The following is a 42,523-nucleotide window of genomic DNA, read 5'->3' on the forward strand; positions in this document are numbered from 1 at the left end:
GTCCAGCATCGCGTGCTTCTGGTCGGTAGTGAAGTGCTTCCGGTTCGAAACACGAACAGGCATAACGAAATCCATGATGGACCTTTCCCCGCACTGCACCGGCTCCAGCAACAGGGAACCTGTCACACAACAGCCTGACACACAGGGAAGTTCCGGCGACTTCGCATGTTTCCGGCGACCCCGGCGGGCCGGCCTGCTGCCAGGGGCGGATGACATGGCCTGGGCGCGGTGGCATGCTGGTGCCATGTGTGGACGCTACGTGATGGCCCGGGCCGTCGGAGACCTGCTGGCCGAATTCGACGCCGGGCTGGAGGACGAGATCGCGATTCCGCCGTCGTGGAACGTGGCCCCGACGGCGGATGTGCCGATCCTGCTCGAACGGCTGGTGGACGGGGAACCGGTCCGCCAACTGCACATTGCGCGCTGGGGTCTGGTGCCCTCCTGGGCCAAGGATCCGGGAATCGGCTCCAAGATGATCAACGCCCGCAGCGAGACGGTGCTGGAGAAGCCCGCCTTCAGGAAGGCAACCCGGTCCCGTCGCTGTGCCGTCCCCGCGGACGGCTACTACGAGTGGAAGGGCGAGGGCCGCAGCAAGCAGCCCTACTACGTCCATCCTCAGGACGGGAGCCCCATTGTCTTCGCCGGACTCTATGAATGGTGGCGGGATCCGTCCAAGGAGGAGGGCGACCCGGAGCGCTGGATGCTCTCGACCTCGATCATGACCACAGACTCTCCGCCGGAGGGGTACGCGGGGGGAATGCTGGCCGAGCTGACCGCGCTGCATGACAGGGTGCCGCTGCCCATGAACCGCGAGACCATGCAGACGTGGCTGGACCCGGAGGCCGATGACGCGGCCGGACTCGTGGACCTGGTCCGGGCCGGGGCGCACGATGTCGCGGAAGGCTGGAGGATCGACGCCGTCGGCACCGCCGTCGGGAACGTCAAGAATGACTCACCGGAACTCATCCAGCCGGTGGGGAGCCTGTTCTAGGGAAACTCCCGGTGGGCTGGCACGGGTCCTGAACCGTTGCCAGACTTTCCGCCTCAGAGCGCCACTTTCCCGCCGCCGTCGACCGCCCAGCCGGGATTGAAGGCGACCTCCCAGCGGTAGCCGTCGGGATCGGCAAAGTAGCCGGTGTAGCCGCCCCAGGGCTGTGCCTTCGGAGCCACGACGATGACGGCTCCCGCCGCCTCGGCCTCGGCCAGCACCAAGTCGACTTCCGCCGTGCTGGCCAGATTGTGGCTGAGCGTGATGCACGCAATGCCGGCAGGGGGATCGGTGGCCGCCTCGGATTGCATTTGGCCCACGTCCCAGAGCGAGAGGATCAGGCCGTGGTTGACCTGGATGAAGAGCACCTCGCCGGCGACCTCCCGGTGGACCGGCCATGCTAGGCCATCGACGTAGAAGCTGCGTGAGGCGTCAACACTGCGGACACCCAGCGAAATTAAGTCGACTCGTGGCTGCATCTTTCGATACTGTCATGCACATGCCCACAAATCACGCAGACGACAAGACCGCCCAGGCCGACCGGGAACAGCTCGCCGCCGTACGGGTGGCTGTTGACGAGGTGGACGAGCAGATCGTGGCCTTGATCGGGCGCCGCGAGCGGCTGATCCGGATCGCCGGGACCCTCAAGGCGGACAGTGCCGAAGTCCGTGCACCCGGACGCGTGGAGCGGGTTATCGAACACGTCCGCGCCACGGCCGAACAGAAAGACATCGACATCGAACTCGTCGAAAAGACCTACCGGGCGATGATCGACGCCTTCATCACCCTCGAGCTGGAAGTGTACAAGTCCACTTCCTAGCAGGGGCTTAGAGCGCCTCTTCGACAGGCACGTTGGCCTGGTATTCCCGGCCGTCACAATCGCTGAAAGCGGTCATGAGGTGGCCCTTGGGCAGACCCAGCACAGTTGTCATGGGGAAGTTTCCGGTGATGGTGTTTCCTGAGTGTTCCACGCCTTTGAGGTCGAAATTCTCTTCCGTGCCGTCATGGTTGAAGTAGAAGAAGGACACGGCCTCGCCGTTCATGAACTCAATGCCCAGTCTGCGCTGATGGGAGTAGTCCGGCCCAGCTGCCAGTAGGCCCACCACGTAGGCGCCCTGCCCCGGGATATTTCCGTCTATATCAAAGGTCGCCACCAAGGTTGAATTCTTGGCGGCGATCTTTACGTGCTTCAGGAGTGCGATATGGGAGCTCATGGCTCAATCCTGCTACCTGTGCCATCGTCCGTCCACCCCCGATCTGGGTTTTGTCGCCTCTCCGACGTAGACTGATTTTATTCGAAGATATGTTCGAATAAAGTTTAGTCTTGGATTGTAGGGCTAGCAGAAGCAGGGACTGGACCGGCTCCAGCCCGGACTGGGTCGGGAGGCAACGTGGGCATCTTCAGCGAGTCTGTGGATGTCGTCTGCACGCCCGCCGGCCAGCCCCTGCATCTCGATTGGGCCGGGCGGCGCTACACGGTCTGCGCTGAACCCGTCCGCTGGTATGAGCGCCGCCAGTGGTGGGCAGAGGAAAGCCGGGCGCCGCTCGGCAGCGGACCGGGCCTGGTGGACCACGAGATCTGGCGGGTCCAGGTGCGAGCCGCTGGGGACCGCGCCGCGGAACCCACCCTCACCCTTGACCTGACCCGGCATGTCGGCAGCGGCCGGTGGCGGCTCCTGAGGATCCACGACGCCCTGCAGCCCCTCCGGAAGCCTAAAACAGCATGAACTTCACCCACCTACACGTCTCCACGGCCTTCAGCGCCCACTATGGCGTCTCCTGGCCGGATGAACTGGCCGCCGCGGCCGCCGCAGACGGCGCCACCGCGCTCGCCTGCACGGACCGGGATGGGCTGTACGGCACCGTCAAGCACTTGAAGGCGTGCATGGCCGCCGGGCTGGATGCAATCGTCGGGGTGGACCTTGCCGTCTTCGACGACGACGGCGACCTCCGCACCCAGCTAGGGGGACGCGTCGTCGTGCTCGCGCACGGACATAACAACGGCGCCGGCTACCGGGCGTTGTGCCGGCTGATCTCCGACGCCCATGCCCGCACCACGGGCAAGGCCGGGGGAGCGGTGCCGGTGGCCGTCACCCGGGCGGAACTGGCCTCCCGCACTTTGCACCCGGAAACCCTCCAACCGGTTCTGACGGTTCTGATCGGCCCGGACTCCGACGTCGGCCGCGCCATGGGCGGCCGGCGCTACCTGCGGCCCCGCACCCTGTTCAAACGCTGGCTTGATGCAATGCCCCCGGGGACCCTGGCGGCCGAGGTCGTTTCCCAGCTCAGTCCGCCCGGGGAACCGCTGAGCACCGCGCACGCCGTGCGCATGCTCAAGCTGGCGGCTGAGCACGGGGTGCCCGCAGTGCTCAGCAACGCCGTGCGGTATGTGGCCGAGGACAGCGCGGCCACCGCCGATGTGCTGGACTCGGCCCGGACGCTTAAATCCCTCCCCGAGCTCTCCGCAGCCCCGCTGTTGCAGCCCAATGGGCAGGGCTGGCTCAAATCAGCGGCCCAGATGCTGCAGCTTGGCAAGGAGATCATCCACGCCGCCGGCTACGGCACGGCGGACCTCAAACGGCTCCTGGCCCAGACCGAGGCGCTCGCGGACCGCTGCCGCATGGATCCCGTGGCCGACATGGGCTGGAAGCAGCCCGTGGTCCCCGAAGGATCCGTGATCGGGATCGACGGCGACGCGCTTGCCGAACTGACCCTGCGCTGCGAGGCCGGGATCGGCCGCCGTTTCCCGGGAATCTCCGGGCAGCAGGAACAGCAGATGCGAAACCGGCTGCAGCACGAGCTCCGGATCATCGACTCGCTGGGCTTCGCCTCCTACTTCCTGACCGTCGCAGAGGTCTCCCGGATGATCCTGGACATGGGGGTCAGGGCCGCCGCCCGCGGATCCGGGGCCTCCAGCCTGGTCAACTACCTGATCGATGTCAGCCAGGTGAACCCGCTCCAACATGACCTCATCTTCGAACGCTTCCTCTCCCGAGACCGCGCCACACTGCCCGACATCGACATCGACGTCGAAAGCGCAGAAAGGCACAACGTCTACCGGAAGATCTTTGAGCGCTTCGGAGCCGAACGCGTCACGCTGATGAGCATGCAGAACGGCTACCGCGCTCGCGGTGCCGTCCGGGACGCCGGCCTGGCGCTGGGCATGGACGACGGCGAAATCGGCGACATCGCCAAGCAGCTGTGGCGGTTCTCGGCCCGGCACTTCCGCGAAGCCCTCGAGGAGAAGCCGGAGCTGAAGGAATTCGCCGAGCGGATGGAACAGCGGGACTCCACCGGAAACCAGCAGCTGGACCTCCTGGTGGACCTCACGGAGCGGCTGGACCGGCTGCCTCGCCACATCTCCATGCACCCATGCGGCGTCATCCTCGGCGATGCCACCTTGCTGGACCGGACCCCCGTGCAGCCCAGCGGCCTGGGCCTGCCCATGAGCCAGTTCGACAAGCACGACATGGACCCCATGGGCATGCTCAAACTCGATGTCCTGGGCGTCCGGATGCAGAGCGCCATGGCCTTCGCCGTCCGGGAAGTGATCCGGCTTCACCCCTCCAAGGCCGAGGTGGTGGCCGCCGGCGCGCATCCGGCCGGCGTTGACGGGACGGGTCCGGATTACATCGCCGAGGACGGGCACATCGACCTCAACGCGGTCCCGCTCGATGACGAGCCAACCTTTGAACTGATCCGCAGCACCCACACCCTGGGCTGCTTCCAGATCGAATCCCCGGGCCAGCGCGAGCTGATCGGCAAGATGGCCCCCAGGGAATTCAACGATCTCATCATTGACATCTCACTGTTCCGCCCCGGGCCGATGAAATCCGACATGGTCCGGCCCTTCCTGGAGCACCGGCACGGGTTCGCCCCCGAGATCTATCCGCATCCCGATCTCAAACCGGTCCTGCAGGAGACCCACGGAGTCACGGTTTTCCACGAACAAATCCTCAAGACCTTCGATGTCATGACTGGGTGCGGGCTGGCGCGCGCCGACGAGTTCCGCCGGGCGCTGGGCAACGAGGTGCTGGAAGCCAAAGTGGAGGAATTCTTTAGGAAGGAGGCGCGTGCCCGGAACTACAGTCCCGAGGTGGTGGACAAGGTCTGGGGCACGCTGAAGGCCTTTGGCAGCTTCGGGTTCTGCAAGGCCCACGGAGCCGCCTTCGCCGTGCCCACCTACCAGTCGGCCTGGCTCAAGGCGCACCACCCGGAGGCATTCCTCGCCGGGCTCTGGGAACACGACCCTGGCATGTACCCCAAACGCCTGCTCGTGGCCGAGGCCCGGCGGTTGGGGATCCCCATCCTTCCCCTAGACATCAACCGGAGCCAGGCCGAGTACCGGGTGGAGCGGGTGGAATCCGGGAAGGACGGGGGCAGGCTGGGCATCCGGCTGAGCTTGAATGGCATCTTCGGGCTCTCCGGCGCCGAGCTGAAACGGATAGTTGCAGGCCAGCCCTACGACTCCCTGGCGGACCTGCGCGCCCGGTCCCGGCTGAGCAGGCCCAGCATCCAGCGCCTGGCCCAGCTGGGCGCCTTCGACTCGCTGCACCGGGCGTCCGGGGGAGCCGCCAACCGGGCGGACCTGGTCCAGCACCTGCAGAAACTCCAGGCCCGGCCCCTGCGGAAGGGCGTGGACGTCATTGAAGGCCAGCTGGCGTTGCCGCTGGGGGACGTGGAACTGAAGAACCTGAAGGCGGGGCTGCCCGCGCCCAGCATGGTGGACAACGTCAGGGCGGAACTGGACCTGATGGCCGTGGACGTCAGCGAGCACCTCATGACCAGCCACCGCCCGCTGCTGGACCGGCTCGGGGTCACCACCGCGGACAAGCTGCTGGGACTGCGCAACGGCACGGAGGTGCTGGTTGCCGGGGTCCGGGTGGCCACCCAGACACCGCCCATGCGGGGCGGACGGCGGGTGGTGTTCATCAGCATCGACGACGGCACGGGCTGCGTGGATTCGGTCTTCTTCCACGAGGCGCAGGAGCAGTCCGGATCCTTGCTGTTTGGCACTCGCCTGCTGCTGATCCGCGGCACCACGCGGCGGACCGGGCCGCGGGGGATCAGCATCAGCGCCAGCATGGCCTGGGACCTCAGCCGCCCAGAGACCCTGCCGTTCCCGGAATCCGTTGCCGGCGCCGCCGGCGAGTATGAGCCCTGCCTGTCCGGCCCCCTGTCCGGCCCCCTGGACGGGATCGGCAGGTACCTCGCCATCACCGGGCTGGGCGGCTGACCTCCCGTACGCCGCGGGAGCCGCCGCGTTCGGGGCGGCCGCCGTCGGAGACGCCGCTGGGTTGCGCCCGGGTTGCGCCCGGGCTTCGGCCGGGCGGCGGATGCGCTGGCTGTAGTGCGCCGGCGCGTTGGTTGGCCCCTGGAGAAACCGATAGCATGGACGAGGCTGGCTGTGGTCCCCGTACGCCACAAGCTACGAAGCCTTAACTTTGAATAGGAGACACCCGTGTCAGATGCCCAGCAGATCACCCTTCTCGTCGACGGCGAAGAGACCAAGGTGACTACCGGGACCACCGGCGCGGAACTCTTCTTTGAGCGCCGCGATGTCGTTGTGGCCCGCGTTAACGGCGAGTTGAAGGACCTGGACCAGGCCCTTCCCGAGGACGCCACGGTCGAGGCCGTCACCATTGATTCCCCTGACGGGCTCAACGTCCTGCGCCACTCCACCGCCCACGTCATGGCCCAGGCCGTGCAGCAGCTGCGTCCCGACGCGAAGCTCGGCATCGGCCCCTACATCACGGACGGCTTCTACTTCGACTTCGACGTCGCGGAACCGTTCACTCCGGTAGACCTCCGCCAGCTTGAAAAGATGATGCAGAAGATCATCAACCAGAACCAGAAGTTCGTCCGCCGAGTGGTGACCGAGGACGAGGCCCGCGAGGCGATGAAGAACGAGCCCTACAAGCTCGAACTGCTGGGCAAGAAGAACGACGCCGCCGAGGCCGGCGAGGGCGTCAACGTCGAGGTCGGCGCCGGCGACATCACCATCTACGACAACGTGGACCGCAAGAGCGGAGACAGCATCTGGTGCGACCTGTGCCGCGGCCCGCACCTGCCGAACACCAAGCTGATCTCGAACGCCTTCGCGCTGACCCGGTCCTCGGCCGCCTACTGGCTGGGCAACCAGAGCAACCAGCAGCTGCAGCGCATCTATGGCACCGCCTGGCCCACCAAGGACGCCCTCAAGGCCTACCAAGAGCGCATCGCCGAGGCCGAGCGCCGCGACCACCGCAAACTCGGCGCGGAACTGGACCTGTTCTCCTTTCCGGATGAGCTCGGCTCGGGCCTGCCGGTGTTCCACCCCAAGGGCGGCATTATCCGCAAGGCCATGGAGGACTACTCCCGCCAGCGCCACGTGGACGCCGGCTACGACTTCGTGTACACCCCGCACATCACCAAGGGCCACCTCTACGAAGTCTCCGGCCACCTGGACTGGTACAAGGAGGGCATGTTCCCGGCGATGCACATCGACGCGGAGCTGAACGAGGACGGCACGGTCCGCAAGCCCGGCCAGGACTACTACCTCAAGCCGATGAACTGCCCCATGCACAACCTGATCTTCCGGTCCCGCGGACGCTCCTACCGCGAACTGCCGCTGCGGCTTTTCGAATTCGGTTCGGTCTACCGCTACGAGAAGTCCGGCGTGGTGCACGGCCTGACCCGAGTCCGGGGCATGACCCAGGATGACGCGCACATCTACTGCACCCGCGAGCAGATGAAGGACGAGCTGACCACGACGCTGAACTTTGTCCTCGGCCTGCTCAAGGACTACGGCCTGGACGACTTCTACCTCGAGCTCTCCACCAAGAACGAAGACAAGTTCGTGGGCGACGACGCCACGTGGGAGGAAGCCACCCGCACCCTTGCCGAGGTGGCAGAAGCCTCCGGTCTTGAACTCATCCCGGATCCAGGCGGAGCCGCGTTCTATGGCCCCAAGATTTCCGTCCAGACCAAGGACGCGCTTGGCCGCACATGGCAGATGTCCACCATCCAGCTGGACTTCAACCTGCCCGAACGCTTCGAGCTTGAGTTCCAGGCCGCCGACGGCACCCGGCAGCGCCCCGTGATGATCCACCGCGCCTTGTTCGGCTCGGTGGAGCGCTTCATGGGCGTGCTGACCGAACACTACGCCGGTGCCTTCCCGGCCTGGCTGGCCCCCGTGCAGGTGGTGGGCATCCCGGTGGCGGAGGCGTTCAACGACTACATGTTCGACGTCGTGGACCAGCTCAAGGCGGCCGGCATCCGCGCCGAGGTGGACATCTCCTCGGACCGATTCCCGAAGAAGATCCGCACGGCAAGCAAGGACAAGATCCCGTTCGTGCTGATCGCCGGCGGGGACGACGCCGAGGCAGGTGCCGTGTCCTTCCGCTTCCGCGACGGCAGCCAGGACAACGGCGTACCCGTTGCCGAGGCTGTCCAGAGGATCGTCGACGCTGTCCGAAACCGGACCAGCTAGGCAGACGGAGGGGCAGCGCGTGCAGGAAACGACAGGGGCCGGGCCGGAATATCCGGGCGACCACGCCGTGACGGACGACTTCGGCCTGGCCGGGGTACCGGACGCCTTCCAGCGCCTGTGGACCCCGCACCGGATGGCGTACATCAAGGGCGGCCAGCACCAGTTCAAGAACCAGGACGACTGCCCGTTCTGCGTCGCCCCCGGGCGGGGGGACGAGGACTCCCTGATCGTGTACCGGGGAAGGACCAGTTACGTGGTGCTGAACCTCTTTCCGTACAATCCGGGTCATCTGCTGATCTGCCCCTACCGGCACATCCCCGACTACACGGATCTCACGGTCGAGGAAACGGCGGAATTCGCCGAGCTGACGCAGACGGCCATGCGGGTGCTGCGCAAAGTCGCCAACCCCTCCGGTTTCAATCTGGGCATGAACCAGGGCGTCGCCGGCGGGGCAGGCATCGCGGGCCACCTGCACCAGCACGTGGTGCCGCGCTGGGGCGGGGACGGGAATTTCTTCCCCATCATTGCCCAGACCAAGGCGATCACGCAGACCCTCGGCGAGGTGCGCCAGCAGGTGGCTGACGCGTGGCCGCAGGAAATGCCAGCCCCGCAGGATATGCCCGCGCAGCAGCAAACTACTGGGGAGAAGGATGCTTAACAGGCACGCCCGGGGATTTTTCACCGCCCTGTTTTCTCCGGTTGCCCGCTGGTTGCTGCGGATCGGTGTGTCGCCCGACGCCGTGACCGTGGTCGGCACGCTCGGTGTGGTGATCGGCGCCCTCGTGTTCTACCCGCTCGGGCAGCTCCTGTGGGGGACCGTGTTCATCACGGCGTTCATTTTCTCGGACGTTATTGACGGCATCATGGCCCGGATGCAGCACCGCGGCGGCCGGTGGGGCAATTTCCTGGATTCCACCCTTGACCGTGTGGCCGACGGCGCCCTCTTCGCCGGCCTCGCCGTCTGGTTCTTCACCGGCGGCGCCAACCCGCCGATCGCCGTCGCCGCCATCGTTTGCCTCGTGCTCGGCATGGTGGTCTCTTACGCACGGGCCAAGGCTGAAGCCCTGGGCTTTCACGCCAACGTCGGCCTCGCCGAGCGCGCCGAGCGCCTCGTCTCTGTGCTGGTGGTCACGGGACTTACGGGCCTGGGCCTGCCCGTCGTCGTGCTGTTCGTGACGCTCTGCCTCCTCGCGGTGGCAAGCCTGGTGACCGTGATCCAGCGCATCGTGACGGTGCACCGCCAGTCGCTGGAGGAACCCGAAGGTACCGCCACGGAACGGACCGCCTAAGGGCACCACACGTCGCCGCGGCGGGCTGGCCGAATGCCCGGCCTCGGGCGTAATTCGACTGCTGTAACTCGAATTCTGCCGTGCCCCGGCCGGGGGATAGTATTAGTTTTACCGGCCAATGGATCCGGTAATCCGGTGTGTGCGAGACACGGCATTTACGTGCCGTCCGCGCCCCGGCGAGGTCATCTATCTACCCATAGGGGTTTTTGTGTCTACACCTGATGTAAGCAGCGAAGCCGGCGCGTCCGCGAAGAACGTCACGGGCAGCAGCCGCGTCAAGCGCGGCATGGCTGAGATGCTCAAGGGCGGCGTCATCATGGACGTCGTCAACGCCGAGCAGGCCCGCATCGCCGAAGACGCCGGTGCCGTCGCCGTGATGGCGCTGGAACGCGTGCCCGCCGATATCCGCGCCCAGGGCGGCGTGTCCCGCATGTCCGATCCCGACATGATCGATCAGATCATCGCGGCCGTCTCCGTGCCCGTCATGGCCAAGGCCCGCATCGGCCACTTCGTCGAGGCGCAGGTCCTGCAGTCCCTCGGGGTGGACTACATCGACGAGTCCGAGGTCCTGACCCCGGCCGACTACACCAACCACATCGACAAGTGGAACTTCACCGTTCCCTTCGTCTGCGGTGCCACCAACCTCGGCGAGGCCCTGCGCCGCATCAACGAGGGCGCGGCCATGATCCGCTCCAAGGGCGAGGCCGGCACCGGTGACGTCTCCAACGCCACCGGGCACATGCGCCAGATCCGCGCCGAGATCAAGAAGCTCGCCGGCATGGCCGAGGACGAGCTGTACGTCGCGGCCAAGGAACTGCAGGCCCCGTACGAACTGGTCAAGGAAGTTGCCGCGACCGGCAAGCTTCCCGTTGTCCTGTTCACCGCCGGCGGCATCGCCACCCCGGCCGACGCGGCGATGATGATGCAGCTCGGCGCCGACGGCGTGTTCGTCGGCTCGGGCATCTTCAAGTCCGGCAACCCGGCCCAGCGCGCCGCCGCCGTCGTGAAGGCCACCACCTTCTTCGATGACCCGGACGAGATCGCCAAGGCCTCCCGCGGCCTGGGCGAGGCCATGGTCGGCATCAACGTCGACGAGATCCCGCAGCCGCACCGCCTCGCCCAGCGCGGCTGGTAGCGTTCGCCTGCTTCTCCACAGACTCGGCGCCGAGGCGCCTCGTCCATGGAGCCTCTGCAGTCTCTCTTATTAAGCCAAGAGAGTCGGGCGGAAATGTCGCCTGAGTATTAACCCCGACGGCGGCCGGTCACCTTCTTAGGTGCCCCTGCTGCGAGCTAGTTGGGCGGAACGGTGGGGTGGGGCGTCAGTCGAGGCCGCGGCGCTTCAGCAGCGGGCCGAGGTTCGCGTCCCGGCCGCGGAAGGCGCGGAATGACTCCAGCGGATCCCGGCTGTTGCCACGGGAAAGCAGCTCGGCCCGGATGAAATCGCCGTTGGCGCGGCTGAGGCCGCCGTTTTCCTTGAACCACTCCACGGTGTCGGCGTCCAGGACTTCGCTCCAGATGTAGGAGTAGTAGCCCGCGGCGTACCAGCCGCCGGCGAAGATGTGCTGGAAGTAGCCTGTCCGGTAGCGCGGCGGGATCAGGCTGTGGGCGATGCCGGCCGCGGCCAGTGCCTTCGCTTCGAACTCGAGGACGTCGTCCGGGACATCGGAACCGTCCAAGACATGCCACGCCAGGTCCAGCAGGGCCGCGCCGAGGTATTCCGTGGTGGCGAAGCCTTCGCCCCAGAGCTGCGCGGCGTTGAGCTTGTCCACGGTTTCCTGCGGCAGGGGCTCGCCGGTTGCATGGTGCCGGGCATAGTTGGCCAGGACCTCGGGCCACATGATCCACATCTCGTTGACCTGAGACGGGTATTCCACGAAGTCCCGCGGCACGTTGGTACCGGAGAACCGCGGATACGTGACGGCGGAAAACAAGCCGTGCAGGGCATGGCCGAACTCGTGGAAGGTGGTGCGGAGCTCGTCCAGCGTCAGCAGGGTGGGCTCGCCTGCAGGCGGCTTGGAGATGTTGAGGTTGTTGATCACCACAGGACGGGTGTTCAGCAGTCCGGACTGCTCCACGAGGGAATTCATCCAAGCGCCGCCGCGCTTCGTGTCACGGGTGTAGTAGTCGCCCAGGAACAGGCCCAGGTCCGTGCCGTCGGAATTCTTCACCTCCCAGACCCGCACGTCCGGGTGGTAGCCGACGAGGTCGGCACGTTCGTGGAAGGTGACGCCGTACAGGGCGTTCGCAGCGAAGAATACGCCGTCGTTCAGCACCCGGTCCAGCTCAAAGTAGGGGCGCAGCGCCTGCTCGTCAACGGCGTACCGCTCCCGCTTGACCTTGGCCGAGTAATACGCCCAGTCCCAGGCCTCGAGGGGGTGGCCGGCGGCCTCGGCAAGCGCCTCCGCCTCGGCGTCGGCGTTGCGGATGGCGGCCGGGGCGAGCCGGCTCATCATGGCCTGGACGGCTTGAAAGTCCGGTGCCGTCTGCCGGTCCACACTGAGTTCCGCGAAGTTCGCGAACCCCAGAAGGCTGGCCTTCTCGGCGCGGAGCCGCACCATGTCTTTGACCAGATCGAGCACATCGAAGCTGCCACCGCCGCTGCCTCGGCCGATCGAGGCCTCGTAGAGACGCCGGCGGATGTCCCGGTTCGCCAGGGCGGCCATGGCGGGCTGGTTGCTGGGCTGGATCAGGGTCAGCAGGAACTTTCCCTCGTGCCCTGCGGTCCGGGCAGCCTCAGCGGCGCTGGCGATGTCGTCGGCGGGCAGCCCGGTGAGGTCGCCGGCGTCGTCCAGCAGCAGTGCAGCGGACTTCATGCCTTCCTTGACGCGCTGGCCGAACTCGGTGCCGAGCCGGGCGAGCTCGGCGTTGACCTCCTTGAGGCGCTCTTGGCCGGCGTCGTCAAGCTGGATGCCCGAGGCCCGGAAGTCCTTGAGGTATTCCTCCACGAGCCGGGCTGACTCCCCGTCCAGGACGTCAGTGTCCAGCGACGCGAAGCGCTCGTAGAGCCCGCGGTTGAGGTAGACGGCGTGCTCGTGGGCGGAGAACAGCGGGGACAGGCGAGTCTCGAGGTCGCGGATGGTGTCCGAGGCATCTGCGGAAACCAGGGTGAAGAACGAGGCGGACGCCCGTTCCAGGAGCCGGCCGGAGCGTTCCATGGCCAGGGCGGTGTTCTCGAAGGACGGCGCCGCCGGGTCGGACACGATGGCCTGGATTTCGGCAAGATGCGCGGCCAGGCCCGCCTCGACGGCCTCGGCGTAGTGCGCGTCTTCGATGTCCGAGAACGGCGGCAGGCCGTAGGGCAGGGTGCTGGGGCTCAGGAGGGGATTGGTCATGAAGCGACTCTTTCATGCAGCACGCGGGTTCTCAATGACCATTTCAGTGTGTTGTGATTGCGCCCACCGTAGGATGGGGCCCGGTGGGAGTGGCCGATCCGCGCGGCCGACGCCGGATGGCGGCCGCCGGGGCGGGGAGCCCATGGCGGCCAGGGCTACTGAATTCCGGGGGACCGCTGATGTAGGAACCATAGGGAGAACATGTGGAAAAGTTGAACGAGCGGCACCGGACGGTCGCCGTGTCCGGTGCGGTGCTGGCCGTGTTCGAGTTTGGCCCGGAACCTGGCCCGGACGTGCCCAGCCTGCTGCTGGTGCACGGCTATCCCGATGACCACCGGGTGTTCCTTCCGGCCATCCGCGAACTCGCACGGACGCATCACGTGGTGGCCTACGACACGCGGAACGCGGGCGCCTCCGCCGTCCAGGGCCCGGGCGGGGACTATTCGCTAAAGGCCCTCGTGGACGATGCCTTCGCCGTGCTCACTGGGGTGGGCGTCCGGGCTGTCCATCTGGTGGGGCACGACTGGGGCTCGATCCAGGGCTGGGCCGCCGTCCAGGACCCCCGGGCGGAAGGCCTCATCGTCCGCTACACGAGTATTTCCGGCCCGGACCTGGGGCACTTCTCCGGCTGGATCCGTGGACGCGTCCGGACACCGGAGGCCTGGCCGCAGTTGGGCGCGCAACTGCTGCGCAGCTGGTATATCGGGGCGTTCCTCGTCCCGGTCCTGCCAGAGGCCGTCTGGCGGCTGTTCCTGACCCGGCGGTACGAAAAGATGGCCAGGCGCGACGTCGGCAACGATCCGCTCCGCGGCTTGGCCCTGTACCGCAGCAACTTCCGCGGCCGGCGGCCCCCGGCCGCCCCGACCCGGGTGACCGTCCCCGTCCACGTCGTGGTGCCGCTGAAGGATCCTTTCCTCACGCCGGCCCTCGTGGAGGGGCTTGAGTCGTGGGTGGACGATGTCACCGTGACGCGCGTCGACAGCGGCCATTGGTGGCCCGCGACCCGGCCGGCCGAATTCGCGGCACTGCTGCGGCAGCCCGTGACAACGCCGTAAGCCGGCGACGTGACAGCGCAGACAGACTGGCGGGATCAGGCACCGCGGACCGGGGAGTTCCGCAACGGGATGGAATACCTGACGTGGGGCCGGGGCACCAAATCCCTGATCTTCGTCCAGGGCGGACCGGGAAGCATTGTGCCCCAAGGGGTGATGCGCGGACTGTTCCGGCGGAGGTTTGCTGCCTACCAGGACGCCGGGTACGCGATCTGGATTGTCACCCGACGGCGGAACATGCCGGCGGCGCACACCAGTGCAGACATGGCGGACGACTACGCGGAGCTGATCGCCGAGGAGTTCGGCGGCCAGGTGGACCTGGTGGTCGCCGAGTCCTTCGGCGGGACGATCGGGCAATACCTGGCCGTCCGCCATCCGCAGTCCTTCGGGCACATTGCCATGGTGGCCACGGCGGCCAAGGTGAGCACGTGGGGAAAGGACATGGACAAACGGATGGCCGCCGCCGTCGCCGCCGGGGACCGGGAACGCGCCGGAACGGTCCTGGCCGAGTCCGTACTCCCAGACCCACGGACCCGCTGGCTGCGGGAACTGCTGGGACCCGTTGTCGGCAGGCGCATGCTGGCCCGCTCGGGATGCCCCGCCGCGGACGTCTTGACAGAGGCGCGGGCCGAGTCGGTGTTCGATGCGCGGGCGGTGCTGCCGCTCATCCGTCCGCCCGTGCTGCTGCTCTGTGGGGGGCGGGACGCGTTCTTCCCGAGGGCGGTGGTGGAGGAGACCGCGCGGTTAATTCCAGACTGCACCCTGATCGTCTACGAGCGGTGGGGCCACTTGCGGGTGGGATCGAGCAGGCGGGTGCCACGTGACGTCCTGGCCTTTGTCCGGTCCCGCTGACGGCACACCTGGCCCAGGGAAGCATTGTTGGCCGCACAGGGTGAGCCGGCCTACTATTGCGAATCGAACCCGTAGGGGGTGTGCATGACGAACCAGCCCAAACCATTCGAAGTCCACGAGTCGGGGGCCCTGTTTCACGGGACGAAGGCGGACCTGGCGGTGGGGGACCTGTTGATGCCCGGACACGGCTCGAACTTTGAAGAAGGAAGGACAGCGAATCACGTGTACGTGACGGCAACCTTGGATGCCGCAACGTGGGCGGCTGAGCTCGCCGCCGGGATCGGTCGTGGACGGATCTACATCGTGGAACCTACGGGCACCCTCGAGGACGACCCCAATGTGACGGATAAGAAGTTCCCCGGCAATCCGACCCGGTCTTACCGGACCCGGGAACCGGTGGAGGTCGTCGGTGAACTCGTGGATTGGATAGGACACTCGCCCGATCAGTTGCAGGCCATGCGAGACGGCCTTGCACAGCTGAAACGCCGGGGTCTCGCGGTCATTGACGACTAGTAGGGTCCTCGAAATCTCTGAGAGCTCTGACTCCTCGACACTTTAGGAATCCAGCAGCGCACCGTGTCGCGGTACTGCTGAAATTCTTCGCCAAACCGTTCCTTGAGGTCAGATTCCTCAATTGGCCTGACGGCGTAGTTCCACACCAGCGAGCCCACGACCGCGTAGGCGATGACAAGCCATGACGACATAATGAGGCCAATCGCCGCGCCCTGGACAATGAAACGCTATGGCCAGGGGAAGCACCGCGAGGAAGAACCCCCAGAAGAAGACAATTTGCCCGAATGTTGAAGCGACGTGGATGGTAGCGGTCGGGCGGGTGACGGCGGGACGGAAAGCGAACGGACCGCGGATGATCCAAGTGATTGGTACGCGACCTAGCAATACGAGGCAGAGGGCGATCAGGGAACCCGCGGTTGCCGCACCCATGCTCAGGACACCCCAGCCCGCTTCGGTCGTGATTGTGGCGTACACCGCCAGCGCAACCGCGACGAAGCTCGTCCAGCCGGTACTAATTACCGCGGCACCCCTGACGCCAAATGCCGCCACGGCCGAGGCCATGACGAACAGTGGAATGTCCAAGATCGCGACCGCGATTGGGTCGAGATTACCGAGGGTCCCCACGCGCACCATTGGCGAAACGAAAACCGCGATCCACCAGCAGAGACCGACGACCGCCTGCATGGCGAAATAAGCCCGACCCAAGGAACCAAGGGCTTCACGGCCTCAACCTGGTCATCAATAGTCCTTGCCTGCTTTTCGATGGAATTCTTTGCGACAGGGGAGTGCTCTGAGAGTATCGCGGTCGGGGACGCTCTAACTGGACAGGGGGCGTGCTGAGGGCGTGGCAGATCGGACCATTCGCAGCTCGGGGAGTTCATGCCACTCGGGCGGCAGCAGGGTGTGTTTCCCGTCGGGATGAAACCCGTGTTTGCCATAAAAGGTTCGAGCCCGCGGGTTTGCCCCAAGGACCCAGAGGTAGGCCGGGGAGTCTCCTAAGGCGGCCGCCATTAGGGCGGCGCCTAGTCCGGTGCCATAGGTGCGGCTCAGGGTGTAGAGGGAGTACAGCTCCAATGCCTGGGGCCGCTCCTCGTCACGCCCCGGGCCGGCATCGGCAAATCCGACGATTTCGTTGTTTGCATCCAGGGCTATGATCCGGGGTTGATCGCTGTCCAGATAAGGTCGGCGTCGTTCCACGCGTGCGGAGATGCTGGCGCGGCGGGCCTCGAAGAATGCCGGAGGCAGGAGGTGGCCGTAGCACTCCTCATGGGCCAGGGTGTGCATCCGGACCACAGCTTCGGCGTCCTCCGCAGAGGCCTGGCGGATCTGGTACTCCATGTCCCCAGCCTAACCTCCGTGGGGATGCGCCAGCGGCCAATATGTTAGCGTCACCTGGAATATGTGGGCAGCGGATAATTGGGGGAAATGACTCTGGACGTTGGTCTCTTGGTAGGTATTGTCTGGGTTCTTGGACAGATAGGGCTGGTTCTGTTGTTGCTCTACGTCGTCGTGCGACTGGCAGTTGCCCACTCGCTCAAGGCTCATCGCAAGAGCGAGATGATCCGATCCGAGGGTCGCGGAAGGTCCTGAATTAGGCCGTCTCAGGGGTCCTGGATCAGATTGTCGTATTCATACCGTCCGTTTGTAGGACCTTAGCGAGCGCCGGAACTCCGCGCTGGCTGGAAGTAATCGGTTAGAAATCCGGCCAGGATACCGGCGAGGATCAGCACAAGACCCGGCAGGAGCGTGATCGGGCCGACGTACTGGCGAATGTCGACCCTGAAGAAGATCGCGAGGAGGACCGCGAAGAGGACATAGGCGATCGCCAATAATCCCCCGATGGCCACGATGGTGCTTCCCCGCGTCCGCCGCTTCTTCCTTGGGAACTGCTTCGCGTACCCCTCGGCCGTGCCGAACTCGGCTTTCGCGGGAGTTCCTGCGGAGGCCTCATGCTCCCGCACCTCGCCGAGTACTTCGCCGATCTCGGCTTCGGACAACCCGCGCATTCTGAGGTTGAAGGTCAGGTTTCGTTTATAACTCATGCGTGTGCTGCTTGTGTGACTTTGGCCCGCCGGCGTGTGACCAGCACGCCACAGAACGCCGTTACGACGAGGACAAACGTTGCGAGAACGGACGCGTTGACGGCGAGCGAGAGTTCCAGTTGGTGAGGTAGGAGCATAGTCTCGTCCCACCCCGCAGAGTCGGCGCGATTGATGAAGTCTTCGTCGATCGGATTCCACAGGATGGCCGCAGTGCTTGTTGCCGCCAATGCGCAGAGGCTGAGGACAAGTTGGATGACGGACGGTACTGTCGGATTTCCCATTCGTTGTGTCGGATGGTTGTTCATTGCTTCCCCAGTTTTGTCTCGATGGTGGCGGTTCCGGCAGCTGTCATGACACTGCCCGTTTGCCCGTGGCCCGGCGCGAAATCAGCCGGGATGCCCGCCTCGATAGGCTTCGAGTGCGTCTTCTCTGATCCACTTTCTGGTCAGGTAAGCGTCCAGAACGTAAGAAACGGCGAAGGTCACCCAAGAAATCCATACGGGTGCGAGGCCCGCAATAACCAATGCCATGACGGCAACCACGAAGCCGGCAGAGACAAAGCCATAGATCCGTCGTGCGGAGGTCGCAAATCGTGCCTCTTGCGTCTCGCGAAAGTAGTTCAGCATTAATCCCCCAAGGTTCGAATCGGAGCCTACAGCAAAGGACACGTTAAATAGCCCCATTAGACGTGAGCCAGATGCCGCCAGCATTCACAGAAAAGCAACCGGAATGTCCCAATAGGGGTGGACGGAACTGGTTTCCGAAATGAAATCCGGTCAAAACATCGGATTGTTGGTTTCGAGCTAGAAACAGGCAAACGGCGGGCAATCCGTGAAGCCCTGGTCCTGGCCTTCAGACGGCACTCCCGGCCCGCCCATGGCAGCCTGGACGAATGGATGCTGCGGCTCCACCCCGGAGTCCACTTCGCAGCCGCGGAGTACGGTGACCTTGCCGGGTCCTGCAAATTCCTGATCTGGGATACCGCGCGGCAAGTACTGCATTCCGGCACGGATGTTTTCTGGACTGGAACCAGTGGAGCCGCGATCGGCGCGCGGTCTGGCGGGAGGGGCTGGATATTCGCCCGGCCTCCGGGCGCTACGCAGTGCCCATGGGCCAGCGGAAAGCTCCCGGGCAGCTACCCGGCGTCGAGCTGGAGGGTCATGAAGACGCTATTGGGATCGAGCTCGTAAGCGGCGAATGGCGGGCATTCAGTGAAGCCATGCCGCTCATACAGCCGCCGCGCGGGCGCGAAAAACTCCTGGCTTCCCGTCTCCAGGTACAACCGACGGTAGCCGCCGTGCCGGGCCTCCGCCAGGACGTGGCGGAGCAGTGCCGAGGCAACGCCGCGCCCGCGGGCTGCATTCGCGGTGCGCATCGACTTGATCTCAGCGTCGCCGGGCGCTAGGTGCTTCAGCGCCGCGCAGCCCAACAGCCGTGAGTCCTCCCGCGCGGTCCAGAAGCTGACGCCGGGTCCGGCCAACGCAGCGGGATCAAGGGTATGGACGCTTTCCGGCGGGGAGGTCGCGTACATGTCGGCGAGGTGTTCGCCCAGAAGCTGCAGGACGTCATCCCGCTCGGGGATGTCACGCCCAATCAGGAGTGTGCCGTCAGGACTGCCTGCCATCTGGGTCAGCGCGGCCGGCGGGCGGCGTGTTCACGCGCCAGCACCGCGTAGGAGTCGTCCGGAGTGCCCGGCGTGAAGCTGCCGTATTTTCGTTCGACGGCGGTCCGGATCAGGAAGTCGGCAAGGGCCGGGTTCTTGGGCAACAGTGAGCCGTGCAGGTAGCTCGCCACGATGTTGCGGTAGCGGGCGCCCTCCTGGCCGTCGGTGCTGTTGTTGCCGGTGCCCTTGGCGGTGGTTCCGAGCGGTTCGACGCCGGGCCCCAGTGTGGTCTGGCCGCTGTGGTTCTCATAGCCCAGGATGTTGCCGAACTCGGGGGAGGAGACGGTGACGTTGCCGATCAAGCGTTCGTCGGTGCCGTGGGTCTCCACGTCCAGGATGCCGATGCCCGGGAGGACCGTGCCGAGCCGGGTCTTGAAGAATTTCCCGAAGAGCTGGTACAGCCCGCAGATTACGAGCATTGGCGTGCCGTCGTCGGCCAGTTGCTTCAGCGCGGACTCGCGCGAAAGGAGGTCGTCCTGGATCACGAGCTGTCCGCTGTCCTGTCCGCCGCCGCCGACAATCAGGTCCACGTCTGCCGGGAACGGGTCACCGACGTTGTATTCGAGCAGCTCCGGCGTGTAGCCGTGCCAGCGCAGGCGCTGCGCGAGGACCAGGGCGTTGCCCCAGTCGCCGTAGATGTTCATGTCCCGCGGGTAGAGCTGCAGCACCCGGATGGTTCCCTTGCTCGGGGCTGCGGAATCTTCGGGCGGAAGTTCGTGCCCAAACGAGAGCTCGTGCGGCGTTTCGGGGTACCGGGGGGTCATGAGACCACCTCCACTGTGGTGATTTTGGACAGCTCGCGGCGGATGGCCAGCATGGCCGTGTAGGTGCAGAAGATCCGCTTCGGCTTGCCCTCGCCGCCGCGGATGAACGCTGCCAGCGCCGGCGCGATCTCCGTGTCAACGGCGCCGATGGCGACGTCGTCGTACTGCAGCCGCAGCGCCATGTCGTAGGCGCGGGAGCCCGTGAGCTGGTCCACGCCGCTGTCGCGGAGGGTGTCGAATTCGACGTCCCAAAGCCAGGACATGTCCCGGCCGTCCGCGTAATTGTCATTGATCGCGATCATCGTGGCGTACCCGGCGGCCGGGAACGATTTCAGGCCCAGCCGGAATCCGCTGGGGTTCTTGACCAGTACCAGCTCCAGCGGCAGGCCGTCGACCACAAGGCTCTCGCCGCGGCCGAACGCCGGCGCCACCTTGGCCAGGGCCGTGAGCAGGGTGGCCTGGTTCGTGCCGGTGCCGCGGGCGCCCGAGATGCCTCGGGCCAGGGTCAGCGCGGCGGCGGCATTGAAGATGTTGTAGACGCCGCGGAGCAGCATCGGCGTGGTGACCGTCGCGCCGTCGTACTCGAAATCGGCGTCGTCGGGTCCCACGCGGCGCAGCACGACGTCGGCAACCGGCCGGGCGGGGGCGGGCGGCACCGGGCTCCCCGGGGCCGCGCGCATCTCGTCGTCGTTGGGGAAGGTGCTGAGCAGGGAATCGTCCAGCCCGAAGTAGAGCACCGCCGGCCCGTCCAGGGTCTGGGCGATCCGGGCCACACGGGGGTCCTCGCGGTTAAGGACTACGGTCCCGGTGGTCTTGGACGCGATGTGCTGGAGCAGCTCGGCGGTCTTGTCGATCTCGCCGAAGCGGTCCAACTGGTCGCGGAGGACGTTCAGCAGGAGGCTGTACCGCGGCGGGACCTTGTTGACGAAGTGCACGGCATGCGCCTCATCCAGTTCCAGGACCGCGACGTCGGCATCGAGCCGGCCACGCCAGTCCACCTCGCCCAAGAGCGCCGCGGCCACGCCGCGGGTGAAGTTGCTGCCGGTGCGGTTCGTGAAAACCTTCAGTCCCTGGCTCTCCAGCAGTTCCACCACCATCTTCGTGGTGGTGGTTTTCCCGTTCGTGCCACTGACGACGGCGACGCCCAGCGGCAGCGTGGACAGTGTCCGCCGCATGAAATCGGGGTCGATTTTTTCGACAACAAGCCCGGGAAGGGCCGAGCCTCCGCCCCTGAGCCGGGAGACCCGGCGGACGAGTTTGCCGAGCGGAACGCTGAAGTAAAGCATGCTCTGTAATATATCCCAGCAGCGGCATGGAACCCGGACGCCCGGGGCTGGTGCATGCGTCCCCGCGCATGCCAGCCCATTATGCTGTGGGGATGACCACCCCCTCTTTTTCCCCTGAATCCCGCGTGGGAACAGGGCTCCGGATCGGCGTCCTGGCGCTGCAGGGCGATTTCCGTGAGCATCTTCACGCCGTGGAAACCGCCGGTGCCACCGGCGTCGGGATCCGCCGCCCCGCCGAGCTTGACGGCCTGGACGGCCTGATCATCCCCGGCGGCGAATCGACCACGATTGACAAGCTCTCCAGGATTTTCGGGCTCCGGGATCCGCTGCGCGAAGCCATCCAGTCCGGCCTTCCCGTCTACGGCTCGTGTGCCGGGATGATCCTGCTGGCGGACGAGATCGCGGACCCCGCGACGGACCTCGCCGGGAACCCACAGCAGACCTTCGGTGGGCTCGACATCACCGTGCGCCGCAACGCCTTTGGCCGGCAGCGCGAGTCCTTCGAGACGGATCTCGACTTCAGGGGGCTCGAGTTCAGCGCCGTCACCGGGGCTGTGGCTCCGGTCCACGCCGTCTTCATCCGCGGGCCCTGGGTGGAGCGCGTCGGCGACGGCGTCGAAGTCCTCGCCCAGGTGGAACCGTCCAAAGCCGGCCACCCCGAATCTCTGGACGGGACGGCTAGAATTGTTGCAGTGCGTTCCGGCAAGCTGCTGGCCACCTCCTTCCACCCGGAAGTGACGGGGGAGAAGCGCGTGCATGAACTGTTTATTCGAATGATCAGAGGGGAAGCGTAAAGCATGTCAGGCCACTCCAAATGGGCGACGACCAAGCATAAGAAGGCCATCCTTGATAGCCGCCGGGCCAAGTCGTTCGCCAAGCTGATCAAGAACATCGAAGTCGCCGCGCGCATGGGCGGCCCTGACCTGTCCGGCAACCCGAGCCTGGAACTGGCCGTGACCAAGGCCAAGAAGACTTCGGTTCCCGCTGACAATATCGACCGCGCCATCAAGCGCGGCGCCGGTCTCACCGGCGAGGTCGTGGACTACACCGAGATCATGTACGAGTGCCGAGGCCCGCAGGGCTCTGCTCTGCTGATCGAGTGCCTCACGGACAACAAGAACCGCGCCGCCTCCGAGGTCCGGCTCGCGATCTCCCGCAACGGCGGCACGATCGCCGATCCCGGGTCGGTCAGCTACCTCTTCAGCCGCAAGGGCGTGGTCTCGCTGCCGAAGAACGGCCTCACCGAGGACGACGTGCTGATGGCAGTCCTCGACGCCGGGGCCGAGGAAGTCAAGGACAACGGCGAGACCTTCGAGATCCATTCCGAGCCGACCGACCTCCAGGCCATCCGCGATGCCCTCAAGGAAGCCGGAATCGAGTACGACACCGATGAGGCGGAGTTCGTGCCGTCGATGCAGGTGCCGCTGGACCTCGAGGCCGCGAAGAAGTTCATGAAGCTCGTGGACGCATTGGAAGAACTCGACGACGTCCAGAACGTCTACAGCAACGCCGACCTCAGCGACGAAGTGCAGGCCGCACTGGAAGCCGAGTGACACGCTCACACAATGATTTTGAGGCCCGGTCTTGACCCTGCGCGTCCTGGGGGTTGACCCGGGCCTCACCCGTTGCGGGATCGGCGTCGTCGACGTCGAAAGGAACCGGAGGGCCACAATGGTGGCCTTCGGTGTGGTGGGAACCTCGCCTGAGGAGAGCCTGGACCAGCGGCTGCTGGTCATCGCCACGTCCATCGACGAGTGGCTGGACAAGTACGAACCGCACGTCCTCGCCGTCGAGCGGGTCTTTTCCCAGCTCAACGTCAGCACGGTCATGGGCGTGGCGCAGGCCTCCGGCGTGGTCATTGCGGCCGCCGCGCGCCGCGGCATCCCGGTGGCGCTTCACACCCCGTCCGAGGTCAAGGCCGCCGTGACGGGAAGCGGAACCTCGAACAAGGACGCCGTCACGAAGCTGGTGACCAAGATCCTCCGGCTGGACGCGCCCCCGCGCCCGGCCGACGCAGCCGACGCCCTGGCACTGGCCATTACCCACGCCTGGCGGGCCGGCAGCGGCGCCGCCGTGGCGACGACGGGGCCGGGCAGCCAGTCCCTCACACCGGCCCAGCGGGCGTGGGCCGACGCGGAGGCAAAAGCGCGCCGTGCGCGCTGAATGTCCGCCTGTCCCTCCATGGAACTTGGTAGGGTATTCGTAGATATGTTCGGATAGCCGGGTTTCCCGGCTTTGGTTTTACTGTTATCCCAGGAGCCCGGCCTTGATCAGTTTTCTTCGCGGAACCGTTGCGCATGTTGGCCTGTCCTCCGCCGTTATCGACCTCAACGGCGCCGGCATGAGCGTCAACGCCACGCCGCAGACCCTCAGCAGCCTGCGGGTGGGGGATGAGGGGAAACTCTTCACGTCCCTGATCGTGCGGGAAGACTCGCTGACCCTGTTCGGTTTCGCCAGCGATGACGAGCGCGAAGTGTTCGACATCCTGCTCAGCGTCAGCGGCGTCGGTCCCCGTCTGGCCTTGGCCGTTCTGGCCGTCCACGAGCCGGAAGCCATCCGGGTGGCCGCCCACTCCGGCGACGGCAAGGCCTTCACGAAGGTCCCCGGAATTGGACCGAAGGTGGCCGGCCGGATCGTGCTGGAACTCGCCGGTAAGCTCGTGCCGCACGGCACCGCCGGCGCGCCGGCCTCCGCAGCGGTTTCCGCGGAATCCGTCTGGAAGCCGCAGGTCGTCGCCGCAATGATCAGCCTGGGCTGGTCCGAAAAGGATGCCACGGCCAGCATCGACAAATCCCTGGCCGATTCCCCTGAACTGGCCGCGAAGGGCAATGTGGCGGAGATCCTCCGCGCGACGCTGCGCTGGCTGGGACAGGACGGCGCCCGCGCCGGAAACCGGGTAGGCGCGCGTGGCTGAGCCATCGATTACCGCCGGGGGAGAGGAACCGGAGGAGCGGGTCATCGAAGCCGCCCTGCGGCCCAAGAACCTGCACGACTTCGTGGGCCAGCACCGGGTCCGCAAGCAACTGTCTCTCGTCCTGGAGGCCTCGCGGATGCGCGGCCGCAGCGCGGACCATGTACTCCTCTCCGGCCCTCCCGGCCTGGGCAAGACCACGCTGTCCATGATCATCGCCGCCGAAATGAACGTCCCGCTGCGGATCAGCAGCGGCCCGGCCATCCAGCACGCGGGCGACCTCGCGGCCATCCTGTCCTCCCTCTCTGAAGGCGAGGTACTGTTCCTGGACGAAATCCACCGGATGTCCCGGCCGGCCGAGGAAATGCTGTATATGGCGATGGAAGATTTCCGCGTCGACATCGTCGTCGGAAAAGGCGCGGGCGCCACTGCCATCCCGCTTGAACTGCCGCCCTTCACTCTGGTGGGCGCCACCACGCGCGCCGGCCTGCTTCCCGGGCCGCTCCGGGACCGCTTCGGTTTCACCGGCCACCTTGAGTTTTACTCCGTCGAAGAGCTGGAACTGGTCCTGCGCCGCTCCGCCGGCCTGCTGGACCTGAAGGTCAACTCGGCCGGTTTCAGCGAGATCGCCGGCCGGTCACGGGGCACACCGCGCATCGCCAACCGGCTCCTGCGCCGGGTCCGGGACTGGGCACTCGTTCACGGCATCGAACAAATTGATGCCCGGGCGGCATCCGCGGCCCTGGACATGTACGAGGTAGACAAGCGTGGCCTGGACCGGCTGGACCGTGCCGTTCTCGAGGCGCTCATTACCAAGTTCGGCGGTGGGCCGGTGGGGCTGTCCACGCTCGCGATCGCCGTCGGCGAGGAAACGGAGACCGTGGAGACGGTCGCCGAACCCTACCTGGTGCGGGAGGGGCTGCTGGGCCGGACCCCGCGCGGCCGCATTGCCTTGGCGCCTGCCTGGACGCACCTGGGATTCGCTGTCCCTGCCGGCGTCTTCGGCCAGGATCCGCTGGAGCTGTTCCAGGCCCAAGAGCTGGCAGACGAGCCTGGCGATGAACCGGGCGAGGGCCCGCAGGGCGAATCCGGCGTGGGCCTTGCTGAAGAAACCGGTCCCCAGCGGATCAGAAATAGCCGCTAGCACCGTACTTTCAGCTTTTCCCTTTAGACTGGTATGACGCTCGGCACGTTCGGGTTTTGTTTCCGTGGGCGGAGAGCAGGTAGCCGCCGGCGGTTTGGGGATGGTCTCTCTGCCAGCTTGCTGCGCAGACCCTTGCCCGCGCCGCCCGGAGCAAACGGACGTTGCTGAAAAACAGCTATGCAAGTACAGAACGGAACAATCTCTGTGTTCGGACTTATTTCTGCCCAGACCCAGCCGCAGGCCGGCGGCGGCATCGACATCATGACGATTCTCCTCTTCGTCCTGCTCGGACTTTTCGTCTTCATGATGTTCCGCCGCAACAAGAAGACCCAGCAGCAGCAGGCCAAGCTTCAGTCCAAGTTTGAGCCCGGTGTGGAGGTTATGACGAGCTTCGGGCTGTTCGGCCGGATCGTCAACATCGATGAGGCTGAGAACAAGGTCACTCTGGAGCTGTCCCCGGGCAACACCGCCACCGTGCACCGCCAGGCTGTCACCAAGATTGTGGAGCCGGTTGTTGCGGCCGAGGAGCCGTCGGTTGTTCCCGATGACGCCTCCTCGCTGACCACTGACAAGCTGGGCGCTGAGGGCACGGACGCCATCGCCCCTGTCCAGGACGCACCGCGCAATGAAACTCCCGAGGAAACCCTGGGCCGCCTCAACGACGAAGGCAAAAAAGACAGCTAGTCTGCCTAACTGAGCTATCCCGCGAAGCAACGGTTGCGGGCATCCGTCGGTGGGGGCCAAGAGCCCGCGCCGGCGGATCCGCCGTAAATAATAGAAAGATCGACAATGGCACGTACTGGCCCCAAATATTCAGCCATCAGGATGCTGGTCTGGCTTGGCGTAATCATCGCCGCCATGACCGCTGTCCTGGCAGGCGGCACGATTGCCGGCCAGGCGGGCTGGGCTCCAAAGCTCGCTCTGGACCTTGAAGGCGGCACCCAGATGATCCTGGCGCCCAAGGTTGAGGGCGGTTCGGGTATTACCGAAGACCAGCTCAACCAGGCCGTGGCGATCATCCGCCAGCGCGTGGACGGCTCGGGCGTCGCGGAAGCGGAAATCAGCACGCAGTCCGGACGCAACGTCGTCGTCAGCCTCCCGGGAACTCCTGCCAAGGAAACCCGTGCGCTGATCCAGGCCTCCGCCGACATGAACTTCCGCCCGGTTATCCAGACGGGGCCCGGCGCAGCCGTGCCTGTGGCGTCCCGGACCCCTGAGGCCCAGCTGCCGAAGCCGACGGCGGCACCCGCCAACAGCAGCGACGAGAACTGGGTTACCCCCGAGATTTACAAGCAGTTTGAGGCGCTCGACTGCGACAAACCCTCCCAGGACAAGCAGCAGCGTTCCGACCCGACCAAGCCGCTGGTGACCTGTGAGCCGGCTTCGGCCAAATCGCCGGCCATCAAGTACATCCTTGGCCCGGTTGAGGTGAAGGGCTCGAACATCAAGTCCTCCTCGTTCCAGTTGCAGCGCGGCGCCCAGGGCGCCGTGACCAACGAATGGGCCGTCAACATCCAGTTCGACGACCAGGGCACCACCAAGTTCAAGGAAGTCACCGAGCGCCTGTACAAGTTCTACGCCGCCGGCGGCGGCCAGACAGGCTCGGATCCGAAGGCCCAGTTCGCAATCGTCCTGGACGACCAGGTCATCTCCGCACCGCGTTCCCTCGCCGTCATCACCGACGGCCGGCCGCAGATCACCGGCGGTTTCACCGAGGAATCGGCCAAGGCCCTCTCCGACCAGCTCCGGTTCGGTGCCCTGCCGATCAGCTTCGAAATTCAGAGCGAGCAGCAGATCTCGGCAACCCTTGGCGGGGAGCAGCTCCGCATGGGGATGCTCGCCGGCGTGATCGGCCTCCTACTGGTGTTTGTCTACTCGCTGTTCCAGTACCGGGCCCTTGGCCTCGTGACCGTGGCCTCCCTCGTGATCGCCGGGGTGCTGACGTTCCTGGCCATCGCCATCCTCGGCTGGACCGAAAACTACCGGCTTTCGCTCGCCGGTGTCGCAGGCCTGATCGTGGCGATCGGCCAGACAGCGGACTCGTTCATCGTCTACTTCGAACGCATCCGTGATGAGCTCCGTGAGGGCCGCGGCCTGGTCTCGGCCGTGGAAAACGGCTGGAAGCGGGCCAAGCGCACCATCCTCGCCTCCAAGGCAGTGAACCTCCTCGCCGCCGTCGTGCTGTTCTTCGTGGCAGTGGGCAACGTCCGCGGCTTCGCATTCACCCTCGGCCTCACCGCGATCGCCGACCTCATCGTCGTCTTCATGTTCACCCATCCCACCCTGCAGCTGCTGGCCCGGACCAAGTTCTTTGGCGAAGGCCACAGGTTCTCGGGTCTGGACCCGAAGCGCCTCGGTGCCGTCCCGCTGTACCGCGGTGCCGGCCGGGTCCGCACCCCGGAAGACAAGCCCGTGGCAGTGGTGCGCGCGAAGAACACCGGCGCCGCCGCCGAGGCAGAACGCCGGATGACCATCGCAGAACGCCGTCTCGCCGAAAAGCAGGACCAGGCACAACAGGCACAGCTCGCCGGTACCTCCAAGAGCGCGTCCAAGGAGGGCAAGTAAATGGTCAACTTCTCAACATTCGGCAATGAGCTCTACACGGGCAAGCGCTCGTACAACTTCGTCGGTTACAGGAAGCTGTGGTTCCTGATTGCAGGGATCGCCGTCGCCCTCTCAATCCTGATCCCGGTGGCCAAGGGTGGTTTCAACCTCGGCATCGAGTTCCGCGGCGGCTCCGAATTCACCGTCTCCAACGTCAAGACAACCGATGCGTCCCTCGGCGAGAAGGCCGTCAAGGACGTCGTGGCGGGATCTGTGCCGCGCGTGGCTAACGTTGCCGGCACCACCATGCGCATCCAGACGGACAAGCTCTCCGACGACGAGACGCTGCAGATCAAGGACGGCCTCACCAAGGCCTACGGCGTGACGGATAACGAGGTCACCTCAACCTTCGTCGGCCCCACCTGGGGTGCGGACGTCACGAAGCAGGCACTGATGGGCCTGGCAATCTTTGTGGGCCTGGCCGCCGTGCTGATGGCGCTCTACTTCCGGACCTGGAAGATGTCGCTCTCGGCACTGGTGGGCATGGCGGTCACGATGTTCATGACCGCCGGTATTTACGGCCTCAGTGACTTCGAGGTGACGCCGTCGGCCATCATCGGCTTCCTCACGGTGCTCAGCTATTCGCTGTACGACACCGTGGTGGTCTTCGACAAGATCCGGGAGAACACCTCGGACTTGCAGGCGTCCACCCGGCGCACCTTCGCCGAAGAGGTCAACCTCGCCATCAACCAGACCTTGGTCCGGTCCATCAACACCATGGTGGTGGCCATCCTGCCGGTCGGCGCGATCCTCTTCATCGGTGCCGGGCTGCTCGGTGCCGGAACGCTGCGGGACCTGTCCTTGGCGCTGTTCGTGGGCATCCTGGTGGGCACAGCCGCGACCATCTTCATTGCGGCGCCGCTGTACGCCGCGTTGCGGCAGGGCGAACCTGAGCTGGTCAAGCAGGCCAAGCGGGTGGAACAGAGGCGCGCAGAAGCGGCAGCCAAAGCCACGTCGACGGCATCGCCCGCTACGGCCTGAGCTCCGCCACTTTCGTAAGCCAGTCCAGCAGACGGGCCGGAGACCGTCCATGTCGACGGCCGCCGGCCCGTCGCCGTACCCCGGCCGGTTACAAAAGTATCCTGCTGCGGGAATACACTTGAATAATTAACCGGTCGCGAGAGGTGTTCCATTGGAAGAACGTTCGACGCCGGTGCCGGAGGCACCTGCGGACAAGGGCCAAGGCCAGGGTTCTCAGACTGACCTGGTGGTTCCCGGACGTCCCGATGTTCCCGTGCCGGTCGACAACTCGCATGCCCGCCCGACGTTTCCTGGCCGGCGCGAACGAACGAGGTCGCGCCTTGCCCGGCTGACTGGCCGCGGTGCCCCCGCGTACTCCCCGATCCTGGAGCCGTTGCTGCGCACGGTCCGTGCCAACAACCCCAAAGAGGACTTCGACCTCATCCAGCGCGCCTTCGTGGTGGCCGAGCGCTGCCACCGAGGCCAAAAGCGCAAGAGCGGCGACCCGTACATTACGCACCCGGTGGCGGTGGCCACCATCCTTGCCGAACTCGGCCTCAGCGGCACCACGCTGGCCGCGGCCCTGCTGCACGACACCGTCGAGGACACCTCCTACACGCTGGCCGACCTGAAGACCGAGTTCGGACCCGAAGTGGCCATGCTGGTGGACGGCGTCACCAAGCTGGACAAGGTCAGCTTCGGTGAGGCGGCCCAGTCCGAGACCGTGCGCAAGATGGTCGTGGCCATGGCCAAGGACATCCGCGTCCTGATGATCAAACTCGCCGACCGGCTCCACAACGCCCGCACATGGCGCTTCGTCTCCGCTGAGTCCTCGGCCCGCAAGGCGCGCGAAACCCTGGAAATCTTCGCGCCCCTGGCCCACCGGCTCGGCATGAACACCATCAAATGGGAGCTGGAGGACCTGTCCTTCGCTGCGCTGTATCCCAAGGTGTACGAGGAAATCGTGCGGATGGTAGGGGACCGGACCCCGGAGCGGGAAAAGAACCTGTCGGTCATCCGCAACCAGATCACCGAGGACCTCCGGGCGGCGAAGATCAAGGCCACGATTACCGGACGGCCAAAGCACTACTACTCGATCTACCAGAAGATGATCGTCCGCGACAAAGACTTTGATGACATCAACGACCTCATGGGCGTCCGCGTCCTGGTCGATTCAGTCCGGGACTGTTATGCCGCCCTGGGCGCGATGCACTCGCGCTGGAACCCCCTGCCCGGGCGGTTCAAGGACTACATCGCGATGCCCAAGTTCAACATGTACCAGTCGCTGCACACGACCGTGATCGGTCCCGGCGGCAAGCCGGTGGAAATCCAGATCCGCACCCATGAAATGCACCGGCGGGCCGAGTACGGCGTCGCCGCGCACTGGAAGTACAAGGACCAGCCGAACCGGACGGCCGCCGGCCCCGGCAGCCCGCGCGACGGCGACATGGGCTGGCTGCGCTCCCTCGTGGACTGGCAGCAGGAGACGTCGGACCCCGGCGAGTTCCTCGACTCCCTGCGCTTTGAAATCAACGCCCGCGAAGTGTTCGTCTTCACCCCCAAGGGCGAGGTCATGGCCCTGCCTGCCGGGTCCACTCCCGTAGACTTCGCCTATGCCGTGCACACCGAGGTGGGCCACCGGACCATCGGCGCGCGCGTCAACGGCAAGCTCGTTCCGCTCAACAGCGAACTGAACCACGGCGACTGGGTGGAGATCTTCACCTCCAAAGCTGAAGGCGCCGGTCCCAGCCAGGACTGGCAGCACTTCGTCAAGAGCGCCCGGGCCCGGAACAAGATCAGGCAATGGTTCAGCAAGGAACGCCGCGAGGAAGCGATTGACCGCGGCAAGGACCTGCTGACCAAGGCGATGCGGAAGCAAAACCTCCCGCTGCAGCGGCTCATGACCCACGACGCCCTCGCTGCGATCGCGGAGGACTTCAAATATGCCGACATCTCCGGGCTCTACGCCGGCGTGGGCGACGGCCATACTTCTGCGCAGTCCGTTATGGAACGCCTGGTGGAGAGCCTCGGCGGAAGCGAGCACCCGGACGACGCCCTCACCGAAGTCTCCATTCCCACCCAGGTCAGCAAAGCGCGCTTCTCCGATTCCGGCGTTGTTGTGCGCGGCGTGGACGACGTCTGGGTGAAGCTGGCCCGGTGCTGCACGCCGGTGCCGCCGGACCCGATCCTTGGCTTCGTCACACGCGGCTCCGGCGTCTCCGTGCACCGGACCGACTGCACGAACGTGAGCGGTCTGATGGGTCAGCCGGACAGGATCGTGGAAGTGGACTGGGCGCCCACACAGGCGAGCGTGTTCCTCGTGGAGATCCAGGTCGAAGCCCTCGACCGCAAATCGTTGCTTTCCGACGTCACCCGCATACTGTCGGAAAACCACGTCAACATCCTGGCGGCGAGCGTCCACACGTCCACGGACCGCGTGGCGATCTCGAAGTTTGCGTTCGAGATGGGCGATCCCAAGTACCTCAGCCATGTGCTCAGCGCGGTCCGCAGGATCGACGGAGTCTTCGACGTTTACCGCACCACAGGGAACCGCCGCCGCAGCTAGCCGGCGGCATCGGGCGGCGACGGCTGTGCAGCGAGGGCGGCGAGCTTCGCCAGCGCCGCCCGTTTGTGCGGGACGCGCGGGCTTGCTTCGACGGCAACCCTGATCAGCCGAAGACGCACGCCCAGCTCGGGACGGGCCAGTAGCGCCCTCAGAGCCGGCACCGCCCGGTCCGCTTCCACGTGCAACGCCACGTCCACAGCCGTGCGCAGCGGGCTGGACACCATCAGGCCTCCCATGCTCACGACGTCGAACGGCCCCAGCCGAACTTCGTGGAAGGTGCAGCCGCGCACGGATCTCAAACTGGAAATCCGCCGGTTCGCGTCAACCAGCAGCGCCAGGCGGTCCGGCTCGGCGGCGCAACCGTAGATCCAGGCTGCGGTCATTCGCCCCGCCACGACCCGCTGCCGGATCGCCGGCGCCACAGCCAGGGATGCGGCACGGGCCCGCAGCTGCGGACTGGCATGGGCGCCGGGTGGCAGGTAACCCCGCTGATACAGCTGCGTCAGCACGCCGTCGGCCGCCATCGACTGCAGCTCCGGCCAGGAGAACAATGCGCCAGGGGAGTAGAGCTCACAGTGCTCTGGGCCCGGTGCCGGCCCCGGAGCGCGCTGGCCCGAAGCAGTCTGGCCCGAACCAGGCGGCCCTGAAGGTGCGGCGGGAGCGCGGGGCATGTGTACCATTCCGCCATCGTTCCCGGTTCCCCGGACATGGAACAGGCCCCGTTCCGGTCATGTGGATAACCGGAACGGGGCCTGGACTGACTTCCTGGTGTGCCGCGTGCCTAGGAGAGCTCGCTCGCCGAGCGCTCGAGCTGCTCGAGCCAGGCCTGGCGTGCCTCAAGGGCCTCCCGGGCTGCCTTGATCTTGCGTTCGTCGCCGGCCTTCTCCGCCTTGGCCAGGTCTTCCTTAAGACCGGAAATGGCGGCTTCGAGCTGGGTCAGGGCGCTGTTGGTGCGCGCCTTCGTCTCAGGGTTGGAGCGCTTCCAGTTTTCGTCCTCGGCCTGGCGTACGGCGTCCTCTACCTTCCGCAGGCCAGCTTCGACACGGCCCATGTCGGCGCGCGGAACCTTACCGGCTTCTTCCCAGCGGTCCCGGATGGACTGCAGCGCCTTCTTGGCCGCCGAAAGATCCTTGATCGGCAGGAGCTCGTTGGCCTCCACCAGGAGCGCTTCCTTCACCACCAGGTTCGCACCGTATTCCTGGTCGATCTCGTCGTTGGCTGCCTGCCGGTTGGTGAAGAAGACGTCCTGGGCGGCGCGGAAGCGGGCCCACAGAGCGTCATCGTCCTTGCGGCTGGCGCGCGGGGAAGCCTTCCACTCATCCATCAGGCGGCGGTACTCGCCAGCGGCAAAACCCCAGTCCGTTGAGGAGGAAAGGGCCTCGGCTTCGGCGATCAGCTTCTCTTTTGCTGCCTTGGCTGCCGAATTGGTGCTGTCCAGCTGGGAGAAGTAGGCGCGGCGGTGCCGGTCAAAAACGGTGCGGGCGGCGCGGAACCGCTTCCACAGCGCGTCCTCGTTGCTGCGGCCCAGCCGTACGCCACTCTTCTGTGCGGTCTTCCAGCTCTCGAACAGTTCGTTCATCCGTGCGCTGGAGGTCTTCCACTGGATCTGCGCGGGATCGTGGCCAGCGATTTCCTCGGCTTCGGCCACGATGGCCTCGCGGGCGGCAAGCTCGGCGGCGCGAACGGCGTCGTGCTCGGCCTTCTCGGCCTTTTCGAGCTCGCCGATCTGTGTCACCAGCACGTCCAGCCGGGCCTCGGCGGAGCGGAAGTCGCCCACCATGTTCCGCTCGGCGAGCTGCTCGCGCAGGTGGGTGACGGTCTTCTGCATGTCCGCAGTGGGGGCCTTGGAGCTCACGCGCTGTTCCAGCAGGACGATCTGGGCCACGACGTCGTCGAACTTCCGGGCAAAGTAGCCCAGGGCCTCGTCGGCGCTGACTCCCGGGTACTGCCCGACGGGGTATTCCGTGCCGTCAACGGTCAGGAAGACATGGCCGTCGCCTTCAACACGGCCCCAGCGGGATGCTTCCGCCAGTGAGGCTGCGGAGGACACTGCCACCGGAGCGGGAGCCGGGGCGGCCGGAGACGGTTTGGCCTTCGGCCGGGCAGCGAACGCTGCCGGGCTCGGCGCGGGACGCGCGGGCGGCGAGGGGGCCGGGGCCGGAGCAGCAGTGGCCCCGGCTTCAGCAACAGGCTCGGCGGCCGGTTCAGCCGGCGTCTCCGCCGCGGCGGGCTCTGCAGGTTCCGCAGCCGCGGCGGGCTCTGCTACTGCTGACTCGGTGGGCTCTGCGGGTTCCGCCGCTTCTGCGGGCTCGTCTGCTGCGGCCGGGGCTGCGGTTGCCGCAGTCTCGCCGGCAGCGTCTACCGCAGCGCCTGCATTCTCGGCAGGGGTTGCCTCGGCTTCGGTTTCGTTGGCAGCTGCTGTTGCCAATGTTTCGTCGGATTTCTGACTGTCTGTCACCGCTAGAAGTCTTTCGCTTGGAGGGAAATACCGGGACCACGGCCGTGTGGGCCGCAGCTGGTTACTTCAGTGAGAACGAGTCTATCGTGACTGGTTCCGCAGGTGCGCCGTCGGTGGCGCTAGCGCCGGGCTTCAGTCCGGCGGCGGCAATCCCGCTTACCACGTCGAGCCCCGAGGTCACCTTGCCCACCACCGTGTAGCCGCCGGCGGCATCCGCCGGAATGACGGTGTCCTTGTACACAACGAAGAACTGGGTGCCGTTGCTGTTCGCGTTTCCGCCGGTCCGGGCCACGGCGATCGTTCCGGCAGGGTACTTGTTGTCCTGCGGGGTGTTTTCCAGTGGGCCCCACATATAGCTAGGGTCGCTGCTGCCGTCTCCAGCCTTGGAACCGCACTGCAGGACGCCAAAGTTCGGCGCCGTGGTTAGCCGGTGGCAGCTGAGGCCCTTGTAGAAGTTTTGGTCGGCGAGGGATTTGAAGACCGCCGCCGCCTGCGGGGCTTTTGTGCCATCAAGCTCGACGCCGAGCGAGCCCCGGTTCAGCTTGAGCTCGCCCTTGAAGGTCTTGCCTGCTGCGGTTTCCGGCTTGGGGATGTTCGCGGCATTGGTGGGGGCAGCCGTCGGCGTGGCGGACGCTGACGGGCTCTGGAGCCCCTCCTGCACGGCCGCGAACTCTTCCTCGGTGGGGTTGGAGGCGAAGACGGTGAGTTGCAGGACCAGGGCCAGGCCGATCGCCGCTGTGCCGACGCTGATGGCCAGGACGTTGTCGCGCCTGCGGCGCTTGTCCTGGTCCCGGCGGAGGCCGCGCCTGGCCTCCATCTGCTGGACGCGCCGCTTCGCCTCGCGTGCGCTGCGTGAACTGGCCGCCAAAGGTCCTCCTGATTGTATGGCCGCTACCGTGCAGGGCCGTAGGCGCCGTCGCGGTAGCAGCAGCAAGCTGCCGGCAGCCCGCCGGGGCCGGCTCCGTTGGAAGAAGCGGGCGCCGAACGCATAAACTGACTGCCGCACACAGTTTATGCACGACTGGCCGGTCTGCCGCTTATCTTCGTTACGTTTCGACAGATGAATACCGCGTGAGGACCGCGCCCGAAGATACTGCAGTAGCAACGAGATACCGCAGTGGTAACCAGAGGAGAAAATTTCACCATGGCACGCACAGCCTCCCTGTCAGGATTCCCCGAGTGGCTTCCCGAGGAGCGGCTGGTGGAACTCCATGTGCTGGACACCCTGCGCCGGACATTCGAGCTCCATGGTTTCTCCTCGATCGAGACCCGCGCCGTGGAAACGGTGGGCCAGTTGCTGCGCAAGGGCGAAATCGATAAAGAGGTCTACGGCCTGAGCCGGCTCCAGGACGAGGAAGCGGACACGGTGCCCCGGACCGACCCGCATGCACTTGCACTGCACTTCGACCTCACCGTGCCCTTCGCCCGGTACGTCGTGGAAAACGCCGGCTACCTGGCCTTCCCGTTCCGCCGCTACCAGATCCAGAAGGTCTGGCGCGGCGAACGTCCCCAGGAGGGCCGGGCCCGGGAGTTCACCCAGGCGGACATCGACGTCGTCGGCGACGGCGAGCTGCCGTTCCGCTATGACGTTGAAATCGCGCTCGTGATCGCCGAGGCGCTCAATGCGCTGCCCATCCCCGACTTCCTGCTGCGGATCAACAACCGCAAACTGGCCGAGGGCTTCTACACCGGGATCGGACTCACGGACACCCCGGGCGTTCTCCGCAGCATCGACAAACTCGAGAAGGTCGGTCCCGCAAAGGTGGCCGAATTGCTCAAGGAGGAACTCGGCGCCACTGACGATCAGGCGCAGGCCGCCCTGAAGCTCGCCAGCATCCGCACCCAGGACACGTCCTTCGTGGAGCAGGTCCGGGCGTTGGGCGTCACTAATGAGCTGCTGGAGGAAGGCCTGAACGAGCTGGAGCAGGTCATTGCGGCGGCCGTCCAGCACGCCCCGGGACGAGTGGTAGCCGATCTCAGCATCGCCCGCGGCCTGGACTATTACACGGGCACCGTGGTGGAAACCGTCCTGGTAGGACACGAGCAGCTGGGATCGATCTGCTCCGGCGGCCGCTACGACGCGCTGGCCAGCAAGGGCAACCGCAAATTCCCCGGCGTCGGCCTCTCAATCGGCGTGACGCGCCTGGTGTCGCGGATCCTCAGCCAGGACCTGGCCAAGGCCACGCGCTCCGTGCCGACCGCCGTGCTGGTGACGCTCAACAACGACGACAGCTGGGGTGCGGCGCAGGATGTCGCGGCGCAGCTGCGCGGCCGGGGCATCGCCACGGAGGTCGCCGCGAAGGCCGAGAAGTTCGGCAAGCAGATCAAGTTCGCCGACCGTCGCGGCATTCCGTTTGTCTGGTTCACGGACGATGACGGCAAGCACCAGGTTAAGGACATCCGCACGGGCGAGCAGTACGACGCCGACCCGGCAGCGTGGATACCCTCCGCGGAGGACCTGCACGTGCGCGTAACCGCCGCACGCTAGTTATTCCCGGGAGTCCTGCCCATTCGGGAAGGCCTGGTGTTTTCTCGGGTCCTGCGCACCCGCACGACGAGGAACCGCCCGGCCAGCCCGGCGGCCAGCACCGCCGCCATGACCACCATGGAGGCCGGCGGCAGGGTGACGGCCAGGACCAGGCAGCCGAGGAAGCCCAGCACATTGAGCCAGCGCGGCGCATGCCAGGGCCGTCCGGAGAGGGTGAAGGCCGCGGCGTTGGTCACGGCGTAATAGATCAGCACCCCGAAGCTGGAAAATCCGACGACGGTCATCACGTCGGTGCTCAGCAGCAGGACGACGACGGCGGCGGCGACGGCCAGTTCCGCGACCACCGGGACGGTGTGGGTGCCGCCCAGCCTGGCCAACGGGGCGGGCAGGTCACGTTCCCGGGCCATCGCCAGGGTAGTCCTGCCGACCCCGGTGATCAGGGCCAGCAGAGCGCCCAGGCAGCCGGCCGCGGCCCCGGCCTGGACGAAGGGAACACCGGCTCTGAGCTGCGAGACCGCTACCGCGTCCAGCAGCGGCGCCGTCGAACCCGCCAGTTGCTGCGGCGGCAGGTGCCACTGCAGGAGGGCGGCCAGACCAATGTAGATCATGAACGCGCCGGCCAGCGCGGCCAGGATGGCGCGCGGGATGGTGCGCGCGGGGTCCTTGACCTCCTCACCCAGGGTGGCGATCCGCGCATAGCCCGCGAAGGCGAAGAACATCAGCCCGGCCGCGGAAAGGACGCCCCAGCCGCCGGCGGCCGCAGCAGGGTAGGCCGGTGCCGCCGACACCGCGGGGGCGCCCTCCGGGTGCGGACCCAGCAGCGACGCCACAGCGACGAAGACGAGAGTGGCCAGCACCACGGCCAGCAGGACCCTGGTCAGCAGCGCGGTCCGGGTGATCCCGAGGAGGTTCACCCCTGTGAGCACCACGACGGCGGCCACCGCCAGCGGCGTGGCGTAGGCCGGCGCGACGTAGTGCCCGAACGTCAGCGCCATCGCCGCGCAGGACGCGGTTTTTCCCGTCACAAATCCCCAGCCCGCAATGAAGCCGGGCCACTCGCCGAGCTGCCGGCGCCCATACACATAAGTGCCGCCGCTGGCCGGGTATTTGGCCGCCAGTTGGGCCGACGCGATGGCGTTGCAGTAGGCGATGACGCCGGCGACCGCCACGGCGAGGGTCAGCAGCTGCCCGGCCAGGGCGGCGGCGGGGGAGAACACGACGAACACGCCGGCGCCGAGCATGGAACCCAGGCCGATTGCCGTGGAATCGAACACGCCGAGCCGGCGCTGCAGCCGCTGGTGCGGCAGCTGCGGGGCGGACGGGTCACCGGGCTGGTCGCCGTGCTGGGTTGCCATGGCGGGAGGGACCTTTCCAACGGGTAAACTCGAACGGGATCGTTACTGAAGCGATCCTATTGAGTTTTGAACATCGCTTTTTTGAATCCGGTTTCTTTGACATCGTTTTCAACGTCACTTTTGATTTTCCGCTGAAAGGAATGCTGTGCTGCGCACACATGACCTCGGATCGCTTCGCTCCGAGCACATTGGACAAACCGTAACCCTCGCCGGCTGGGTCGGCCGGCGTCGTGACCACGGTGGTGTCGCATTCGTTGACCTGCGCGACGCGTCCGGCGTCGCCCAGGTTGTGGTCCGCGAAGAAGAGGTCTTCCACGGCCTGCGCAACGAGTACGTGCTGCAGATTGTCGGCACGGTCTCCCAGCGCCCCGCGGGCAACGAGAACCCCGCGCTTCCCACCGGTGAGATCGAGGTCATGGCCGAGAAGGTCACCATCCTCAACACCTCCGATCCGCTGCCGTTCCAGATCGACGAGCACGTTGAGGTGGGTGAGGAAGCGCGCCTGAAGCACCGTTACTTGGACCTGCGCCGCCCCGGCCCCGCCCGCAACCTGCGCCTGCGTTCGGAAGCCAACCGCGTGGCCCGCGAGCTGCTCCACCAGGACGGCTACGTGGAGATCGAAACCCCCACACTGACCCGTTCGACGCCCGAGGGCGCCCGCGACTTTGTGGTCCCCGCACGCCTCGCCCCCGGTTCCTGGTACGCGCTGCCGCAGTCCCCGCAGCTGTTCAAGCAGCTCCTGCAGGTGGGCGGCTTCGAAAAGTACTACCAGATTGCCCGCTGCTACCGCGATGAGGACTTCCGCGCGGACCGCCAGCCGGAATTCACGCAGCTGGACATCGAGGCCAGCTTCGTGGATCAGGACGACATCATCAGCCTGGGCGAGAACATCGTCAAGGCACTGTGGAAGCTGATCGACGTCGAGATTCCGACGCCGATCCAGCGCATCACCTACCACGACGCTATGGCCCGCTACGGCTCGGACAAGCCGGACCTGCGCTTCGGCCAGGAGCTCACCGAGCTGACCGAATTCTTCAAGGACACCAACTTCGGTGTCTTCAAGGCGCCCTACGTAGGTGCCGTCGTCATGCCCGGCGGCGCCTCCCAGGCCCGCCGAGCCCTCGACGCCTGGCAGGAATGGGCCAAGCAGCGCGGCGCCAAGGGCCTGGCGTACGTCCTGTACAAGGAAGATGGCGAGCTCGCCGGTCCTGTCGCCAAGAACCTCACCGACACCGAGCGCGCGGGCCTCGCCGACGCCGTCGGAGCCAAGCCCGGTGACTGCATCTTCTTCGCAGCTGGCGAGAAGACCCCGTCCCGTGCGCTGCTCGGCGCTGCTCGCGTGGAGATCGGCCACCGGACCGGCCTCATCAACCCGGCTGACTGGGCCTTCTGCTGGGTCGTTGACGCGCCGATGTTCGAACCGGCCGCCGCGGCGGTCGCCTCCGGCGACGTCGCCGTCGGCGCCGGGCAGTGGACCGCCGTGCACCACGCGTTCACGTCGCCCAAGCCCGAGTTCATGGACTCCTTCGACACGGATCCCGAGTCGGCACTGTCCTATGCCTACGACATCGTCTGCAACGGCAACGAAATCGGCGGCGGCTCGATCCGTATCCACGAGCGTGACGTCCAGGAACGCGTCTTCGAGCTCATGGGCCTGGACAAGGCAGACGCGCAGACCAAGTTTGGTTTCCTCCTGGAGGGCTTCAAGTTTGGCGCCCCTCCGCACGGCGGCATCGCGTTCGGCTGGGACCGTGTGGTTGCCCTGCTGGCCGGCGTGGATTCCATCCGCGACGTCATCGCGTTCCCGAAGTCCGGCGGCGGCTACGACCCCCTGACCCAGGCTCCCGCTCCCATCACGGCGCAGCAGCGCAAGGAGGCCGGCGTCGATTTCAAGCCGGAGACTGCCAAGAAGAAGCCCGAGGACGGCAAAAACTAAGCCAGCAGCATCAGCATGAGCAGCAGGGGCTCTCCGGGCAACCGGAGAGCCCCTGCTGCTTTCATCATTGGCGGCATTTGTTCGGATGGAGAGAACCTCGATGGCACTGACCCCGCACCCCGCAACAGACGCCGAATCGAGCCCTGACGTTAGTGCCGAAGCGAGTCCGGAAGCCGACGCCGAAACCATCCCGGGGCTGGAGGCCCTGATGGACGCCGCCTGGCCGGCCGCGGAACGGGAGGAGTCCGGCGGCTGGGTGTTCCGCGCGGCCTCCGGCGTGACACAGCGGGCAAACTCGGTCTGGCCGCGGGATCTTGGCAGTGACGACCCGCACCGGCAGCTCGCCGCACTCCGGGAGGCGCGGGTTTGGTACCGGAAGCGCCGGCTTCCGCTGATCTTCCAGATCTTTGACGGCCCGCGCCAGGCGGCCTTGCAGGCGGTGCTCGATGACGAGGGCTTCACCCGGCAGTCCGAAACCCTGGTCCTGGTCCGTGAGTCTTGGGCGGAGCCCTTGGCAGATTCCGGCGCAGATTCCAACGCTGCTTCCGGGGCTGATTACGGTGTCCCGGACGCAGCCGTGGAAATCTCCTCCGAGCCGTCGGCGGAATGGCTGGACCTATGGTGGAGCATCGACGGGCGCGGGGGAGTCGACGAGCTCGCTGTGGCGCGCCGTATCCTGGCCGCGTGCCCGGCCCTTTACGCCCTGGTGCGGGACGACGGCGGTGCCCCCGCCGCCGTCGCGCGGCTCGCTTTGCCCGGCACCGGGCCCGCTGGACCAACGGGGCCGACATGGGGTGGCCTGTACTGCATGGCCACGCGTCCGGATGCGCGGCGGCTGGGCTATGGCGGCCGGATTGTCCGGGCACTGCTGCGTGAGGGCGGGGCCCGCGGCGTGGCCGGGTACTGGCTTTTGGTGATGGCATCCAACGCCGGTGCGCGGAGCTTGTACGCCCACGCCGGTTTCCGCGAAGCCGGCCGGTACCTCTACCGGCAGGAAAGACCGAAGCGGCACCTGACCGGCTGCTAGCCTGTCCGTCCGGAAGGCGTCACGTTCCCGGGCCACACGGTGCCCAGCGGCGGCTACACCGTTCTCGAGCTGCCCTCGCAGGCGGCGGCACTTGAGTGGGCCGCGAAGATCGCCGTCGCCTGCCGCTGCTTGCAAGAGGTCCGGCAGTTCCAGTATGACCCGGCCAGCTGACCGGGGCGACGTCAGTGAGCGTAGGTCGTGCGTCGCGGGCACAACATGAAAGGCCGACCAGGCCTTCACCCTCTAGTGTGAAGAGCCGGTAAACACCTCTCAGCCGTGGGTGAGGACGGCGTTCTGAAGTCAGGGCCGGCATCGCGCTGCACCGCGTCCGTTCCGCCAATATTGTCGGTGCCTCGTGATTTGCTGGGGGTATGGAAAGCCGGGCGGGGTGGAGTGCGGAATGCAGGGAGGCCGTGGAGGCCGTCGCCGCGTCCGCTGCTGCACTTGTTGCTTTAATGGGCGGCGGCGCGGACTGTTCCGATCTGCCCGGGGCCGATCCGCTCCAAGACGCGGATCCGCTGCGGAGCATGGCGGATGGGTGCCTGGACGGGCTCGCCGTGGTCGCCCGGCTCGAGGCCCGGACCGCCGCGGCCAAGGTGCGGCTGGCCGCCGGCTACGCGCGGGCGACCGTGGCCCTGGCGCCGCCGGCGGCGTCCCCGCAGGACCGCACCGCCCAGGGAATGGCGCTGGTCGCCGAGGTCGGGTGTGTGCTGACTGTCAGCGAACGAACCGCCGGCGCCCTCCTGTCCGATTCCCGGGCACTGACCACGGCGCTGCCGCTGACCCTGGCCGCCCTGCAGGCCGGAACGATCTCCTGGCAGCACGCCCGGATCATCATCGACGAAACCAGCGAATTGGATCCCGCCGGAGCGGCCGGCCTCGAAGCGCACTTCCTGGACCCCGAAGCGCCCAACCCGGCCCGCGGCTGCCCGGCCGGGGACCTCGTGCCGTCCCGGTTCCGGGACAAGGCCCGCGCCTGGCGCGAACGCCACCACCCGGTCAGCATCGAAGAACGCCACACCAAAAGCGCCGCAGACCGGCGGGTCGACTACGCCCCGGACCGGGACGGCATGGCCTGGCTCTCCGCCTACCTCCCGGCCGACACCGCCGCGGGGATCTGGGAACGGACCACCACCGCCGCCCGCGCCCTCCAGGGCCCGGAGGAGGCCCGGACCCTGACCCAGCTCCGCGCCGACGTCGCCGCCACCTGGCTGCTCACCGGCCACAGCCCCGGCCCCGGCAGTGGCGGCACCGCCGGCCCCGGCGGTGGCGGCACCGCCGTCGGCGGAATGGCCAGTTGCGGAACGGCCTGCGGAGCGGCCGATGGCGGTATGGCCGACGGGGGCACCGGCGGAGCGGCCGATGGCGGTGTGGCCGGCTGTGGAACGGCCTGCGGCGGTGTGGCCGGGGGTGTCCCGTCGCCGCGGGCGCAGGTCCTGATCACCGTCCCGGTCCTGTCGCTGCTGGGCGCCACCGACGAACCGGCCGTCCTGGACGGCTACGGGCCGATCCCGCCGTCCATGGCCCGCCGCCTGGTCACCGACGGCGCCGGGTCCTTCTACCGGGTCCTGACCGACCCCCGGGACGGTGCCCCGCTGGAAATCGGCCGGACCAGCTACCGTCTCACGAGAGCCCAGCGGCACTTGCTCCGGCTCCGCGACGGCAGGTGCCCGTTCCCCGGCTGCAGCAACCACTCCCTGGACAACGACGCAGACCACCTCCTGGCCTGGGCCGACGGCGGCACCACCGGCATCTCCAACCTCGGCCAGCCCTGCCCCAAACACCACCGCCTCAAACACGGCTCCGCCTGGACACCGGCCGG

Annotated in this window: 39 protein-coding genes and 1 pseudogene; 25 read left to right on the top strand and 15 right to left on the bottom strand. The window is 66.5% G+C overall.

What is annotated here, in order from left to right:
- Positions 1-244: 244 nt before the first annotated feature.
- Positions 245-991, top strand: a complete 747-nt coding sequence (locus AC1DKQ_RS21045; RefSeq protein WP_476885730.1) for an SOS response-associated peptidase — start codon at positions 245-247, stop codon at positions 989-991.
- Positions 992-1,044: 53 nt separating this feature from the next.
- On the opposite strand, the gene AC1DKQ_RS21050 is transcribed toward AC1DKQ_RS21045, so the two are convergent.
- A complete protein-coding gene (locus AC1DKQ_RS21050; protein ID WP_476885731.1) occupies positions 1,045-1,467 on the bottom strand; it encodes a VOC family protein in 423 nt (140 codons plus the stop codon).
- Positions 1,468-1,481: 14 nt separating this feature from the next.
- On the opposite strand from AC1DKQ_RS21050, the gene AC1DKQ_RS21055 reads away from it, so the two are divergent.
- Positions 1,482-1,808: a chorismate mutase gene (locus tag AC1DKQ_RS21055; RefSeq protein WP_476885732.1), complete on the top strand. Its 327-nt coding sequence runs from the start codon at positions 1,482-1,484 to the stop codon at positions 1,806-1,808.
- 7 nt (positions 1,809-1,815) lie between these two features.
- Here AC1DKQ_RS21055 and AC1DKQ_RS21060 read toward each other — a convergent pair whose 3' ends face one another.
- Positions 1,816-2,202, bottom strand: a complete 387-nt coding sequence (locus AC1DKQ_RS21060; RefSeq protein WP_476885733.1) for a hypothetical protein — start codon at positions 2,200-2,202, stop codon at positions 1,816-1,818.
- Between the two features lie 177 nt (positions 2,203-2,379).
- Here AC1DKQ_RS21060 and AC1DKQ_RS21065 point away from each other — a divergent pair, with 177 nt between their 5' ends.
- The 6 genes from AC1DKQ_RS21065 (at position 2,380) to pdxS (ending at position 10,883) form a co-directional block, all read left to right on the top strand.
- On the top strand, positions 2,380-2,715 hold the full coding sequence (locus AC1DKQ_RS21065; RefSeq protein WP_476885734.1) for a DUF6504 family protein: 336 nt from the start codon (positions 2,380-2,382) through the stop codon (positions 2,713-2,715).
- Complete coding sequence (locus AC1DKQ_RS21070) at positions 2,712-6,224, top strand: DNA polymerase III subunit alpha (RefSeq protein WP_476920099.1); 3,513 nt, start codon at positions 2,712-2,714, stop codon at positions 6,222-6,224. Before AC1DKQ_RS21065 ends, AC1DKQ_RS21070 begins: the two co-directional genes overlap by 4 nt.
- Before the next feature lie 225 nt (positions 6,225-6,449).
- On the top strand, positions 6,450-8,459 hold the full coding sequence (gene thrS / locus AC1DKQ_RS21075; RefSeq protein WP_476920100.1) for a threonine--tRNA ligase: 2,010 nt from the start codon (positions 6,450-6,452) through the stop codon (positions 8,457-8,459).
- 19 nt (positions 8,460-8,478) lie between these two features.
- Positions 8,479-9,117, top strand: a complete 639-nt coding sequence (locus AC1DKQ_RS21080; RefSeq protein ID WP_476885737.1) for an HIT family protein — start codon at positions 8,479-8,481, stop codon at positions 9,115-9,117.
- Positions 9,110-9,748 carry a phosphatidylinositol phosphate synthase gene (pgsA, locus tag AC1DKQ_RS21085; protein ID WP_476920101.1) on the top strand — a complete coding sequence of 213 codons (639 nt, stop codon included), beginning with the start codon at positions 9,110-9,112 and terminating at the stop codon, positions 9,746-9,748. The genes AC1DKQ_RS21080 and pgsA overlap by 8 nt, the downstream gene beginning before the upstream one ends.
- Before the next feature lie 208 nt (positions 9,749-9,956).
- Positions 9,957-10,883: a pyridoxal 5'-phosphate synthase lyase subunit PdxS gene (gene pdxS / locus AC1DKQ_RS21090; RefSeq protein ID WP_476920102.1), complete on the top strand. Its 927-nt coding sequence runs from the start codon at positions 9,957-9,959 to the stop codon at positions 10,881-10,883.
- Positions 10,884-11,067: 184 nt separating this feature from the next.
- Here pdxS and AC1DKQ_RS21095 read toward each other — a convergent pair whose 3' ends face one another.
- Entirely contained in the window at positions 11,068-13,080 is a 2,013-nt protein-coding gene (locus AC1DKQ_RS21095; RefSeq protein WP_476920103.1) for a M3 family metallopeptidase, read from the bottom strand.
- A gap of 203 nt (positions 13,081-13,283) precedes the next feature.
- Here AC1DKQ_RS21095 and AC1DKQ_RS21100 point away from each other — a divergent pair, with 203 nt between their 5' ends.
- From AC1DKQ_RS21100 to arr, 3 genes are all read left to right on the top strand, one after another.
- The gene (locus tag AC1DKQ_RS21100; RefSeq protein WP_476885740.1) at positions 13,284-14,135 is read left to right on the top strand and encodes an alpha/beta fold hydrolase; all 852 of its coding nucleotides are present in this window, start codon (positions 13,284-13,286) and stop codon (positions 14,133-14,135) included.
- A 9-nt stretch (positions 14,136-14,144) separates the two neighbouring features.
- Positions 14,145-14,984: an alpha/beta fold hydrolase gene (locus AC1DKQ_RS21105; protein WP_476885741.1), complete on the top strand. Its 840-nt coding sequence runs from the start codon at positions 14,145-14,147 to the stop codon at positions 14,982-14,984.
- A gap of 84 nt (positions 14,985-15,068) precedes the next feature.
- The gene (gene arr, locus AC1DKQ_RS21110) at positions 15,069-15,497 is read left to right on the top strand and encodes an NAD(+)--rifampin ADP-ribosyltransferase (RefSeq protein ID WP_476885742.1); all 429 of its coding nucleotides are present in this window, start codon (positions 15,069-15,071) and stop codon (positions 15,495-15,497) included.
- Positions 15,498-15,614: 117 nt separating this feature from the next.
- Here the strand turns inward: arr and AC1DKQ_RS21115 are convergent, their stop codons facing one another.
- From AC1DKQ_RS21115 to AC1DKQ_RS21150, 8 genes are all read right to left on the bottom strand, one after another.
- Complete coding sequence (locus AC1DKQ_RS21115) at positions 15,615-16,181, bottom strand: hypothetical protein (RefSeq protein ID WP_476920104.1); 567 nt, start codon at positions 16,179-16,181, stop codon at positions 15,615-15,617.
- Positions 16,182-16,313: 132 nt separating this feature from the next.
- On the bottom strand, positions 16,314-16,835 hold the full coding sequence (locus tag AC1DKQ_RS21120) for an N-acetyltransferase family protein (RefSeq protein ID WP_476885744.1): 522 nt from the start codon (positions 16,833-16,835) through the stop codon (positions 16,314-16,316).
- A gap of 314 nt (positions 16,836-17,149) precedes the next feature.
- A complete protein-coding gene (locus AC1DKQ_RS21125; RefSeq protein WP_476885745.1) occupies positions 17,150-17,539 on the bottom strand; it encodes a DUF1129 domain-containing protein in 390 nt (129 codons plus the stop codon).
- The gene (locus tag AC1DKQ_RS21130; RefSeq protein ID WP_476920105.1) at positions 17,536-17,766 is read right to left on the bottom strand and encodes a hypothetical protein; all 231 of its coding nucleotides are present in this window, start codon (positions 17,764-17,766) and stop codon (positions 17,536-17,538) included. Before AC1DKQ_RS21130 ends, AC1DKQ_RS21125 begins: the two co-directional genes overlap by 4 nt.
- A gap of 159 nt (positions 17,767-17,925) precedes the next feature.
- Complete coding sequence (locus AC1DKQ_RS21135) at positions 17,926-18,165, bottom strand: hypothetical protein (RefSeq protein ID WP_476885747.1); 240 nt, start codon at positions 18,163-18,165, stop codon at positions 17,926-17,928.
- 509 nt (positions 18,166-18,674) lie between these two features.
- Positions 18,675-19,163 (bottom strand): GNAT family N-acetyltransferase, encoded by a 489-nt coding sequence (locus AC1DKQ_RS21140; RefSeq protein WP_476885748.1) that lies wholly within the window; start codon positions 19,161-19,163, stop codon positions 18,675-18,677.
- Between the two features lie 5 nt (positions 19,164-19,168).
- Positions 19,169-19,966, bottom strand: a complete 798-nt coding sequence (locus tag AC1DKQ_RS21145; protein ID WP_476920106.1) for a type 1 glutamine amidotransferase — start codon at positions 19,964-19,966, stop codon at positions 19,169-19,171.
- A complete protein-coding gene (locus AC1DKQ_RS21150) occupies positions 19,963-21,252 on the bottom strand; it encodes a MurT ligase domain-containing protein (RefSeq protein WP_476920107.1) in 1,290 nt (429 codons plus the stop codon). The genes AC1DKQ_RS21145 and AC1DKQ_RS21150 overlap by 4 nt, the downstream gene beginning before the upstream one ends.
- A 92-nt stretch (positions 21,253-21,344) precedes the next feature.
- Here AC1DKQ_RS21150 and pdxT point away from each other — a divergent pair, with 92 nt between their 5' ends.
- The 9 genes from pdxT (at position 21,345) to AC1DKQ_RS21195 (ending at position 31,437) form a co-directional block, all read left to right on the top strand.
- Complete coding sequence (gene pdxT / locus AC1DKQ_RS21155; RefSeq protein ID WP_476885751.1) at positions 21,345-22,046, top strand: pyridoxal 5'-phosphate synthase glutaminase subunit PdxT; 702 nt, start codon at positions 21,345-21,347, stop codon at positions 22,044-22,046.
- A 3-nt stretch (positions 22,047-22,049) separates the two neighbouring features.
- Positions 22,050-22,805 carry a YebC/PmpR family DNA-binding transcriptional regulator gene (locus AC1DKQ_RS21160; RefSeq protein ID WP_476885752.1) on the top strand — a complete coding sequence of 252 codons (756 nt, stop codon included), beginning with the start codon at positions 22,050-22,052 and terminating at the stop codon, positions 22,803-22,805.
- Between the two features lie 31 nt (positions 22,806-22,836).
- Positions 22,837-23,415 (top strand): crossover junction endodeoxyribonuclease RuvC, encoded by a 579-nt coding sequence (gene ruvC / locus AC1DKQ_RS21165; protein WP_090578046.1) that lies wholly within the window; start codon positions 22,837-22,839, stop codon positions 23,413-23,415.
- A gap of 103 nt (positions 23,416-23,518) precedes the next feature.
- A complete protein-coding gene (ruvA, locus tag AC1DKQ_RS21170) occupies positions 23,519-24,166 on the top strand; it encodes a Holliday junction branch migration protein RuvA (RefSeq protein ID WP_476885753.1) in 648 nt (215 codons plus the stop codon).
- Positions 24,159-25,307: a Holliday junction branch migration DNA helicase RuvB gene (gene ruvB / locus AC1DKQ_RS21175; RefSeq protein WP_476920108.1), complete on the top strand. Its 1,149-nt coding sequence runs from the start codon at positions 24,159-24,161 to the stop codon at positions 25,305-25,307. The genes ruvA and ruvB overlap by 8 nt, the downstream gene beginning before the upstream one ends.
- Positions 25,308-25,568: 261 nt before the next feature.
- On the top strand, positions 25,569-25,991 hold the full coding sequence (gene yajC / locus AC1DKQ_RS21180; protein WP_476920111.1) for a preprotein translocase subunit YajC: 423 nt from the start codon (positions 25,569-25,571) through the stop codon (positions 25,989-25,991).
- 105 nt (positions 25,992-26,096) lie between these two features.
- A complete protein-coding gene (gene secD / locus AC1DKQ_RS21185) occupies positions 26,097-27,872 on the top strand; it encodes a protein translocase subunit SecD (protein WP_476920109.1) in 1,776 nt (591 codons plus the stop codon).
- Positions 27,873-28,892 (top strand): protein translocase subunit SecF, encoded by a 1,020-nt coding sequence (secF, locus tag AC1DKQ_RS21190; RefSeq protein ID WP_476885756.1) that lies wholly within the window; start codon positions 27,873-27,875, stop codon positions 28,890-28,892. It begins immediately after the preceding gene.
- Between the two features lie 226 nt (positions 28,893-29,118).
- Positions 29,119-31,437 (top strand): RelA/SpoT family protein, encoded by a 2,319-nt coding sequence (locus AC1DKQ_RS21195; protein ID WP_476920112.1) that lies wholly within the window; start codon positions 29,119-29,121, stop codon positions 31,435-31,437.
- On the opposite strand, the gene AC1DKQ_RS21200 is transcribed toward AC1DKQ_RS21195, so the two are convergent.
- The 3 genes from AC1DKQ_RS21200 to AC1DKQ_RS21210 form a co-directional block, all read right to left on the bottom strand.
- A complete protein-coding gene (locus AC1DKQ_RS21200) occupies positions 31,434-31,988 on the bottom strand; it encodes a hypothetical protein (protein ID WP_476885757.1) in 555 nt (184 codons plus the stop codon). The genes AC1DKQ_RS21195 and AC1DKQ_RS21200 overlap by 4 nt on opposite strands.
- Positions 31,989-32,218: 230 nt before the next feature.
- The gene (locus AC1DKQ_RS21205; protein WP_476885758.1) at positions 32,219-33,895 is read right to left on the bottom strand and encodes a DUF349 domain-containing protein; all 1,677 of its coding nucleotides are present in this window, start codon (positions 33,893-33,895) and stop codon (positions 32,219-32,221) included.
- 61 nt (positions 33,896-33,956) lie between these two features.
- Complete coding sequence (locus tag AC1DKQ_RS21210; protein ID WP_476885759.1) at positions 33,957-34,763, bottom strand: peptidylprolyl isomerase; 807 nt, start codon at positions 34,761-34,763, stop codon at positions 33,957-33,959.
- A 276-nt stretch (positions 34,764-35,039) separates the two neighbouring features.
- On the opposite strand from AC1DKQ_RS21210, the gene hisS reads away from it, so the two are divergent.
- Positions 35,040-36,383 (top strand): histidine--tRNA ligase, encoded by a 1,344-nt coding sequence (gene hisS, locus AC1DKQ_RS21215; RefSeq protein ID WP_476885760.1) that lies wholly within the window; start codon positions 35,040-35,042, stop codon positions 36,381-36,383.
- Here the strand turns inward: hisS and AC1DKQ_RS21220 are convergent.
- A complete protein-coding gene (locus AC1DKQ_RS21220; RefSeq protein ID WP_476885761.1) occupies positions 36,380-37,738 on the bottom strand; it encodes an APC family permease in 1,359 nt (452 codons plus the stop codon). The two genes, hisS and AC1DKQ_RS21220, sit on opposite strands and share 4 nt — an antisense overlap.
- 145 nt (positions 37,739-37,883) lie before the next feature.
- Here AC1DKQ_RS21220 and aspS point away from each other — a divergent pair, with 145 nt between their 5' ends.
- From aspS to AC1DKQ_RS21240, 4 genes and pseudogenes are all read left to right on the top strand, one after another.
- Positions 37,884-39,674, top strand: a complete 1,791-nt coding sequence (gene aspS / locus AC1DKQ_RS21225; RefSeq protein ID WP_476885762.1) for an aspartate--tRNA ligase — start codon at positions 37,884-37,886, stop codon at positions 39,672-39,674.
- A gap of 100 nt (positions 39,675-39,774) precedes the next feature.
- The gene (locus tag AC1DKQ_RS21230) at positions 39,775-40,701 is read left to right on the top strand and encodes a GNAT family N-acetyltransferase (protein WP_476885763.1); all 927 of its coding nucleotides are present in this window, start codon (positions 39,775-39,777) and stop codon (positions 40,699-40,701) included.
- Positions 40,702-40,746: 45 nt separating this feature from the next.
- Positions 40,747-40,872 (top strand): annotated as a pseudogene (locus AC1DKQ_RS21235) (transcription initiation protein); the annotation flags it as partial.
- 200 nt (positions 40,873-41,072) lie between these two features.
- Positions 41,073-42,523, top strand: a 1,451-nt coding sequence (locus tag AC1DKQ_RS21240) for an HNH endonuclease signature motif containing protein (protein ID WP_476920110.1), incomplete at its 3' end; no start/stop codon positions are given.

This window comes from Arthrobacter sp. 05L421 (assembly GCF_056397785.1).

Coding starts and splice junctions, on each gene's coding strand:
- AC1DKQ_RS21070 (WP_476920099.1), top strand. CDS start 2,712: ATGAACTTCACCCACCTACACGTCTCCACGGCCTTCAGCGCCCACTAT.
- secF (WP_476885756.1), top strand. CDS start 27,873: ATGGTCAACTTCTCAACATTCGGCAATGAGCTCTACACGGGCAAGCGC.
- AC1DKQ_RS21050 (WP_476885731.1), bottom strand. CDS start 1,467: ATGCAGCCACGAGTCGACTTAATTTCGCTGGGTGTCCGCAGTGTTGAC.
- AC1DKQ_RS21115 (WP_476920104.1), bottom strand. CDS start 16,181: ATGCAGGCGGTCGTCGGTCTCTGCTGGTGGATCGCGGTTTTCGTTTCG.
- AC1DKQ_RS21220 (WP_476885761.1), bottom strand. CDS start 37,738: ATGGCAACCCAGCACGGCGACCAGCCCGGTGACCCGTCCGCCCCGCAG.
- hisS (WP_476885760.1), top strand. CDS start 35,040: ATGGCACGCACAGCCTCCCTGTCAGGATTCCCCGAGTGGCTTCCCGAG.
- AC1DKQ_RS21135 (WP_476885747.1), bottom strand. CDS start 18,165: ATGCTGAACTACTTTCGCGAGACGCAAGAGGCACGATTTGCGACCTCC.
- AC1DKQ_RS21055 (WP_476885732.1), top strand. CDS start 1,482: ATGCACATGCCCACAAATCACGCAGACGACAAGACCGCCCAGGCCGAC.
- AC1DKQ_RS21060 (WP_476885733.1), bottom strand. CDS start 2,202: ATGAGCTCCCATATCGCACTCCTGAAGCACGTAAAGATCGCCGCCAAG.
- AC1DKQ_RS21160 (WP_476885752.1), top strand. CDS start 22,050: ATGTCAGGCCACTCCAAATGGGCGACGACCAAGCATAAGAAGGCCATC.
- AC1DKQ_RS21145 (WP_476920106.1), bottom strand. CDS start 19,966: ATGACCCCCCGGTACCCCGAAACGCCGCACGAGCTCTCGTTTGGGCAC.
- arr (WP_476885742.1), top strand. CDS start 15,069: ATGACGAACCAGCCCAAACCATTCGAAGTCCACGAGTCGGGGGCCCTG.
- AC1DKQ_RS21230 (WP_476885763.1), top strand. CDS start 39,775: ATGGCACTGACCCCGCACCCCGCAACAGACGCCGAATCGAGCCCTGAC.
- pgsA (WP_476920101.1), top strand. CDS start 9,110: ATGCTTAACAGGCACGCCCGGGGATTTTTCACCGCCCTGTTTTCTCCG.
- secD (WP_476920109.1), top strand. CDS start 26,097: ATGGCACGTACTGGCCCCAAATATTCAGCCATCAGGATGCTGGTCTGG.
- yajC (WP_476920111.1), top strand. CDS start 25,569: ATGACGATTCTCCTCTTCGTCCTGCTCGGACTTTTCGTCTTCATGATG.
- pdxT (WP_476885751.1), top strand. CDS start 21,345: ATGACCACCCCCTCTTTTTCCCCTGAATCCCGCGTGGGAACAGGGCTC.
- AC1DKQ_RS21045 (WP_476885730.1), top strand. CDS start 245: ATGTGTGGACGCTACGTGATGGCCCGGGCCGTCGGAGACCTGCTGGCC.
- AC1DKQ_RS21150 (WP_476920107.1), bottom strand. CDS start 21,252: ATGCTTTACTTCAGCGTTCCGCTCGGCAAACTCGTCCGCCGGGTCTCC.
- AC1DKQ_RS21095 (WP_476920103.1), bottom strand. CDS start 13,080: ATGACCAATCCCCTCCTGAGCCCCAGCACCCTGCCCTACGGCCTGCCG.
- AC1DKQ_RS21140 (WP_476885748.1), bottom strand. CDS start 19,163: ATGGCAGGCAGTCCTGACGGCACACTCCTGATTGGGCGTGACATCCCC.
- AC1DKQ_RS21125 (WP_476885745.1), bottom strand. CDS start 17,539: ATGAGTTATAAACGAAACCTGACCTTCAACCTCAGAATGCGCGGGTTG.
- AC1DKQ_RS21120 (WP_476885744.1), bottom strand. CDS start 16,835: ATGGAGTACCAGATCCGCCAGGCCTCTGCGGAGGACGCCGAAGCTGTG.